Genomic DNA, 57,671 nt, shown 5'->3' with positions numbered 1-57,671 from the left:
ATATTTAAAAATAAGCATGGCATTTATAAATAACATGGTTACCAAATTGTTTGGTAGCAAATATGAAAGAGATTTAAAAGAATTAAATCCAATAGTAGAATTAGTAAAAAAGGTTTCTCCTGAGCTTGAAAAGTTGAGCAATGACGAATTACGTCAACGGAGTAACGATTTAAGGACTAGGATAAGCGCCTATATAAAGGACGATCAGGATAGGGTAGCTGAGTTAAGGGCAAAAACGGAAGATGGTTCTGTTGGTATTACAGAAAGGGAAAAGATTTATGCTGAGATTGATGCAATAGAAAAGGAGATCGATGATAAATTAGAGAAAATATTAGGTGATATTCTTCCTGAAGCTTTTGCTATATTAAAAGATACCGCCCGTCGTTTAACTGAGAATTCAACCATTGAAGTTACAGCTACTGATTTTGATAGAGACTTGGCAGCAGTGCACGATTTTGTAGAGATAGAAGGAGATAAGGCCATCTGGTATAATTCTTGGGAAGCAGGAGGAACTAAGGTTACCTGGGAGATGATTCACTATGATGTGCAGTTGTTTGGTGGGGTAGCGCTTCATCAGGGAAAAATTGCTGAGATGGCAACAGGTGAGGGTAAAACATTGGTGGCTACACTTCCTGTGTTTTTGAATGCACTTACTGGACGTGGTGTGCATGTGGTGACGGTGAATGATTACCTGGCCAAACGTGACTCCGAATGGATGGGGCCCTTGTATCAGTTTCATGGTCTTTCGGTAGATTGTATTGATAAGCACCGCCCTAACTCCAATGAACGTCGTAAAGCTTATAATAGTGATATCGCATTTGGTACCAATAATGAATTTGGTTTTGATTACCTGCGTGATAATATGGCGATATCACCAGAGGATTTGGTGCAACGTAAGCATAATTATGCGATTGTGGATGAGGTTGACTCCGTGTTGATTGACGATGCCCGTACGCCATTGATTATTTCAGGACCTGTTCCCAAGGGTGATGATCAGCTTTTTGAAGAATTGAAACCTAAAGTGGAGCGCTTAGTGGAAACACAGCGCCAACTGGTTTCAAGTATATTGGTGGATGCCAAAAAGAAATTAAAGTCAAATGATAAAAAAGTAGTTGAAGAGGGATCGTTGCTCCTGCTTCGCGCTTATAAGGGATTGCCTCGTAATAAACCTTTGATTAAGTTCTTGAGTGAGCCAGGTATGAAGGCTCATATGTTGAAGACAGAGAACTTTTACATGCAGGAGAATAATAAGAATATGCATGTGGTTACTGATCCCTTATATTTTGTGATTGACGAGAAGCATAATTCTATAGAATTAACAGATAAAGGAATCGATATTATTACAGGAGATTCTGATGATCCTAACTTTTTTGTGTTGCCTGATATTGGTTCAGAAATCGCAGAGTTAGAAAAATCAGAATTGGATGAGAAAGAGAGACTGGCCAAAAAAGATGAGTTATTACAAAGTTATGGTGTGAAATCAGAACGTGTGCATACCATCAACCAGTTACTCAAAGCTTATACTTTGTTTGAAAAAGACACAGAGTATGTAGTGATGGATAACAAGGTGAAGATTGTAGATGAGCAGACTGGTCGTATTATGGAAGGCCGTCGTTACTCGGATGGATTGCACCAGGCAATTGAGGCTAAAGAACGTGTGAAGGTGGAGGCAGCCACGCAAACTTATGCTACCATTACGCTTCAGAATTATTTTAGGATGTATCGTAAGTTGGCCGGTATGACCGGAACGGCTCAAACTGAAGCAGGAGAATTGTGGGATATTTACAAGTTAGACGTGGTGGTGATACCTACCAATAAACCTATAGCCAGAGACGATAGGGATGATAAGGTGTACAAAACCAATCGTGAAAAATATAATGCCGCTATTGAGGAAATTGTTGATCTTGTAAAACAAGGACGTCCTGTACTGGTGGGTACTACCTCTGTAGAAATATCTGAGCTGTTAAGTCGAATGTTGAAAATACGAGGTATTAAACACAACGTATTGAATGCTAAATTACACCAACGTGAGGCTGATATTGTTGCGGAAGCAGGAGGTAGTGGAGTGGTTACCATTGCAACCAATATGGCGGGTCGTGGTACCGATATTAAACTTTCTGAAGAAGTAAAAGCGGCTGGTGGTCTGGCTATTGTAGGTACTGAACGTCATGAATCGCGCCGTGTGGATCGTCAGTTGAGAGGACGTGCCGGTCGTCAGGGTGATGTGGGTAGTTCTCAGTTTTTTGTGTCCCTGGAGGATAACTTGATGCGCTTGTTCGGTTCAGATAGAATCGTGAAATATATGGATAGGTTAGGTGTTGAGGATGGTGAAGTGATTCAACATTCCATGATTACCAAATCGATAGAGCGTGCACAGAAAAAAGTAGAAGAAAATAACTTTGGTATTCGTAAGCGATTATTGGAGTATGATGATGTGATGAATTCGCAACGAGAGGTGATTTATACCAAACGTAGACACGCCCTCTATGGGGAGCGTATTCAAGTGGACTTGTCTAATATGATTTATGATACATGTGAAAGCATGATCAGTGAACATCATAGTAATGCCGACTATGAAGGTTTCGAGATGGATTTGATACGTGTGTTCTCTGTATCTTCACCTTTTGGAAGCCAAGAGTTTTTGAAGGGTAATCCTGCTGAATTGGCGGATAAACTTTATAGAGATGTATGGAGTGCATACCAGCGTAAAATAGAAGCTATTGCGGCTCAAGCAATGCCTGTTATTAAGGATGTGTATGAAACAAAATCGCAGCAATATCAAAATATAGTGGTTCCATTTACTGATGGACAAAGGATTATGCAGGTTACAACAAACCTTAAAAAAGCATACGAGTCAAATGGTGCTGAGTTGGTGAAATCCTTCGAAAAATCGATTATCCTGATGACTATTGATAATGCATGGAAGGAACATTTGCGTGAGTTGGATGATTTGAGGACGGCTGTTCAGAATGCCTCCTACGAACAAAAAGATCCTTTGTTGATTTATAAGTTCGAGTCTTTTGAGTTGTTTAAGACCATGCTTGATCAGGCCAATAAGGATGTGGTTTCGACTTTGGTAAAAGCCAGTATCCCAGTTCAGGATCCGGACGAAATCAGACAAGAAGAGGTTCGTAAGCGCCAGGACCTGAGTAAACTTACTGCCAGTAGACAGGGCTTTGATGGTAATGGTGGAGAAAGGAAAGAGAAACCGAAGGCTGAGCCAATTCGTGTAGAGAAAAAAGTGGGAAGAAACGAACCTTGTCCTTGTGGCAGCGGTAAAAAGTATAAGCAGTGTCATGGGAAAGGGCAATCTGCGCAAGCCTAATGCAATAGTGAGTTCTGTTGGAATTCAAGTGGCTTCTTTGGAGGTTCAAAATAATATGTTTGATTGTTGGGAGATTTTAGAATAAAGTCTCCCTCCCTGCCGTATTGCAGGTTATCTTTTATCTAAATAAGTAAAATTTTATGATACTTGACTTTGTTACCTGGACCGTAAAACCCGAAATATTCTCATGGGGTCCTATATCTGTACGATATTATGGATTGTTTTTTGCCATCGCTTTTATGTTGGGTTATCAACTGATGGAAAAGATGTTTAAGTGGGAAAAAATTCCATTGCCCTGGTTGGAGAAATTGTTTATGTATGTGGTAATAGCCACCATTGTGGGAGCTAGATTGGGGCATGTGTTTTTTTATGGTTGGGATTATTATTCACAACATTTGGACGAGATACTTATGGTGTGGAAAGGTGGTCTGGCTAGTCATGGTGGTGCCTTGGGAATTGTAATTGCCATCATTATATATTCTAAAAAAGTCACAAAGAAATCACCTATATGGACTTTGGATCGCGTGGTTATACCAACAGCTCTTGCTGCCTTTTTTATTCGAATGGGTAACCTGATGAATTCTGAAATATACGGGCATGCTACAGATGTGCCTTGGGCATTTCGTTTTGTGGGTAATTTTCATCAATGGTTGGGAGGTGCTGAACCGGTGTTTACTCAACCCTCGCATCCTACACAAATATATGAGGCACTGACTTATTTGGCTTTGTTTGGGGTGATAATGTGGATGTATTGGAAAACAGATGCTAAAGATCGTACCGGGTTAATCTTTGGTGTCTTTCTGATTGGTACATTTTTGTCGCGTTTCTTTGTGGAGTTTGTGAAAAATGACCAAGAGTCCTTTGAAGCTGATATGTTATTAAATATGGGACAATGGTTAAGTATTCCTTTTGTATTGGCCGGTATTTATTTTGTTGTTAAAGCAAAAAAAAGTAGCTGTGGATAAATAAGAATGCTGGTAATATAGTATATAAAGCCCCGTTGAACAAGTGTTCGATGGGGCTTTTTTTCTGTTGTGCCGTGCATGCAAATCTCTTGATAGTACAAGTCCGTTATGGGGATGTAAACGCTCTATTTACCCATTTTTTTAATGTTTTTTCTATTTGTTTTCAACCATTGATTGGCATAACAAGTCAGCGTTATCCATCGTTGCGGTAGATAATAATATCATTGATATCTTAATGGTAACATGGTATGATGATAAGGGTTATGATTTTATCGAAAACCTTGGTTATACCGATGCGCTAAAATTTAACTCAAGTTACATGCCTGATGGTAAAAAGAGTTTTTTCTCCACAGAAGAAGGACGAGCCACTCCTATAAAAGAAGGGGATAATACTCGCTCGCACCTTGAGTACAATTTAAAAGATCACTTTGTAAATACCCGTGTTGTATTTGGAGGAAGTATGATACCCGGAGGTGTCGACATTATGCCAATAAGTAGTTACTATCCCTTTGAAATGGTCATGGCGCAAAAACAATACAACACAGCAGGTACAAATTACCAACAAAACAAATATCTTTACAACGGAAAAGAACTTAGGAAAGGAGGAGATAACCCAATTAGAACGCATGTTTTGTCATCTGAGGATAATGGAGTGGCATATCCACTGAACAGAGATGATGAAATGGACTATATGGGAGATAATTGGAAATTTGCCATTTGGGGTTCATATATGGGAATGGCTATAGACATTTCCAATCCTGGTTCATTGAAAGGGGCTAGTCCCAAGAAGTTTTCTCCAAACTTTGGGCGTAGTGCTAAATCTAAGGCTTCTTCTGGCTCTGCTATGTCTTCTGGTTCTGCTGCAGCATCAAATAGTGTTTCTTTAAAGGCGAGTGCAAAATCAGGAGGTGCAAGAAGTAACTCTTGGAATTCTTTCTTAAAAGCGAATAAAGGTAACTTTACAGGGAAGAACTGGCAAAAAGCCGCTACTAAAGCTTATTATAACTCACCATACTATAAAAAATGAGTAAGTCACTAATTTTGTTTGCAGTATTTATTTTGGGGTGTATTCAATACCCAAAAGATGAATATGTTCATGTAAAAGGGTGTGTTGTCAAAAATGATTGGGTGACAGCCATAAGGGGGTATAAGAAACCACGAGCTTTTTATGAGTATTCTTATAATGACAGTATACATGTAGGCTCTATTGTAATGGGAAAAAACGACCCATATTATAATCAGGGTGATAGTTTGTTAATAAGGATAAAAAAGAGTGATTCCCATAAGCCGGTAATTACAAAATGTTTTTACAATGCTCCTAAACAAAAGAAGGTTGTTGCTAGTTCTAAAGCACTAAGTAATGGGCAAAGAAGTGGTAAGGAAAAGCAAATTGTTACTATTGATAGGAGTAATAAGAAGTCGTCGTATGGGGTTAGTTATTATCTAGTTGATATCAAGCCATTGTTTGAGGGTGCAACAAATCCCGATACTAATGATAGTCTGATTAATGAGTACATCAAGGCAAAGTGTAAGGGTGATAATCAGGAATATATCAAGGGTACTGCAGCAACAATAACCATAGATAAAGAGGGAAGTGTTTCAAAAGTGAAGTTTTTTAATTTTGAAAACGATAAGTATAATACATACTTAAAACAAATACTTTTTGAGATGCCTTTATGGAAATCTGGGGTTAAAGATGGAGGCAAAGTAGATGTTGCTTATAATATAGTCTTGGAGTAGAAAAGTCCTTGTATGTTCTCATACAGAATAACAAAAGCTGCATTTAGAAATAAGTGCAGCTTTTGTTTTATATGGTAGTTTGCAAGCCGCTTACAGTGCAGCAATATTTTTATTAAAAAAGTCTTTGAACTTGGATTTGGTAAGCATTGCATTGATTATCTTCATCACGGTCTGCTTGTCGTCTTCTTCTAGTTGCTGGATAAGTTTAAACTGTTCCATCTCTGTTTTATCTTCCAAAGAAACCTCTTTGGGGTATCTCTCCTTTAAAATTCAGAATTTGGTCAACTGTCAAATTAAAAAGGGTTGCCAATAGTTGTAACTCCTTAAAATAAAAGCCAAACCCAAAGAGCTGCCCGAGCCCATAAACAAAAAGTCTCGCCAGAAGCATTAGGAAATCTATTGCATTATTTGGGGTGGTCGGTGGGGCTGAAAGTGATCTATTGTTCTCGACTTTTGTGGTTCTTTTTATGACAATGATAAACGAGTGAAGTTTGATCATGAGGACCATTGAAGATAAATCTTTTTCGAGTAAAAAGAACATTTATGGAAGTTTCAAAAGAAAAATTTGTGTCATATAAGAAGAGGCATTCCTCTCGTTTTGTAAACCATCATTTTCAACCTAGAGAACGTATTTAAGTAAAAAAGAAGTTACAAAGATGAAGTCGTCTTAAAGATAAAATTAAGATATTTCGTATATTAGGTGTATTATCTTTCATTAGGCAATGAGTTAGGTAATTATATGCCTAATTACGCATGAAAATATGAAGTGCATTGCATTGAAGTATGTAAACAATGCGGTCATTTATCCGATTTGGCTGGTATAAAGATATATTTGACTACATAACTATCGCTTATCTATTTCACCTTTGTATTTCACTTTAAAACAAAAAGAAAGATGGAAAACAAAATAAAAATTGCTTTAGTAACTGGCGGTAGTCGTGGCTTAGGGAAAAATATGGCCTTAGAATTAGCCAAAAAAGGAATTCACATAGTATTGACTTATAATAGCAACGAGGAAAAAGCTAAAGAAGTTATTGAATCCATTGAGCGTATAGGACAACAAGCTATTATGGTTAAATTAAACGTTGCTGATTTCCAAAGTTTCGAAGAGTTCTTTGGTATTGTTAAAAAGTTGATTAAATCAAAATTTGGAGTTGATAAAATTGACTACCTTATAAATAATGCAGGAATTGGTATAAACGCACTATTTGCACAAACAACCGAAGAACAATTAGATACGCTTTATAATGTTCAGTTTAAAGGCACCTATTTGTTAACGCAAAGTGCATTGTCAATTCTTAACGAAGGTGGCGGAATTGTAAATATTTCAACAGAACTTACTCGTTTTGCGTTAAACGGCTTTTCTGCTTATGCTTCTATGAAAAGTGCGATTGAAACCTTGACAAAATATCAGGCCAAAGAATTAGGTGAAAGAAAAATTCGGTCTAATGTCATTGCACCAGGAGCTATTGAAACTGATTTTGGTGGTGGCGCAGTTAGAGATAATAAAAAAATGAATAGTTTTATAGCAGCTAGTACCGCTTTAGGACGTGTTGGATTACCAGATGATATTGGAAGTGTTGTTGCATTTTTGTGTACTGATGATGCAAAATGGATAAATGCACAACGCATAGAAGTGTCTGGAGGACAAATGATTTAATTACAAAACGATGTCTATACTTCATGTAAAAAATATCACAGAATATCATAGATTAATGCAGTTGCCTAAACCGCAGCACCCTTTAATCAGTGTGATTAATTTTGCCGCTATTAAGAGAAAAGAAAATATTACGGTTTCACGATTTACGCATGGTTTTTATTCGATTGCCTTAAAACAGGTATTTAATGGAAAAATGAAATACGGGCAACAGGAATACGACTTTGACGAAGGTGTATTAGCTTTTATCGCGCCAAATCAAGTAATGCGTATTGAGGTAGAAGATGAACAAAAATTAAATCATTCGGGTTGGCTACTTCTTTTTCATCCCGATTTTCTGTGGCATACATCTCTCGCGCAAAAAATAAAGAAATATGATTTCTTTGGTTACGCATTAACCGAGGCATTGCATCTTTCAGAGGAGGAACAAAATACTTTAGCTGATTTAATGCAAAGTATTAATCAAGAATATAGTTCAAATATTGATAAATTCAGTCAAGATGTTATCATTTCGCAGTTAGAATTATTACTTACCTATTCCAGGCGTTTTTATGAACGGCAGTTTATTACACGAAAGAAATCGAATCATAGAATACTTGAGCAATTCGAAACCCTTTTAAATCATTATTTTAAAAGCAAAGATCTTCAGGAAAATGGATTGCCAACAGTTAATTATCTGTCTGCTTCATTGAACCTATCGCCCAATTACTTAAGTAGGTTATTAAAAACAGAAACGGGCAAAAGCACCCAAGAATTTATTCACGAAAAACTAATGGAATTAGCCAAAGAGAAACTATCAACTACGGAGTTAACAGTCAATGAAATTGCCTATGATTTGGGATTTGAGCATCCACAATCATTTGGAAAATTGTTCAAGAAAAAAAACAAATTGACACCTTTAGCATTTAGGAAATTATATAATTAAGAAGCATATGAAAACCACTATAGCTTATTAATTGGTATGTGAGCTGTCTGTATGGAGGTGTGAAAGGTAGAAACGGGAATTGATCCCGTTTCTTTTATCCGATTTAACCTTATGATTGTGTTTTGAGTTCTAGTGATTGCTTTTTTCTCTGGGTAATTTCTTCATTTTCAACTTGTCACCCGTTTCTTTTACTATTTTTTCGTAGAACTCTTTGCTATAACCTGGAAATTGTGCCGGGTAAGGACGTCCATGTTTATTGCGTAAAAAGACACCATTTTCTTCCTTGTGTAGGTTTCCATCGAGATATTTTACCATTAGGAATTCATCCAGCTTTTTCCATGCGTCAAAGGTAATTTTACTTTGTGCCAGAGAATATTCGGTAATGAAGGCTTTTGCTTTTTGAGGATCGAGTTTGTTGAGGTTGACAGCTGCTTGCTCAATCACTGGGGCATAGTCTTCAAATTTATCCTCTAAACCTTTCTGAACCTTTTTTATATCTTGTATCATGTGGCTATATCTGCTATATGCCTGGTTTGATACTCGATTGAATATCCAAAATGCAGATGTGGAGGAATATTCCAATAAGCTTCCATTGCCTACCGCAAAATGATGAGGTATGGCGTTAATGCCACAATAAATAGGAACATAAACAGACGTGGCAGCATCGTCTACGCCAAACCAAAGAATACCTCCAATGGCATCAGGAAGCCAGTCGCGTAGTTGTGCTACAAAAGAAAAGCCAGTTTGTTGTGTGGCAATGGCTCTTTCGTTAAAATATTCCTGATCATCTACTTTCCATGTTAATGGACGGAAACGATATGGACGGGCAAAAGATCCGGCACCGGCATCTTTGGTCATATCCAATGAGGTGCCTTCAAAGTGATCACGCATGATATTTTGAACATCGCGGTAGGAGATCTTTTTAGATGGTTTAATCCATAAAGGAAGGCGTTCGCTTGATTCTCCTTTGATATACCCTTCAAATTTGTCCATCTCCGGGTTCATTAGGCGGAATCCGGACCAAACACGAGCTTCACAAAAACGAAGCGCACCGTAATCTAAAGGTGCATAGGAGTCTGCAAAGCTGAAGTCTTTTTTCTTACCATCGAAATAACCTTGCTCTTTGGCGAAGTCAATAACATCGTCTGCATACAAGCAATTTTCTTCATCGTTCAGTGGGAAGGTGGTGATGCGTGCCTGGTTGGCATGGCCAGAAACCATCCCATTAGGAATTTTTCGGGCTACCCATACGGCACCTTTGTTTCCTGTGCCTTTGCCAATCATTTCCATAATCCATACCTCGTTTTTATCGGCAATGGAAAATGACTCTCCAGAACTGTAATAACCATATTCGGCTACCAAGTCTGTCATGATTTTGATGGCTTCACGTGCCGATCTGGATCGTTGTAATGCAATGTAAATAAGACTTCCATAGTCGATGATGCCGCTTGTGTCAACAAGCTCCTTGCGACCGCCAAAGGTGGTTTCAGCAATGGCTACCTGATTTTCGTTGATATTGCCAATGACCGTGTAGGTTTTCTTTGCTTGTTTTATTTGGCCTAAGTATTTGCCCGTATCCCATTCATATACATCCAGCATGGCATCGTCAGGCCAAGTCTGACCCGGCCAGTAATATAGCTCGCCGTATAAATCATGAGAATCGGCTGCATATGATATCATGGTAGAGTTATCGGCCGATGCGTTTTTAGTAATTAAAAAATTGGTGCATGCCATGCTTATTTGGGGAAATAGCAAGCCAATAGCCATGATCAATGAGAGTGAAACCTTTGTTTTATGCATAATTCGTATTTTAAGGTGATTGAATATACCGTGTTGTCCACAAAATTAATCTTTTTTGCGATATAGCCATATGATATTTAATGGCTAAGATTTAGAGTATGGAAGATATTTAATGGGAAAAAACTTGCAATTAACTAAGCGGCTGATTAGATTTGTGTCAAAATGGAATGATATGGCTCGAACAAAAAATTATATAGAAGAAGAGGTGATTGAAAAAGCGATGAACCTTTTCTGGCGAAACGGATATCAGACAACCTCAACGCGTATGCTGGAGAAAGAGATGGGGATTAATCAGTTTTCTATTTATTCTAGTTTTAAAAATAAAGAAGGTGTATATATAGAGAGTATTAAGTGTTATAAAAATAAGCTTAAAGAAATAACAGATAAACTTAAGCGTTCGACCAATGCAGTGGAAGGAATAAAGACGTTTTTTTATGATTTTGCGCATTTCTCGTGTCAGGATGGAACACCTAAGGGATGTTTGGTAATTAATACTTTTGCAGAGTTGGGAAAGGATGCCGATACTGACATAATACGAGAAGCACAATTGGTAGTTGATGGTATTCATAGTTTATTCAAGCATAATCTGGCATTGGATAAAAATAAGGAGGAGCATATCTTAGAAGAGCAAGCCAATTATTTAGTGGTTTCACTGATTGGAATGGGGGTAGCTTCTAAGGTGTTGGGAATGGAACAGTTGCGTGATTTTATTGAGTGTACTTTTGTGAATGTTTAGATAGAGGAATAGGTAGCTTAGGGTTTACGTTTTTGAATTTTGGGCTGTTTCAAAGTTGGGGTTCATCGTAATATAGGGTGTTTTTTACCTTTTTTTTGCGTTTTTTTATCACCATAGTTTCTCCTTCTTAGTCTACTTTTGCCATCTGTAAGTTTAATATAAACTGTTTATGGAAATTTTTGAACGAAGGGCTTATCTCATGCAATTGATATCGGAACATATTCTGATATCTTTTGGCGCCTTGACTATCACAGCACTTGTTGGAATATTAGTGGGTATCTGGGTTTTTTATTCGGCTAAATCACGCGCTTTCGTAATGCCTATTGTCAATTTCTTATACACTATACCATCTATTGCCATGTTTGGTTTGTTGATACCCTTAGTGGGTATTGGTCTTAGAAATGCGTTGATCGTTTTGGTATTGTATGGTCTGCTTCCGATGGTGAGAAATACCTTTACCGGACTTAATGAAGTTAGGACGGATATTGTGGAGGCTGCTGAGGGAATGGGGGCTACTACATATCAGATATTTAAAGGGGTTTATTTTCCTTTGGCTTTACCGTCCATATTGTCTGGATTACGTATTACGACAGTAATGCTGGTGGCGCTTACGGGATTGGCTGCTTTGATTGGAGCAGGCGGTCTTGGTCAGGCCATATTTAGAGGTCTTAATACCATGAATACGCCTATGATTGTGACAGGTTCGTTACTTATCTCCTTGTTTGCCATTTTGGGTGATCGCTTTGTGGGTGTTTTGGAGGGTAGGGTCGTTAGGATGGTTAGCCATAATGCTTCCAGAAGGTTAAAGCGCAAAGTATTCATGAATATGTTTGTTCTTCTTTTTGTGTTGCTGGCTGCTACTGTTTATCTTAATCCATTTTCTTCCTCAGGTCATCAAACGGTTACGGTGGCTTCCAAGCCAACAGGTGAGCAGTTTATTCTGGGAGAGATTATGGCGCAGTTGATTGAAGAAAATACCGACTTACAAGTGATCAGGAAGTTCGGTATCGGAGGGGGAACCACAAATATTCATCCTGCTATGATGAGTGGAGAAGTGGATATGTATGTGGAATATACGGGTACTGGATGGATGAATGTATTAAATGAGAAGCTGCCGAATGATAATCAGGTTGTGTTTGACTTGCTTAAAAGTGAGTATGAAGAAAAATTTAAGTTCAAATGGCTAGGATTGCTTGGTTTTAATAACACCTACGCACTTGCTATACCCGATAGCTTGGCCGATCAATTTAATATACGCAATAGTTCTGATTTAGCACGAAACAGTCAGTACTTTATGTTTGGAGCAGAGTTTGACTTTTTTGAACGTCCCGATGGTTACCAGGGTTTAGTGGATACCTATGGTTTTCATTTTGCTTCCATTCATGAGATGGATATTAATTTACGATACAATGCCATTGTTCAGGGGAAGGTAAATGCCATAGATGCTTTTACTACTGATGCAAAAATTGTAGCGCAAAACCTGAGAGTGTTGGATGATGATTTGAATTATTTTCCCAGTTATGAAGCGGGGGTTGTCATACGAAGTGAGATTTTGCAAGAACACCCCGAATTAGAACCTTTATTGTTGAAATTGAATGGAGAAATATCAACAGAAACGATGATGAAAATGAACTATCAGGTGGAAGTAGCACAGAAAGATCCAAAACAAGTAGCAGCGTCGTTCATTCAACAGTTAAAAAAGAAATCATGAGTCTGGAAAATATGATATATTTCAATCAGGTAAATTTTTCATACGGTTCACATCAAGTGTTGTACGATTTATCCTTTTCAGTGGATAGGGGGGAGTTTATTTGTTTGACCGGTAAAAGTGGATGTGGTAAATCTACCCTGCTACGTTTGATCAATGGTCTGTTGGATAGGCAGGATGGTGATATTCGTATATTGGGAAAGAAGATTGGTCAGTGGGAAATACATGAACTCCGCCGGAAGATGGGCTATGTTTTGCAGGAAGGAGCTCTTTTTCCTCACTTAACAGCCTACCAGAATATGTGCTATGTGATGAAACTAAATAAGGCTAGTAGTCAACAGTGTGAAAACAGAATCTCAGAATTACTGCCCTTGGTGAATCTAGAAAGAGATGTTTTAAATAAGTTTCCTGATAAATTAAGTGGAGGACAGCGTCAACGTGTTGGTATTGTAAGAGCCATCGCACATAATCCAGAGATGGTATTGATGGATGAACCATTTTCGGCTTTAGACAGCCATACGAGGAAGAGTCTACAAGATTTGGTTAAGAATATTCACCAGAAACTGAATACTACTTTTGTTATGGTGACCCATGATAAGGAAGAGGCCAACTTGTTGGCTACGAGAGTTATCCGCATGGCAGAGGGACAAATTAAAACGCTGATCTAAACCTTGTCTCTTATTCTCATTTAATATTATTTCTATTTTAATGGATGGATATGAAAAAGTTATCTATGGCATTGTTATGCCTTATTTTATTGCCATGCACCCTTGGTGCTCAAACTGTTTTGCCTAAAGATACCCTTCATATTGGCGGGGCCTTTAGATATACTTATATGAAAAATAGCTGGGATGAATCTCATAAAAAAACAGGTGGAAAAACTATTTTTGATGTACTTATTCTTAACGCAAAAGGTCAGGTGAAGGGTATTGATTTTGCTATTGAAACCCGCTATTATGCCGAATCGTTCGGTGGTTTTATGCTGCGCAATGGTTATGTGGGACTTCCCCTAACAAACAAACTGAAGCTTAAGTTGGGAATGCCCCGAACACCCTTTGGTATACTGCCCTTTACCAGTAATAGTTTTATGTTTAATGTGCAGTACTATTTGGGTTTTGAAGATGACGCCGATTTGGGTTTTCTGTTAGAGTATGGACAAGATAGCTGGGAGGCTCAATTTAGTTTTGCGAAAAACTCAGAGGATGTCTTTAGCCAGAAAAATAATCGCTACGCTTATGACTTAAGTGGTGATAATCAGGAATTGAACCAATGGACTGGTAGGTTGGTGCATCATTTAGGTGATAACGATGAATGTGAGTTTGGATTGTCCGGTCAATATGGAGGCGTCTATAATACGGTGACCAGTGATTTGGGACATAAGTGGGCGTTGGCCCTACATGGAATATGGAAAAAAAACAATTGGGACTTAAAGACAGAGATATTGTCTTATGAATTTTCCGCAAAGGATTCTATTAAGCGTAATTATATAGATATGGGTGCTTTTGCAGCTGATTATCAAGTGGCTAGTAAGGGACTTAGTTATAGTGTGGCTTTGGGCTATCAAATAAAAGTAAATCATTTGTTATTGAATGATATCAAGTTTTATAATGATTTCTCTGCATTGGAAAAATCGAGCAGTAATTTCCATGCCTCTTATATGAATGTGACAGGGTGTATGATTCATACCGGACCTATTTATATGCTGGTTGACTATGTTTTTGCTAAAAACCATGCCTGGATAGGAAATAATTATAATCAAGCGTTTTCTGAGGGGGGCGATCAAGATTGGAACCAAAGGTTTAATATTAATATGGGAATCTATTTTTAGCTTGTTCTCCCTGTGCTTTCTGACCTTATCCCTATGGTACAAGGATATGTTATTGTTGGTCAATGAGTGTTTTGGAGTCGCAGAGGTTAAAAAACATTAATTCGGCAATGGGAGGTGAACTATATTTGTTTATTACTAAGCGATTGATTAGTTTTGATGATGAATTATAGTTATATAAAACGAGTTGTTGTAATGAATTCATCCACGGGGGTATGGATTGTTTTGGCGAGTTCTATATGACCATTGAAAAGTAAATTTAAACATATGAAACTGGTATGGCCAGGGCAAATCATTAGACACATAGGTGAATGATTTAAATTTGCACTGGTTAGTGAAGTTTCGCAAAATTATAGAGTATGAAAAGAATTGTGTTGAGTGTATTTATAATAGTGTTAGGGTTCTTATGTTCGCATCCTATTTTGGCAATTGAACTTGCTGGAGGCAAGGGTCGAATAGAAAAAGAAGTTACTGTGTCATCACATCAAGCCTTGCCAACACCTAAGGTTATTATATTTGATATTAACGAAACACTCCTGGATATGGCACCGCTAAAAAAGTCGGTAGGTAAGGCTTTGAACGGAAGAGAAGATTTATTGCCTCTTTGGTTTTCGACGATGCTTCATTATTCTTTGGTTGAGACCTTATCTGGCAGCTACCATCATTTTGGAGAAATTGGTACAGCGGCACTGATGATGGTGGCCGAGACCCAGGGTATTGATATGAATTATGAGGACGCTAAGCGTTCAATTGTAACGCCTCTTCGTTCACTTCCTCCACATGCAGATGTGCTGGCAGGACTAAAGGCACTTAAAAAAGATCGATACTATATCGTTAGTTTAACTAATTCATCAGCAAAAGGTGTAGAGACTCAATTTGTAAATGCAGGCTTAACAAGTTATTTTCAAAAGCGCTATACTGTTGAGTCTATACAAAAATACAAACCCCATCCCCAAACGTATCAAATGGTTTTGGATGACTTAGATGTAAAACCAGAAGAGGTGTTGATGGTGGCTGCACATGCATGGGATTTGGCGGGCGCTAAGAATGCTGGTTTGCAGACCGCATTTATAGCGCGTCCTGGAAAAGTACTTTATCCCAATGTTGAGAGGCCTGATTATGTAGTCAATAATTTATTGGAGTTGGTGGACTTATTGCAGCAAAAGTAAAAACGAAGGATTAAGTGTACTGTGAATAATTCTCTTACATACAGGTAAATGGTGAAGGAGGTGAGTTTTAAGTGGCCTTTGTAAATGAAATTTAATCGCATAATAAATACTGACTTTGTAAATTATGCTTAGTTTTGTCTGCTCAAAATAAAAATATACAATCCATGCGTTTTAAATTCAAAACTGAAAATTACAAGTTTAATCAACACAAAAAGTGCGAGTTTTTTCCTTGCCATAAAACCAATAATGAAGCGGAATTTAATTGTCTGTTTTGTTATTGTCCCTTATATATGTTAAAGGATAAGTGCGGAGGCAATTTTAAGTATACCAATAATGTGAAGGATTGTAGCGACTGTTTGATACCACATTCGAAAGGTGCTTATGAACATGTAATGAGCAAGATGAGTATGGTGATTAAAATTGGGAGCGAAAAAGAAGAATAAGACTTTATCATTGTAACAGATATTAATTGTTGATATTATAAAAAGATCGAATAAGGGGGGCAAATAGCGCATTGTTTCATTTGTCTAGTTTTTGTATATCTCACAATTATGGTTAATCATTTTAAAGAATTTATATTCGTTTAAGAGTTGTATTTAGCTTGCAGATAAGCGGTAAATACGCATGTGAAACGAGAAGTAAATTTTTTAAAATGGTGTTAATAAGATGGATTATTCTAATATGTGCACTGCTAGGTATGCATATTGATGGTCAAAAGCTAGATTATAGTAAAAGGGCCTTTTTTGAACAGATGAAGCGGGAGCGGATGCAATCGGATCAGTCGGTTGTGTGGAAAAATTTCGGGCCCGGGATGTCTGGATATAATGAAGAGTTTTGGTGTCATCCAACGGATACGAATGTTATGTTTATGGGGCCTGATATGCATGTATCCTATGGCACATGGGATAATGGGAAATCGTGGCATACTATTAAAGATTGTGATGGCGATGGAAAAGATTTGGAACGGGTGCATGATATTGTTTTTTCCAGACAAAATCCTGATTTTGGATTAGCATTAGAGCGTAGAGGTAAGATCTTTGAAACAAAAGACAGGGGGAGAACATGGAAACTAGTTTATACGATCCCCGGAGCTGAAAAGTCGAGCTATAATGCGCATACCAAAATGGCTATCCATCCAACCAATGATGATATTTGGTTTGTGGGTGCTGGAGATTTTTGGAATGTGAAACAAAATCACCGCTCCAAGGAGTTTATTCATGGAAAAAAACAAGCAAGAGCGCGTTATGGATATATACTTAAGACAACCGACCATGGTAAGACATGGAAAAAGGTAGCTGATCATATTTCTAAAGATCTGGATGTGGGGCGGATTATTATTAATCCGCTTAAAACCAAGCAAATGTATATTGCTACGAATAATGGGTTTTTTATAAGTAATGACGAGGGCGAAACATGGAAGTCAAGTGGAAAAGGATTGCCCAATAATTTGCCAAGAGACTTGACATCGTACTACAACCCTAAAACAAAAGAGTTTATTCTTTATCTGGTTGAACAAACCGTATATGAACCCAAGGGCAAAAGTATTGATACCAAAGGAGGTGTTTATAAAAGTGTTAATGGAGGTAAGAGCTGGCAAAATATTACAGGAAACCTTGGCGTTAATTTTAATAAGATAAATGATAAATCACATCGAGCCAATTATCATAGGGTTCTTAGCTATTGGTTTGGGGTTCGCTCAAGAGAGGTCTATCCAGAATTTCCAGAAAATACTTATTCCATATTCAATAGGATTGTTGTGAATCCCTTAAATAAGAACGAAGTTTATCTGGTGGCTAATCAACGGCATGATATGAGTTTTGGTCCTGGTGATGCGTGGAAGACTGAAGATGGAGGTGAAACGTGGAAGATTTGTGCGCGTTCAGGAAGCTATTGGTTACAGGAAATTGACAGGGATTATTGGGCCAGTAAAGGCATTGAAACTGGTGCGAATGTCGAATTTGCGCACGTGGCAAAAGCTAATGCTGAACAAAATGAGGTGCGATTTGGGAATAGAATGTTAGCAATCAATGCAAAAGGTGAAGTGTTTATCGGTGTTCAGCAGCAAACCCAACGATCAAATGATGGTGGTAAGACATGGAAACAGGTAGATGATGTTGAAACAGCACCAGGAAGTAATGCCTGGGTTGGCCGTGGTGATAGCAATTTGCCAGGGCGTTTTATGTTATTGGAAACGGGGATAAAAGATCGTTATCTTTTTTGTAGTGGTGAACATGGCTTGTGGGAGACAGCTCCTTTGGGTAATTATCCGGATAAAGATGCTGTTGCTGTGAAACAGATTGAGGGTCAGGTGAATGATTATGGTGGTCGCCATGGCTTACATTCGGCTTCAACGGTAGCTGTTCATCCCAATGATCCTAATATAATATATACAATTGGTTGGCGACAAGAACACCGTGGTAAAATGCGGCGATCTAAGGACGGAGGTAAATCGTGGGAAAATATTTCTACTATTTTTGAAGGGAAAAATAAGTCATACCAAGGTATAGCTCCTCAATATTCATTATTGATTGATCCTGTAAATCCTGATAATATGTATTTCTGTGCTATTCGACATGCAGTGCAGGAAGTAGGTCTTTCTCCCAAAGAAAGTGTGATGTCCAAAGGTAAATATGGTGTTTATCGTTCAAATGATGGTGGTTATAGCTGGAAGTTAAGCAATCAAGGACTACCAAAATTAGGAAGTGTTCGTCGATTAACGATGGACCCTTCAAATCCGAAAGTTTTATATGCTTCTCTCAATCAAAGAAGTCCGCAGCATGTGGGAGGTCTGTATTTGTCGGAGGATGGTGCTTTAACGTGGACAAAGATGAAGATACCAGCAACGATATCATCGGTGAATAATTTATTTATTGATAGGAATACTAAGTGTATGTATATGTCAACCGGAGCTGGCTTTAGTGCTGATGAGGCAGGAGGAGTATGGAAAAGTGCAGATAGTGGTGTTAGCTGGGTGAGAATATTTGAAGCACCCAATGTATGGCAGACGGAAGTTTCTATTCTAAATGCAAATCTTATATTGGTGAATGTGCCTTATCATAAGAATTTAAAAAATCCAGGTTTGTATTTATCTCAGAATGGTGGCGAAAGCTGGAGGAAAATAAATAGAGGGATTGGGCAACCGGATAAAATGACCGATATAAAATGTGATCCTTATGATGAAAATATCATATGGTGTGCTGGATGGGGAAGTGGTTGGTTTAAAGCTATTATTAAGTAAGTTTGTTGCCCAAAGAGTGGAAAGAGTAGTATTAAGTTAAAAAGAATTACTGATGATTGTCAAAAGTGTATTTATTACCATGGCTGTAGTCTGCTTCAGCTTTAAGGGATTTGCAACGAACTATTATTTTAGTTCAGAAACAGCAGGCCATCGTGATATGGGAACAATGCAAGATCCTTTTAAAAGTTTAGATAAAATAGCTGCATTGAATTTGATGGCTGGTGATAAAGTGTTACTTAAGAGAGGGGATGTTTTTCATGGGTCGGCAGAATTGGTTGGTTTGGTGGGTAAGAGAAAAAGGCCAATTGTTATGGCTGCATATGGCGAAGGAGATGAAAAACCCATCATTGATGCTCATGGCTTTTTGAATGGGATATTAATAAAAGATTGCAGTTATGTTAAGATAAAGGGTATAGAGATTACGGCCAATGGTGGTGGAGTGGTTAATTATGACCCGAAGAAAAGCTATATGCGCTGCGGTGTCTTAGTAACAACAAGTAAAGAGGGAATTTATCCGGGAATTACTTTTGATAATTTGTATGTGAGAGATGTGTTTTTTGAAGAACCTGGGTTTGAAAGAGGAGCTGGTGAGATATTGACGGGCAATGGTACCCAAAATTATGGTTGGGGCATTCGTGTAATCAACCAGTTAAAAGGTGCGATTCTTAAAGATCTTCGTATTGAGAATTGTTGTGTGGAAAATGTGGCCCATTCAGGTATTCGGTTTACCGGAAAGCATGTGCTGAGTCAAGGAATGTATAAGAATATTCAAGATGTAAAAGTGTATCATAATAAGGTCTTGTATGCAGGTGGACCGGCTTTGCAAGCGTCAGTGGTCGAAAATATTGAGTTTAAAGGAAATCAGACCAACCATTCCGGAAGTCCCGATGATTCCCGAAAATGGGGTCGAGGAAGTGGGTTGTGGGTTTGGGGCTGTTTGAATGCCATGATTCAGTATAATAGCTTTAGAAATGCCAATGGTCCAGGGGATTCTGCTGGATGTCATATTGATTTTAATAATAAAAACGTGCTTATTCAATATAATTTGAGTGAAAATAATGTGGGTGGTTTTATTGAGATACTAGGTAATAACCATAATTGTACGTATCGTTATAATGTGAGTATTAATGATGGCTCACGTCTTAAAATTAAGGGTGAAACACTCGGTGCCGGCACGATGATAGGAGTGAATGGGTTTGTGGGTAATGGAAAAAAGCCCGTGGGTCCCTTTAATATATACATATATAATAACACGATTTTTGCGAAGGAATCACTCCACCCAGAAGTGGGATTTAATAAAAAGACAGAAGGTATTCTGATAGCGAATAATATATTTTGCTTAAAAGGATATGCGTCTTATGATGAAAGAAAACAGTTTTTGCCTTCTAGTGGTCCTATTTCTCGTGTTGTTTTTAAAAATAATATTTACCTCAAAACAGATAATTGGCCTGATAAAGGGCATGTGATGATCACTGATGAGGCACCCGTTTATGGAAATCCTCAGTTTGTTAATGAAGGAGGTCTTGATATCAAGGATTATATTCCTCAAAATGTTGGATTAATTAAAAATAAAGGGATGGAAATAAGCCTTATACCTGGTGATACCATTGGCTTATTGGGTGGTTTTCGTGTTAAGAATGATATTGTGGGTAATAGAATCAAAGGACTGCCCGATATGGGTGCCTTTGAAGTGCAATAACTGCTCGTGTTGCGTGTTTGTATAACGATTGTATAGGAGAATAATCGTTGAGCTATTTTAAAACTACCCTTTTAAACCATCGAAAACCAATCGCTTAGTTTGGCCTGTCCATATTATTTTTGAGATAAAGTAAACTTTAAAATTTTTGTATAATGTTTAGAGCAATTTTATTCTCATTCATAGTGAGTGTCAGTTTATCCGGTTTCTCCAAATCGAATTTAAAAAAGCCAAATATTGTAGTTGTTTTTGCTGATGATATTAGTGCCCGTGAAATACCTGTGTATGGTTCGTCTGTTTGGAGTAAACCTCCGCAGGGAGGTAATAGCTCTGATGAAAGATATAGAGCCAGGACTCCGGTGTTGGACAAGTTAGCCAACACCGGAGTTTGGATAAAAACAGCATGGGCATCTACTGTATGTATGCCGAGTCGGGCTATGATGATGACCGGAAGGTATGGTCATGTGCATAAATGGTGGAACAACAAGGATAAGGGAATATGGGTGAATGGAGATGGTAAAAAAGAAAGCTGGCCCATCTATGAAAGTTCACCTTATACCAATGCTTTTGTAGCTAAGGCAGGCGGTTATGCTACATTATGGGCCGGTAAAACACAGATGGGGGGTGTTGATCAGTTTGGGTTTGATGAGGGAGTATTTACTCCGGGTGTTCATGATAAAGAAAATCCATATACCGATTTTAAAATATTAATGACGAAAAAAGATGGTAAAAAAGTACTGCTGAATACAGATACGGGTGATGAAGTGGATTATTATCAGCAGTTTGGTTGGTATTGGCAACCTCATGTAGAATTGATGAATCATCCAAGTTGTAAAACAAAATTTGAAATTTGGCCTAATACGCCGGCCGCAAAGGCTTCTTACGGATTGCATACCTATGGTCCAGATGTGGAGTTGGAATTTGTATTTGATTTTATGGAACGTAAACATAAAGAAGGTAAACCATTTTTTGTTTATCATACTACACATCTTGGACATGATGGTTGGGATTTTTTTAGTGCTGATACCCAAAAAAGTACACGCCAAAAATGGCCGGGTACACCTAAAATACAATGGAAAAATGGGCGATATTACCGAACTGAACCTAAAATTACTGGAGATAAAGGGAAATACAATACGCATGGAACGGTTACTGAAGGCGGTATTCATCACCATATTAATTATTTAGATTATCAAATGTGGCAATATCTGGAAAAATTTAAAGTGCTTGGAATAGAAGATAATACCATATTGATATTTTGTGCCGACAATGGAACCAGTGGCTATGGAAAAAATAGTCCGGTCAGTCAAAAAGGAGTGCATGTGCCTCTTATTATTTATGCCCCATGTTTGAAGATGACTAAAAGTGGAGAGCAAGATATACTTGTCAATATTGCAGATATACTTCCTACGATCGCAGATCTTGCAGGGGTTGATATTCCTACTGATTATGAGATAAATGGGCAGAGTCTGATACCTTTTCTCACTACCCGTGGAGAGGAGCATCGTTCATGGATTTATTCATATCATAAAGAAATGCAGTTGATAAGAGGTGAGAATGTAATGATTGATGGAAAAGGGAAAATTTATAATGTGTCGGATTACCCTGAGGATTTAATTAGTTTTCCTGTTATTGATGATTGGAGCACTGTTCCTGAAGAATATAATCAAGAGTATCGCGATTTATTAAAAATACTGCCAAAATTTGATTTACACGATATTGCGCATGATGCACCCGAAGGTGGTATAGGTAAAGTAGCACCTTTGATAGTGAGGTAAGGGTGTGTTCAATGTGTGGATACTTCATTTTTTAGTGCTTAGTAAAGTACTTGCTTTGAAGATTTCATAGCGGTATTTGTAAGCGAGCTAGGAAGGCGTTGAAAATGGAAACTTCTACTTTCTTTATGGTGCCATAAATGGAAATAATAGATGATAAAGTTGCTTTTGTGACTTGTTCTTTATAGAATTGGATTCCATAAATTTTAAACCTGAAAAATAATGAATTTTACATTGAGAAGACTACTTGTTATAGGATGCATCATACTTTTGGTATCAGCTTATACTGATGCTCAAGATTTCTTGGGAAGCAAAAAAGATCCTGTAAAAGTTTTAAAAGCTACATCTTCCATGGTGATAGATGGCAAGGCTGATGAAGCTTCTTGGAAGATGGCAAAAGCTTATTCTTTTGATTATTTTAAAAATGTTGAAAAACCTAGTGATAAACAAACGACCTCTTTCAAGATTCTATGGGATGAGGATTATATCTACTTGTCGTATGTGTGTGAGGACGAGTTTATTACTGCTCGAATGAAGGATCGGGATGGCTGGACTTTTGTAGATGATTGTGCTGAGATATTTTTAATTCCATCATCAGAAAAGGTAAATATGCATTTTGGTTTTGAATTGAATTTATATACAACAGCCAATGATTTTGTTTTTATGAATGATATGCATAAAGAAGGTAATTTTGTAGTTAAGTCGTATAATCCGGAATATGAGGTGGCTGTGCATATAGACGGAACGATCAATGATAATTCAGATATGGATAAGGGGTGGTCTATGGAGATGGCTATTCCCTACAGTGCTTTTCATATGGTGGGGCCTGTTACACCTCTTGAAGAAGGTGCAATATGGGCTTTTATGGCTATTCGTCAGGATAGAAATGAAGAGGAAGGACAACGGGTTACTGCCTCCACGATTTTCCCACTCAAAGGTAAGGCCAAAGATGTTCATGATCCTAAAAACTTTGGTTTTTTGCAGTTTGTGAAAGCCAGCAAGTAAGCGAATGAATTTTATCTGTTTGTGAGATGAGAAATTAATACGGTTTTTCAGGGAGTGAGTTTTATGTAATTCGGATTATTATAAACTGCCCCCTTTTATAAGTAAAGCGGGCAGTCTTTGATTTGGTGTATTTCTGAATAGTCGTTATAGATAATCTACGAATAGGTCAGCTTAGTACGAATGTTTCTGTTTTGGGGAGGAAGGGATTGTTTGTCCATTATTTAGTTTCCAGTGGTGAAATAACTTTCTAAGGTTTTTTCGTTTCCGCAATTATCGGTAATTATTAATTCGAAATTGTATTGTTTGCCTTTTTCTACAGGTGCCTTTGATAGAGGACAAGTTAACCTGTTGGTTTTGGCATCGTATTCACAAAGCGTCCATTTTTTATTCAACAAACATTCGTAAGACGCTATGCCTGAGAAATCGTCATGAATTTTAAATGATAATTTTGAATGAAGGGGAAATACCCTTCCTCGTATATTCTGTTGTGCTCTTATGGTTGGAGGAATGGAATCAATGGCGAATGTGTACTTTCCAAAACTTCTGGTGGCCAGATGAATGCTGTCGTTGTTAATTTTACCTCCTGCATAATTTGCTTTGTTTGAATGCTGTATTGTGGCTAAACATACCTTGTTGCCCATCTCTTTGAGTGAGTCTGGAATCAGAATTGATATATTCATATAGGTATGGAGTGGAGTATACGGATCCCCAATTTCATAAAATAGTTTGTTTGCAGGTCCTCTTTTTTTGCTTAGTTGAATGATTGCATCTTCATATAGGGCTCCTTGCGGAATAAGGCATTGTATACCCTCATTTTTTAGTATGTGGGCTGTCGTGTACGATAATTTGGAGCCAACTACAGTTGGTGTGTTTGGCGTTTTTCCTTTTAGTAGCTTGAATTTTAAATAGGCAAGATTGTTGGCGGCATCGAAAGCACTAATCTGTACGGTCTTTAAAGTATCCATCAGGATGATGCCATTGTTATGCATCTCACCGTATATTCTTAATTGATTACCGGGTTGGCGAAAACACCTTTCAAAGCGCTTTCCATATTTTGCTTTGTATGCATAGTCGATATGACTGTTGATGTATCTTGATTCGTCAAAAGAGAAGCGATTCAGTTCCCAACTATAATAAACCAGGTTGTTAACTTTCATGTTGAGTTTATATAGCCCGCATTTGTTCCACGAACCCGACATGTAATCCAACATTTCAATGCCGAGGCCTATTTTACCGGATGCATATATTGTCGGATTGCCCTTTAAATGATAGGCGCCATCATAAAAGACAACCGGGTAATTTTTTGCAGAAGGGCTTCCGTTAATGGAACTTTTGTTATCCAAGGGATATAACCTGATGTTCATTATTTTGGGTCGAACATCATCTTTTATCTTATTTTGAAAAAAGAAAGGGTTCATTGGCTCTTCTGTTTCTGTATCACGGATTTCGTAATGTAAATGCGGACCACCAGAACTACCTGAATTGCCGGAATATCCTATGATTTCTCCTTTCTTAATTTCTATTTCCGTTGAAGGAAAGAAGTCAATGGCGAATGATTTTATCTTATACTGTTCGGCGGTGATTACTGAATCTATTTTGGGAGCGTAGTTTCTTAGGTGTCCGTACACAGTTGTATATCCGTTGGGATGTTTTATATATACCGCATTCCCATATCCCACGGGAGAAACTTTAATGCGTGATACCGTGCCTTTTTCCATGCTTTTAACTGGGACGCCCATTTTTCCATGGGTAGATAAATCTATTCCCGAATGAAAATGGTTTGTCCTTAATTCTGCAAAAGAACCACTTACACTGGGTGTAATGTCCATCGGAAATAGAAATGTTTCCCTTGGTACTTGTTGGGAATAAATAGTAGAAGTAATTAATGTTAAAATAATTATATGTAAATTTAAAAGCTTTATCATATCTATTGATGTATGTATTTTGGGTTTTATAAAACAACTTAGTGCCAAATCTGTTTAGCTAATGTGTGTAATGATCATGACCAATAAAAAAAATGAATATACTTTTTTTGTATGGTAAAACATTAATTTTTAGTTCATCACTTTAATTACTTAAACAGATAATGAAAAGAAAGTAAGCCTTTGTTTTTATTTTTTAATTGCAATGTTAACTTTGTATGGCATTTTTTTGTAAATATGGGGAACGAAAATATAGAAATAGTACACAATTTACAAGATAAAATATCACGGTTGGTTGAACGTTACAGAAGTGTTAAATCAGAAAATATGATTTTAAAGTCACAAAACGATCAGCTTACCACACAATTAGAAGAATCGGTTCGAGAAATGACCGATTTAAAAGAAAAATACAATACATTGAAATTTTCTAGAACGATTGATGCGAAAGGTGAAGACGTTCACTTGGCTAAGATCAGGATTAACCAAATGGTGCGGGAAATTGATAAATGCATTGCTCTTTTAAACAGATAATTAGTTGCCAGTGGATGATAAACTTTCAATACGTGTAAATGTAGCCGACAGGTTTTATCCTTTAAGGATAGATCGTGCCGAGGAAGAGCGTATCAGGAAAGCAGCTAAAATGATCAACGATAAAGTATTACAATATAAACAACACTATTCAGATAAAGATCATCAGGATTTTTTAGGAATGGCTGCTTTACAGTTTGTAAATAAACTGCTTGAGTTGGAAGAGAAAAGAGATGTGTCACCTATTATTGAAAAAGCTATGGAGCTGGATCAGTATTTGAGTGATGTGCTTGAAAGAGAGTAAAATAGACTATATATATCAATAATATCCGCATTGTTTTTACATTTAGGTATTGGTTACCTTTAATGTGATGGCGATTGCGGTTTTGTTTTATTTAATAACGATTGAAATGGAGATAGAGATTGGAATTGTAGCCCTGCTGGTGGGAGCCCTGGGTACATGGCTAGTATATGGTAAAATATTAAAATCACAAAGCCACAAAATATTGCGTGAAGCCGAAAATAAGGCAGAAGTAATTAAAAAAGATAAAATTTTACAAGCCAAAGAAAAGTTTTTGCAGTTAAAAAGTGATCATGAAAAAGAGATCAATAGCAGGAACAATAAAATTTTATCGGCAGAAAATAAATTAAAGCAGCGTGAATCTGTTTTTGCTCAAAAACAAGAGGAATTAGCTCGTAAGCGTAAAGAAACAGAAGTTATCCGCGAGAACCTCGAAAGCCAATTAGAGATTGTAGAAAAGAAATCAGAGGCACTGGATCGTCAACAGAAACAACATGTTGAACAGTTGGAAGCTATTTCTGGATTAACGGCTGAAGAAGCCAAAAACCAACTGATTGAATCGTTGAAAGCTGAAGCCAAAACAGAGGCTATGTCTTATATCAACGATATTATGGATGAGGCTAAAATTAATGCCAATAAAGAATCCAAGAGAATTGTATTACAAACCATACAACGTGTTGCAACTGAGAATGCCATTGAAAATTCAGTAACCATTTTCCATATTGATTCTGATGAAATTAAAGGAAGAATCATCGGTCGTGAAGGTAGAAATATTCGTGCATTAGAGGCGGCCACTGGAGTGGAAATTATTGTGGATGATACCCCTGAAGCCATTGTTTTGAGTGCTTTTGATCCTATGCGACGCGAGATTGCTCGATTGGCTTTGCACCAGCTGGTAACCGATGGAAGAATTCACCCTGCACGTATCGAAGAGATTGTTAATAAAGTACGTAAACAGGTAGAGGAAGAAATTATTGAAACAGGTAAGCGAACTACCATTGATTTAGGTATTCATGGATTGCATCCTGAATTGATTAAACTTGTAGGTAAAATGAAATATCGTTCTTCTTACGGTCAAAATTTACTACAGCACTCCCGCGAAACAGCTAACTTGTGTGCTGTTATGGCTAGTGAGTTGGGCTTGAATCCTAAGAAAGCAAAAAGAGCAGGACTGTTGCACGATATAGGTAAGGTGTCTGATGAGGAGCCAGAATTGCCACATGCTATTTTGGGTATGAAATTGGCAGAAAAATATAAAGAGAAACCAGATATTTGTAATGCGATTGGTGCTCACCATGATGAAATTGAAATGACTACCATGATGGCACCTATTATTCAGGTTTGTGATGCTATCTCCGGAGCCCGCCCAGGTGCCCGTCGTGAAGTGGTGGATTCTTATATCAAGCGATTGAAAGACTTGGAAAGTCTCGCCTTAAATTACCCAGGTGTGTTAAAAACATATGCTATTCAGGCTGGTAGAGAATTGCGTGTGATTGTAGGTAGTGAAAAGGTAAGTGATAAAGATGCGGAAACACTCTCTTACGAAATTGCCAAGAAAATTCAAACAGAGATGACTTATCCAGGACAGGTTAAAATTACCGTGATTCGTGAAACAAGAGCGATTAATTACGCTAAATAATAGTGTGTTGGTCATAAATAATTAGTGAAGGTGATGAAAGATTCCTAATTTGGGGCTTGTATCTATACCTACGTAATAATTTTATGGAATCTATTTTAGAGAATAAAAAAGTTTTAGTTACAGGTGGAGCCGGTTTTATCGGCTCTAACCTTATAGAAAGGTTACTAAAGCAAAATAACAATGTGGTTTGCTTGGATAATTTCTCCACAGGAAAACGGATAAACGTCGAACCTTTCCTCAAAAATTCATCTTTTAAATTGGTGGAAGGCGATATCCGTAATCGGGAAGATTGTGATAAAGCTGTTGATGGTTGCGATGTGGTGCTTCATCAGGCGGCATTGGGATCTGTTCCTAGGTCCATTAATGACCCCAAAACGACCAATGACGTTAATATCTCCGGCTTTGTAAATGTGGTCCTCGCCGCAAGAGATGCAGGTATTAAACGGGTGGTGTATGCCGCTAGCTCTTCAACCTATGGCGATAGTGAATCATTGCCCAAAGAAGAGGATGTGATAGGTCGACCTTTGTCTCCTTATGCAGTGACTAAGTTTGTCAATGAGTTGTATGCGGATGTATTTGGTAAATTGTATGGATTAGAACTGATTGGACTGCGGTATTTCAATGTTTTTGGAAGGCGTCAGGATCCAGATGGAGCTTATGCTGCGGTGATTCCTAAATTTGTGAAAGCCTTGATTAACCACGAGTCTCCAACGATTAATGGCGATGGTTCCTTTTCACGGGATTTTACTTTTATAGATAACGTTGTGCAGGCTAATCAACTGGCTGCTGTAGTTAATAATAAGGCAGCTGTAAATACTGTTTACAATGTTGCCTTTGGTGAACGAACATCATTGAATGAGCTCATTGAATATCTGAAAGAGTATTTGTCGCCATATGATTCCAGTATTAAAGATGTGCAAATTATTTACGGACCGGAAAGGGTGGGGGATGTTCCTCACTCGCTAGCTTCTATTAAAAAGGCCAATCAACTATTGGATTATCGTCCTCAGTATAGCGTAAAAGAAGGATTGCGTGAAGCAATTGATTGGTACTGGCATTTTCTTTCGAAATAAATATAAATATCAAATCATCATAATTAAAAATATCATGGCAAAAGTTGCTTTAATTACAGGAGTCACCGGACAAGACGGAGCTTATCTGTCGGAGTTTTTACTGAAAAAAGGATATATAGTCCATGGGATTAAACGTCGTTCATCGCTTTTTAATACCGATAGGATAGATCATTTATATCAGGATCCTCATGTGGATAACAAAAACTTTTTTCTGCATTATGGAGATTTAACGGACTCAACCAACTTAATACGGATTATTCAGGAGACCCAACCTGATGAAATTTATAATTTGGCTGCGATGTCGCATGTGGCCGTAAGTTTTGATACTCCTGAATACACAGCAAATGCCGATGGAATTGGTACTCTCCGTATACTGGAAGCCATCCGATTATTAGGTTTAACAAAGAAAACAAAGTTTTATCAAGCTTCAACCAGTGAGCTATATGGTTTGGTTCAAGAGGTACCGCAGTCTGAAAAAACACCTTTTTATCCACGTTCACCTTATGCAGTAGCTAAGATGTATGGGTACTGGATTACTGTCAATTATCGTGAGGCCTATGGTATTTATGCCTGTAATGGTATTCTATTTAATCATGAATCTCCTATCAGAGGAGAAACCTTTGTGACCCGCAAGATTACACGTGCAGTGGCTAGAATTGGTTTGTCTTTACAGGATAAACTTTACCTAGGAAATCTATCTGCCAAACGTGATTGGGGACATGCCAAGGATTATGTGGAAGCGATGTATTTGATGTTGCAGCAAGAATCAGCAGAAGATTTTGTGGTAGCTACTGGAATAACCACAGAAGTACGTGAGTTTGTTCGTATGGCATTCGAAAATATTGGTGTCGGCATTGAATTTAAAGGAGAGGGTGTGGACGAGAAAGGCTATGTGGTTTCGTGTGCTAATGCGGAATTTAGTCTTGAAAAAGGGGCTTGCGTGGTAGAAGTAGATCCTCGCTATTTTAGGCCAACAGAAGTGGAGCTACTTATTGGTGACCCTAAAAAAGCACAGGATAAACTAGGATGGAAACCAAAGTACGATCTTAAAATGTTGGTGGATGATATGATGGATAGTGATATTAAATTGATGAAAAAAGATAAGTATCTTCAGGATGGAGGTTATAATACCTTAAATTATTTTGAGTAGTTTACTCGTATAGGGTGACTAAAATTCGCTATGCCAATGGTTTAATGAAGTGTGATTTGCATTTAGTAGGTCATGCTTTATTGTTATCGTTGTTGCTTTTGCGAAAAAAATAAACAGCATGTATAAGGATGAAAAAATATTTGTTGCCGGACACAGAGGATTAGTTGGTTCGGCTATAGTGCGCTCTCTTCAGAAGAAGGGATTTAACAATATTGTGGTGAAAACACATAGTGAACTGGATTTGTTAGATGCCAAAGCTGTGGAAACATTTTTCGCTACAGAAAAGCCTGATTATGTTTTTTTGGCAGCGGCCAAGGTGGGAGGAATTGTTGCCAATAATACTTATCGGGCTGATTTTATTTATGAGAATATTCAAATACAGAATCATGTAATTCATCATGCCTATCTAAATGGGGTTAAGAAATTGTTGTTTCTCGGAAGTTCATGTATTTATCCCAAAGCTTGTCCTCAACCCATACTAGAGGATTACCTCTTGACCGATGTGCTAGAGTATACCAATGAGCCTTATGCCATTGCAAAAATAGCAGGAATAAAAATGTGTGAATCGTATAACCTGCAATATGGTACTAACTTTATTTCGGTTATGCCTACTAACTTATATGGACCCAATGATAATTATGATTTGGAGAAATCTCATGTTTTGCCTGCGTTGATACGTAAGATGTATTTAGGTAAGTCATTGATGAATAATGATTGGGCGAGTATTGATGCAGATATGAATAAGAAGCCCATTGAGGGAGTGTCGGGAGAAAATTCTGAACTAGAAAAACTAGAAATATTAGAGAAATATGGTATTGTGAAATCGCAAAGTGAGGTGAAAGTTCAACTTTGGGGTACTGGTAATCCTCGTCGTGAGTTTTTGCATTCTGATGATATGGCCGATGCCTGTACTTATATTATGGAAAAAGTTGATTTTGATGATTTGAAGCAAGCGGATGATAGAGAGGTACGTAATAACCATATTAATATAGGTGTTGGTGAAGATCAATCGATTAGGGAGCTGGCTGAACTAATCAAAGGAATTGTTGGTTTTGAAGGTTCCCTTCAATGGGATGCAGATAAACCAGATGGGACATTTCAGAAATTGCTCAATGTGGATAAGCTAAATAAGTTGGGGTGGAAAGCAAATATTGATCTTAGAGAGGGAATTGAAGATGTGTTTCTTCAATATAAGCAGGTTTAGTATTTTGCGATTGCTGTTTCTGAAGTTTTTTTTCGTTATGTTGATTCTTGTAAATCGCTTTTAAGGTTCAGTTTTGAATGAAATAGATTTTTAAGTATTATATTTGACAATTAATTTTTATTAACAAATAAACAAGTAGAATATGAAAATCTATTTCCCAAAAATGATTTCTTTCTTCGCCATTGCAGCAGTATTCCTGTTGACATCATGTGGAGGAGGTAGTGATAGTAAAGACCCAGAACCAGAAGAAAAAGACACCACTGATCCAGTTATTGTAGATCCGACTGTTCCTACAGCTCAAGGTTTTACTTTAGGACAAGACTTTGTTTATACCGGTGATTTTACGGATGATACAGAGTTGAAAGAAGTGACTTTTTCATTGTCGGATAACAAAGTGCAAACTTCGGCTGCTTTAAAGGTGGGTACAGGTGTTGATAATGAGCCTTGGATTGTAGAATCACAGACCAGAACTTTAACAAGTACAGCGAGCACTGTGGATGAAGCTATTTTTGGAACGATACCATCTTCGGATATTTGGACTGGTGAATATACCTTAACGGTTAAATGTACTGATAAGGCTGGCAATACATCAACTAAGATAATTACAGTTCCTATAGAATAGTATACAAGGTTTATTTTTATATATGAATACATCCGATACAATTATTGTGTCGGATGTTTTTATATTTATCCGTTTCGTTTGATAGGATTAATAGATGTTAGGAGCTTTGTAATTCATATTTTATTACTTTTTTTGTAGTTAATTTAATTGATGGTCCCATAAGAGCATTTGAATATTTATTTCGGATCTCTTATCAAAATTTATTATTTATGAGTTACAACTTTGATGAAATAGTGCAACGAGAAGGTACAGAGGCCTATAAACTCGAATTACGAGAAATGGTTTTTGGGTCGAAGGATGTATTGCCCTTATGGGTCGCAGATATGGATTTCAAGGCTCCACCAGCTGTTATAAAAGCCATGCAGGAAAGAGCTTCGCATGAGATATATGGCTATACTATTCGGGATAAGAAATTTACGGAGGCTATTATGGTATGGCTGGAAAGTCAGCATCAATGGAGTATCAAAGAAGAATGGATTGAGTTTTCGCCAGGAGTTCTTCCTTCCATTATGGTGGCTATTCATGAATTTAGTGAGCCCGGCGATAAGGTAATTATTCAGACTCCTGTTTATCCACCATTTTATTCCATTGTCAGCGAAAATGGAAGAGAGCTGGTAAAGAATTCTTTGGTTGAAAAGGAAGGGTATTATACGATGGATTTTGATTTGTTGGAAAAACAAGCAAGTGACCCCCAAACAAAGATCTTTGTATTCTCCAATCCTCATAATCCGGTGGGAAGAGCCTGGAAGAAGGAGGAACTGAGACGAATAGCTGATATATGTATCAAACACGATGTGTTAATTGTTTCTGATGAAATACATAGTGATTTATGTTTATTTGGTAATCAACATTGGGTAATGGCCGATCTTTTTCCTGAGCTAAGTGATCGAATCATAACTTGTATGGCGCCCAGTAAAACATTTAATGTAGCCGGATTGTCAACTGCTTATGCCATTATTACAGATCAAAAATTGAAAGCACGTTTTCATAAACGACTTTGGGCTATGCAACTACATATGGGTAATTTGTTTGGTGGAATTGCCTTGGAGGCTGCATATAGCGAAGGAGCTGAATGGTTAACTGCACTAAAAAAATACCTGGAAGGAAATGCTTTGATGGTGCGTGACTTTATCCAAGAAAATATGCCTGAAGTTGGATTTGTACTTCCGGAGGCTACGTATTTATTGTGGTTTGATTTTAGAAAGTGGGGCTTGTCGCCTTCAAAATTGAAAAAAGCCATGGTTGAAATGGGTAAGATTGCGATGAATGATGGTGTTTCTTTTGGTACAGAAGGGGCTGGATTTCAACGTATGAATATTGGTTCTCCTAAGGTGATTATAAAAGATGGACTGGAGAGAATCTTAAAAGTCCGTAATCAAGTGTACAAGCACTAGAAAGTGTAAATACGCATAATGAAAAATTAGATAAGCTAAAGTGAGGGCGTGGATGTGAATCATCTTCGCCTTTTTTGGAGGTATGTAGACCTAACCTATGCTTTTCTTTTACGTTTAATAATGGGAAATAGAAATACCGAAGCCAGAATAATCATAGTGCCGGCATAGAACCCACCTGACATACGCTCTGACTCCCCAAAAATAAAGAAAGCCAATAAGATACCATAAATAGGTTCCATATTAATGGATAATATGACGGTATAGGCCGATAGTTCTTTCATTACATCTACACTAAGGGCAAAGGCAAATGCGGTGCATACCAAGCCTAAAATCAATAAATAGGAGATGTCTGATATTGTAGGCAGAAAGAAGGATGATGAAAATCCATTGGTTACCAACAAATAAATAGATATGCCCATAAACCCGCCAATCATTTCGTAAAAGCTGATGAGTGTGGGATGGAAGCGGGTGGTGTATTTTTTGTTGAGTATGGTGAATATGGTAGCCAATATGGTTGCTGCTAAAGCAACCATAATTCCTATTTTGTAATTGATTTCGAAGCTGAAAATTAAATAGATACCTAGTACTATGAAAACTCCGATGAGGAATTCCAGCCAATCCATTTTTTTTTGAAAGAACAGGGGTTCCAAGATGCTGGCAAATAATGCTCCAGAAGATATGATGCCCAATGTTACCGAAATATTGGATATTTTTATGGCGTGAAAAAAAGCGATCCAGTGGGCAGCCACAACCAGTCCAATACCAATCAATTTGAATGTTTGTTTGGCAGGTATAATAAATTGTTTTTTTGTAACAATTAAATATAAAAACAGTCCTAGGGCAGCAATGAGCATTCTGTACCATACCATTTGTATGGCAGGCATTTCAATTAATTTACCTAAAATAGCTGTGAAGCCATAAATTAAAACAACCAGATGCATCCATATCAAGGATGTTGTATGTGTGCGTTTCAAGAGGTCAATGATTTTAAATAATATTAGCTTGCAAAGGTAGCAATCTGACCAACAATAAAGAATAGCGGGGGCTGAAATGAAGAGGGTAGGTTAGGGATGAAAATTGGTTGTTGTTGAGTTATTATTTTCGATCTTACTTAAAAAAAAGTTGAAGCAATTGTAATTTTTATATTATCTTTAGGCTTTGGAATGAGTAAAGAATATTTTAAATCCAAAAATAATCGTATTAAAGCCATATCGTCTTCTATATTAGATGATTATTTAGGTTGTTTTTTATTATTCATATTGATGATATTTACAAGGCTGACATCTTATTGTCGGTCTTTTTTTTGCGTTTTAGCGAATGAAAAGCGTATTTTCTTTCCTTTTTATTACCCCGAAAGTCATATAGTATTATATAGAAACCCAAGAGGTAAACTCCAACGGCATTTTAAAAGTATGATTGTCATTTTAACTGGAGGAGTACCGGTAGTTGTATTTTTAAAGATATAATGAGATGAAGAATAGAAGTTTAGTTTCCATTAATGATTTTACAAAATCTGAGATTCTTAAGATAGTGGAACTGGCTGCACAATTTGAAGCCAATCCCAATCAGGATCTGTTGAAACACAAAATTGTGGCTAGTTTGTTTTTTGAGCCATCAACACGTACTCGCCTGAGTTTTGAAACGGCCATTAACCGTTTAGGAGGTCGGGTGGTCGGCTTTATGGATGCCTCCTCTTCATCTACAACCAAAGGTGAATCGCTGAAAGATACCATTAAAATGGTGAGCAATTATGCCGACCTGATTGTGATGCGCCATCCCCTGGAGGGGAGTGCCCGGTATGCTTCAGAACAGTCTAGCGTTCCTATTGTTAATGCAGGTGATGGTGCGAATCAACACCCTACGCAAACATTGCTCGATTTGTACTCCATAAAAAAAACACAAGGGACGCTTGAAAACCTGAATATCTTTATGGTAGGCGACCTTAAATATGGTCGTACGGTTCATTCTTTGTTGCAAGCCATGTCGCACTTTAATCCTGTTTTTAATTTTATTTCGCCCGAAGAACTTAGGATGCCCGATGAGTATAAGTTTTGGTTAGATTCTATGGGGATAAAGTATTATGAACATAGCGAGTTTACAGATATTATATCGAGAGCTGATATTTTATATATGACCCGGGTGCAACGTGAACGATTTGTAGATCCTATCGAATATGAAAAGGTAAAAGATGTTTATATCTTAAATAATGCGATGTTGGATAATACAAAGGATAATTTACGTATTCTGCATCCGTTGCCAAGAGTCAATGAAATTGATGTGGATGTAGATAATAACCCTAAAGCATACTATTTTGAACAGGCAGAAAATGGGGTGTATGCACGTATGGCTGTGATGAGTTCTATTTTGGGTTTAGTATAAATATTATTGATTTTAACAGTCTAAAATCTGTGCGTCTTTTAAAATTGAAACCATGAGCGAAAAAAAAGAATTAAGTGTAAGTGCCATCGAGGAAGGAACAGTGATAGATCATATACCAGCCGATTGTTTGTTCAAAGTAATTAGTATCTTAGGGCTGGATAATTGTGGAAATCTTATCACATTTGGAACCAATCTGGGGAGCCAGCGTTATGGTAAAAAGGCTATTATTAAAGTGGCCGATAAGTTTTTTGAGGATGAAGATCTGAATCGTATTGCATTGGTGGCTCCTTATGCTCGATTAAATATTATTAAAGATTATGAGGTGGTAGAAAAAAAACATGTAACTGTTCCTCAGGAAATTGTGGGTATTGCCAAGTGTTTTAACCCCCAATGTATTACTAACAATGAAAATATCACCACACATTTTTCTTTGGTAAATGCGAATGTGTTGGCTTTGAAATGCCATTATTGTGAAAAAATTACAACCGAAGAACATCTGAAAATACTCTAATTTTATGTCAAAAGTTGACTGGAAACCAGGAAATATGGTTTATCCTTTGCCTGCTGTAATGGTAACTGTAGGTGATTCTCCCGAAAACTATAATATTATAACGGTCGCCTGGACCGGCACCATATGTTCTGATCCACCCATGTGCTATATATCGGTGCGAAAAGGGCGGTACTCTTATCCTGTATTGAAAGAAACCGGAGAGTTTGTGATAAATCTGACTACTAAGGAGCTAGCTTATGCTACGGATTGGTGTGGGGTTAGATCTGGTAGACAGTATGATAAGTTTAAGGAGATGAATCTTACTCCGGAGATGGCCAAGGTAGTGAAAGCGCCCATTATTAAAGAGTCGCCTGTTAATATTGAATGTAAGGTGACACAGGTGCTTGAGTTGGGGACGCATGATATGTTTATGGCAGAAGTAGTAAATGTAAAAGCCGACGAAAAGTATATTGATTCTGAAAGTGGTGCTTTTTCTTTATTTAAAGCAAAGCCGATTTGTTATTCGCATGGTAATTATTATGAGGTAGGTAAGCGTATTGGAAAATTTGGCTTTGCGGTGGAAAAGAAGAAACGTAAACAGCAGTATAAAAAATAAGTATGAGTCTGATTATCAGTCTTATTGTGGTTAAATGTTAACCGGAAGGCTTGTTCGCTGACTTATTTGTATATATTTGCAGCTTTATTTTATTCAGAGAAAAAGAAAAATGAGTACAGAAAAAGAATTAATAGCACGAAGTGGTTCAGTCTGTGAACTATGTGGAGCACCAGATGATTTATCGGTTTATGATGTGCCTTCATCTCCGAACAATGAGCGCATTTATATTTGTGCTACATGTAAAGAACAGATAGAAGATCCTGAAAAGGTAGATATGAATCATTGGCGCTGTTTAAATGATAGTATGTGGAGTACTGTGCCTGCTGTTCAGGTGATGGCATGGCGAATGTTAAATCGCTTAAGAGCGGAAGGATGGCCACAGGATTTATTAGATATGCTTTACCTGGATGAAGACACTTTAGCCTGGGCTCAGGCAGCAGGTGATGGGGAAGAGGACGAAGATGCAGTTAAGCATATTGATAGTAATGGAGTGCAATTGCAAGCAGGTGATACAGTGGTGTTAATCAAAGATCTGAACGTGAAAGGAGGCGGTTTTACTGCCAAAAGAGGTACTGCTGTGCGTGGCATTAGTTTGGTACATGATAATCCAGAACATATTGAAGGTAGGGTAAATGGACAACAAATTGTGATATTAACACAATATGTTAAGAAGACAAATTAATCGGAATTTGATATAAAAAAAGGGAATAACGTTTTATGTTATTCCCTTTTTTGGTTCTATCTATTTTTCTTAGTTCGTGCTTTACTTGCGATCAGCTATATGCAGAGTAATTATAAGAGGTTACCAATCTTAATACCAAAGTAGATGCTACGAGGTAAACCCGGCCCGTAAATATAAGCTGGGTCTCTGTTGATGCCTGCGTCAAAGTCGTCCTGATAGGAATTAAATAGGTTCTTCATTCCTGCGTTTAGACTGATATCTAATCCTTTGGTGGCTTTAATAAGGTATTCTGCTTTGATGCCTAAGTCGAAGAATTCTTTGGAGTTTCTAAATTCTCCTTCTTGAATGACTTCTCCTTGGCCATTGGTAAGGGTAGGGGCATCCGGACCAAAATACTCAAGTTTCATGGAGCCTGTATAGGTTCCGTTTAATGAAATGGTAAAGTTTCTTAAGGGGTAGGCATTAAAAGTAAAATATCCATATTGATCCGGGGTTCTCAGAAAGTCTTTGGTATAATTGCCAACTCCTGATTCTTGTACTTCATCGTATTTGCTGGACTGAATCGTGTAACCCAGATCCATGCTCCATTTTGTTGAGGGGTAATATTTAGCTTCCATGTTCATCCCTTTTACCGCAGCATCTCCGCCATTAATTCGGGTATAGGTAACCACTCCCTGCTCGTCCGGATCACTTTGGTTATTGGCAAATGCATCTGTTAAATGGGTGTAGAATCCTTCTATCATAAACTCAAAATCTGCCGATCCTATTTCTGTTTGGTAGTCCAATGAAGCCATCAAACTATTGCTTGTTTCTTGTTTTAGGTTATCGCCATTTTCATGTATTACCTTTCTATTGCCCGCTATTTCTATATGCAAATCTTCATCAAATATTTGAGGTGCACGATAGCCGTTTGAATAGCTACCTCGTAATTGAATGTGTTTTGTTGGTTTGTATAAAATATTTAAGCGAGGACTGACCACTGTGTTGGATAAGTCTGCATTGCCATCGTCTTCTTTGTTTTCGATATTATAGTGGTCAACTCTTACTCCTGCAGATAAAGTAACTTTCGCTAATTCATAGTCGTATTGGCCAAAGGCTCCCCATGTATTCATGCTTTGATCGGAGATGGTTACTTCATCGTAAAAGGTTCCGTCATGATCTGTGTAAGCCTGTTTTTTGTCTTTTAGCTTACTTCCAACATTTTCTACTCCAGTTATAAAACTATGTCTTCCAATGCCTCCTTTATATTGGGCACCGTATGAATAGGTAAAGTCTTTGGTTTTTCCATAAGCACTCAGGTCGGGTGTACCATCCATCAATTGGATAGGATCGTTCATGGGGCGTGTAAAAATATAATCCTCTCCATAATCTCTTGCTCCATAATAGGTCCATCTGTCTACGTACTGGGCCGATCCAAAAACAGATAACTGTCCGTTATTTTCACCCACAAAACGAGTAAAGTTGATTCCTCCTGTATGTATATTGTGCTCAATAGATTCAGCGATATTTGCCAGGTGTTCTGGTTGATCCAGCATATCACCGCCTCTGCGATCTTCATTGATGTGAAAATAATCCAGGGTGATTTTATTTCGGTAACCAATTCGATGGTAGATACTGGTTCCGATGGTGTAGTTATTAAGTTCAGCTAGTTCCGTGAAGGTATCGTCGTTGGCGTCATACGCTTCTCTGTTTCTGTGTGAAGCGTAGATGTTAGCTCCTGTGTTTTTGCTCTTGGAAACCAGTGATGCATTTAAGTTGAGATTCATATCATTGCCAGTACTACTACCAATGCCTATCAATCCGTTATTAATACTGGCTTCGTAGGAGTTACTGATGGCCTCTTTGGTGATTAGGTTGATGGTTCCAGCAATAGCATTACTTCCATACAATGCCGACCCCCCACCTTTTACAACTTCAATTTGTTGGATCATATTGGCAGGAATCATTTCTAAACCATATACACTGGCAAGTCCACTAAAAATAGGTCGTCCGTTGACAAGTACTTGTGAGTAGGAGCCCTCCATACCATTCATTCTTACTTGGTTGGCACCACAGTTCTGGCAGTTATTCTCCATGCGTAAACCTGTGGTGTAATTGAGTCCCTCACTTAGAGTGACAGCCTGAACTTGAGCGAGCTGTTTCGGAGTCATGGTGTTCACGATCATAGATGCGTCTATTCTTTTCTTTTGAGTTTTGTCAGCGGTAACGACAACTTGCTCTAAGCCAAGTACATCTTCTTCCAAGTTGATGTCAATGTGGAGCGGATTTGAATGTTGAAAATGAATTGTAATTTCTTTTGTTTTATGCCCCAGTGCTTTAACTACTAATGTGTGTTCTCCTTCTGGTAATTCTTCAAAGAAAAACTCACCATTTAAATTGGAGGCTGATCCAATAGTGCTCGACTTTAACTGAACGGTGGCAAAGGGAACCGGTTCGCCCGAAGCCGTAATTTCACCCTGTAAAGGAGGTGTTTTTTTGCTGGCAAATAGTTGGGTAGTGATTAGTAAAAGGGCAAATACTATTGTGCTTTTTAATGATTGCATGGTTTGTTGAAATTTGTCTGAGTGAACATATTAAGCAAATGTACGCCAGCCAAGGTCACATTGTTTTAAGTGTGGCAGAAGCGTATTTGCGTTATTGTCGATATGTTTAAAAATATGGAGATATATCTCGACACAACAGTAAGTTGCTGAGTGTTGAGAGAAAGAAGGGAATGTTATAGACTCGGTGGGCCGCGCCAAGGAGAGTAGTTGTGAAATTTTGCCTGGTAATTATCTTTTGAAAGAGTTACTGTTTTGTTGTCTATGATCTTGCAGAGAGACCTGATGTTTATGTTCTCTGAGTTGTTTAAATAGGTAAGTGTTGTGGAGAATGTAAAGTGACAAGAACCTCCAAAATCAGGATTGCTATGTGAATGCTCTCCTCCCGGAGAATGGTGAAAATGAATAAGTATCTGATTGTTGCCAAGGAAATGCGCGTGTAGGCCATGTCCTAAATTGAGTGTTAGCCCAATATTTAGAAATAGCACCAGGATCAAAAAACCCGTTGACAGTATTTGATGTATCTTTTTCATTTTGTCTTAGAATGCAAAAATGGTTGTTTTTGCCCTTCTGTCCAATCCCCATTAATGGGGGTTTTGGTTTTGTATATGCTGAAGCTTTGGTGTATTATATTTATCACTATCGCTATTTAAAAAGACCTATTGGAAGCAAAAGCTTCAATTAGCCTCCGCTTTTCTTTGCTTTATAGCCTGCTTTGATTAGTAAGTCCATTACCTTTTCTCTAAAATCACCTTGTATTAGAATTTCTCCTTCTTTTACGGTGCCTCCCACACCACATTTCGATTTGAGATCTTTGCCTAATGCCTTTAAATCACAGTCTTCTCCCACAAAACCGGTGATTAAAGTAACGGCTTTACCTTTGCGTTGTTTTTTATCCAGCATCACACGCAGATTTTGTTGGGACGGAGGGAGTGTCTCTTGGTTTTGTTCTTCGTTATAATCGTATTCAAAATCATTATTGGTTGAAAATACAATGCCGTCTCTACTATTTTTATTTTTCTTAGCCATATTTAGGTATTTGGAGGGCAAAAATAAAATATAAAATTGTATAAAATCATATATTATATCGATTTGCTTCAATAAATTGCATGAATAATTCATTTATTTTTGTTAAAAATCTGAATTTTGTCATACTTTTGTGTGATTTTTTTGCTGCTAGCAGAACTTATCATCGGCGAGCTGGTCGAAAATAAAACAAAGGAATGAAGAATTATCCCAAATATTCGATGTATAAAATTATTGATAAAACGTTTTTTTCAGACAACGTTGTAAAAATGGAAGTTGAGGCGCCAAGGATTGCTAAGGCAAGAAGAGCTGGACATTTCGTAATTGTAAAAATTGGCGAGAAGGGTGAACGTTTCCCTTTGACCATTGCCGGAGCAGACAGAGTAAAGGGAACCATCACTTTGGTGGTGCAGACCGTTGGTGTTTCCTCGCGTAAATTAGCAGCGCTTGAGGTGGGTGCGTATATTACCGATTTGGTGGGACCTTTAGGCCAAGCTACTCATATCGAAAATAAAGGGACCATATTGGCCTGTGGGGGAGGAGTTGGTGTTGCACCCCTTTTACCTATTGTAGAGGCCTATAAAAAAGCAGGTAATCGTGTAATTACGGTTATTGCTGCCCGAACCAAAGATTTAATTATTCTGGAAGAGCAAATCAAAGAATTCTCAGATGAACTGATTGTGATGACAGATGATGGTTCACATGGTAAAAAGGGATTGATAACAGAAGGGATGGAAGCAGCCATTGCCAAGGAAAAAATAGATGAAGCCATGATTATTGGCCCTGCTATTATGATGAAATTTGCTGCCTTAACCACTAAGAAGCATCATATTCCTACTTTAGCTAGTCTTAACACAATTATGGTGGATGGTACAGGAATGTGTGGGGCTTGCAGAATCACTGTGGGAGGGAAAACCAAGTTTGTATGTGTGGATGGACCGGAGTTTGATGCCCATCAGGTAGACTTTGATGAGATGTTGCTTCGTTTAAATGGTTATAAGGATATAGAGAAGGCTGCAGAGCGCAAATATTTAGAAGAGAATAACTAAGACACTGTTTAGCTTGGCTTTTGTTAAGCTGTTATATATAAGGTAATTCCAAAATGGAAGATAGAGAAAGTTACTTAAAATCGGAACGAGCCCAACAATGGCGTGTTGATTTAAGAAATAAAATAAAAAATAAAGAACGTACCCATTTGGTAAGGGTGAAAATGAATGAGGTGGATGCCAATATGCGTATTCAATCTTATGTGGAAGTTAATTCAGGTTTAAGTATTGATCAGGCACAAAACGAAGCAAAGCGTTGTTTAGATTGTGTTAACCCAACTTGTATTACCGGCTGTCCTGTGGAGATTAATATTCCAAAGTTTATCAAAAGAATTGAACAAGGGAACTTTCTGGAAGCAGCCAAGGTGTTGAAAGAAACCAGTTCCTTGCCTGCAGTGTGTGGTCGTGTTTGTCCTCAGGAAAAACAATGTGAGGCCAATTGTTTTTATACCCAAAAATTAAAGAAAACACCTGTTGCCATTGGTTACCTGGAACGCTTTGCAGCTGACTATGAGCGTGAATCAGGTCAGATTTCCATTCCTGACATCAAATCTACAAATGGAGTAAAAGTAGGCTGTATTGGTTCTGGTCCTGCCGGACTCACCTTTGCGGGAGAGATGGCAAAAAAAGGGTATGATGTAACCGTTTTTGAAGCTTTGCATGAGATAGGTGGTGTGCTAAAATATGGTATTCCAGAATTTAGATTGCCTAATCATATTGTGGATGTGGAGATTGATGCACTCAAAAAAATGGGGGTGCAATTCGAAACTAATTTTATCGTTGGTAAAACAGCTTCCATCGAAGATCTGAAAGAGGAAGGTTTTCAGGCCTTTTTTACCGGTAGTGGAGCCGGCTTACCTCGTTTTATGGGTATTCCCGGTGAAAATTATATAGGAATCTTAAGTTCTAATGAATATCTTACAAGAATCAACTTGATGCATGCTGCGGAGCAAGATACGGATACGCCCGTGGTCAGTGGTAAAAATGTGATGGTGATAGGAGGGGGTAATACCGCTATGGATTCGGTTCGCACGGCCAAAAGATTGGGTGCTGAGCGTGCTATGATTGTCTATCGTAGGAGTATGGATGAAATGCCTGCTCGTAAAGAGGAAATTCATCATGCACAGGAAGAGGGGATTGAATTTATGACACGCACGAATCCTATAGAGTATCTGGCAGATGATAAGGGACGAGTAAACAGGGTAAAGGTACAGAAAATGGAATTGGGGGAGCCTGATGGCAGTGGCAGAAGACGACCTATCCCTATAGAAGGGGATGAAGAGATTATTGAGGTGGATACAGTGGTGGTGAGTGTAGGGGTTTCTCCCAACCCCATCGTACCTGATTCCTTACCTGAATTAAAGACCACACAATGGGGGACTATTGAAGTGGATAAGGATATGTTACAATCATCTATTCCGGAAATGTTTGCAGGGGGTGATATTGTGCGGGGAGGAGCAACCGTTATTTTAGCTATGGGCGACGGCCGTAAAGCTGCACAAGCAATGCATAAATACCTTAATCATAAATAAGCTTAATTATACTTGATCATGAAGATACTAGAAACCAAATATATGGGGCTACGCCTGAAGAATCCTATCATAGCAGGTAGTTGCGGACTAACATCTACTGTGGAGGGAATAAAGAAGTTGGCGGATAGCGGCGTGTCAGCTGTGGTACTGAAATCAGTGTTTGAGGAGGAAATTATCAAAGAACATGAAGATACCTTGAAGAATGATTTGGGTGCTTTTGAAAATAATATGGAGTTTCTGGATTATTTTGACTACCAACTGAAGGATAATGTGTTGGGTAAGATGGCCTCGTTGATTGAAGAGGCTAAAAAAGTGATCGATATTCCTATTATTGGTAGCTTAAATTGCGCTACATCCGGAGAGTGGTTTTCCTATGCACGGCAATTGGAAAAGGCCGGGGTGGATGCTTTGGAATTAAATGTTTTTAAACTACCTTTTGATGTGGAGATGGAAGCGGGAGAACAGGAAAGGCTTTATTTATCGATTATTGAAAAGGTAAAACAGTATGTTCAGATCCCTGTTGCCGTTAAGATTGCACCTTATTCATCAAATTTGGCAGCTTTGGTAAAAAAAATGGATGATGCAGGAGCGGATGCGATTACCATGTTCAACCGTTTTTATAATGTTGATTTTGATATTATGACCGATGAGGTAAAAGCTGGTAATCCTTATTCTTCGGAACAGGATTATTACAATACCTTGCGTTGGGTCTCCATTATGTCGGGCAAGCTTACTTGTGATTTATCAGCCAGTACCGGTATTCACTCTGCCGAAACAGCTATTAAAATGCTTATGGCTGGAGCGGCGACTGTTCAGGTGGTTTCTAAACTGTACAAAGATGGTGTTGGTTCGGTAGCCGGCATTCTTAAAAATATAGAACTTTGGATGGATAAGCGCGGCTATGTGAGCATCGATGAGTTTAGAGGAAGTGTTCATCATGAACCCAAAGAAAACTCAGAAAGGTTTGAACGAGTTCAGTTTATGCGGTATTTTTCTGACCATTATCCCCATCAAATATTATAGTAAGGGTAAGATATTCAAATAGTTTGCTATGAAAAAAAATTATAGATTGATTTTAAGTATTGTACTGATCATATTGTTTTTTCTAGTGGAACGGATTTCAATTTGGCTTACCCAAATGACTGAAATTGATTTTTCTATTTTAATTTCCCAGAAACGTAACTTACTCATTATTGGATTTTCGTGGTTAAGTATCCTATTGACCAGAGGATTGAAACATCATATTTTAAAGAGATACGATATTTCAAAAGAAGATAATCTTGAATCAAGGAAACTGCATACTCAGATATCTATTTTAGAAAGAGTTATTGTGTTTATAATTGTTTTGATATCGGTAGGTTTGGTTCTGATATCATTTGATGGAATACGTGAAGTAGGAATGGGTATATTTGCCTCGGCAGGTGTAGCAGGTATTATTATCGGTCTTTCTGCACAGAAAGTGGTTGGTGCTTTATTGGCAGGTGTTCAAATAGCTATAACACAGCCTTTCAGAATTGATGATGCGGTATTGGTTGAAAATGAATGGGGGTGGATTGAAGAAATTAATTTAACTTATGTTGTTGTAAGGGTGTGGGATAAAAGACGGCTGGTTTTGCCCTCTACCTATTTCTTAGAGAAACCTTTTCAAAATTGGACACGCAATAATGCGGATATTATTGGAAGTGTTTTTCTTTATACGGACTATACTGTACCCTTTGAGCCCCTGAGAAAAGAATTAACGAGATTATTGAATAATACTGATTTATGGGATAAAAAAGTAAATGTTCTTCAGGTAACCGATTCACGAGAGTCTACCATCGAGATAAGAATACTTGTTAGTGCTAAGAATTCGCCTACAGCTTGGGATTTAAGAGTATATATTCGTGAAAAAATGATTGATTTTATACAACAAAATTATCCTGAGAGCTTACCCAAAACAAGAGTAATCATAAAGGAGAGTGGCGATGGAAAATAAGACATTCAGCAATGAGGATGCTCAACCGAAGAGAGAACGGTTGAACTATAGCTTATTTCTTCACGACTTTAATGGTCTTAGTCTGGCCATTTACAAAATGTACCTTTAGCAGGTATATACCTTGGGATATGTTTTTCATATCAATATCCTCTTTTTGTTGTTTTTTTCTGAACCATATTTGATCTCCACTTATTGAATAAAGTTCCATTAGATCGATGGGCATTGTGCTTTTAATATGGATGAAGTCCTTCGTTGGATTTGGATAAACAAAAATGGTGTTGTTAAATTCTGTTTCTATAACAGTTGGGGCTTGTAATGCATTTCTGATCTCTCCAAAAAATATCTTCGACATATTCAGTATGTCGGTGTACGTGTCAGCATTATAGCCTAAAAAGTGGATTGTTCCGTTCGGTTCTATATCTAATTGGTTTATGGAAGAGTGATCTGTTGAAGGGATAAATTCTGTATTTATCCAATCTCCTTTAGTGTTTAAAATAGAGATAAAGCTATCGGAATTAGTACTGTTGTTTTGAAAAGTATTTCCAAATTGAATATTGCTTCCCTGGAAATTACCACCCAAAACCAAACGTTCATTAAAAAGTTCAAGTGTTTTTACCTGGGTTAGCGTGCCTCCCTTAATTGTTTTTATCCATTTTATATCGCCTTCGTTGCTATATTTAATGATAAAAGCATCTTCGTTTTGCGGCCATAATTCAAATTTGCCATTGCTGTTCAGTGTTTGTGGGTTTGTGTCTTCTAAAAATAATTGCGTATTGTAGGCACTAATAGAACCCGTTAGATAAAGATTACCCATTGTACCCGGATACATATTTAAATGCGTAAAATATGTACTTCCTCCGCCGATTCCTTTTACGGAGATAAAATTCCCATCATTATCATAGTGAGCAATAAAGCCTAGATGGCCAAATTGGCCCACCAGAATATCTTTATTATCTGGATGTGTCTTGTCCTTATCAAAGTCTATTTGATTCCCTGAATATCCGCCCATGGTACCTGTTATCCAGATTTCATTATTTTTGTCGAGTACCATTTTATATGCCTTGTCATTAAAGATATCGCCTATTGTTTTTATCCATTGCAATTCTCCATCTGATGTATATTTAGCAAAAACGATTTGCTCATTACGATCATAACCAGTCTCTAAAATAGAACTGGTGTGAATATGTGCTGCGTCATAATCTACTATTTGTTCGGAGTTTAGGTTGCTTTGGGTTAAAATGTAAATATTATTATTGGTATCTATTGATACTGAAGTAGCTGCATCATTGGCTTGGTTTGTTAAAATACCGAAATCCAAGAGTATTGTTTCTCCTCCAATATTTTTTAACCATAAAATGGTATTTTCTGTATCGTACTTTGCTATGAAAATATTCTTGTTACCATTGGAGGTGATTTTGTTTGCTTCATCAAAAGCTACATTTTCTCCCCAGAAACTTCCAACAATTATTTTATTTCCTTCATGATCTACAGCTATGTCGCCTTGCAAATCTATTTCGAGTAAAATTTCTGTTGTTTTAATATCAATCGTGTGTACGTTCTCAATGCTCAATTCTTGTGCATTTAGGAATGCAGGCAGACGATAACGACACAGTATAATAATTTATAAAATGGGAGTTGGATTTTTTTTATTCCCGATAATATTACTGTTTTTTTACATCATACCGATTGGACTGTTTTTTTTTATATACTTAACACGAGATAGATACTAAAGCACAGCTTTCAACACTTTGTTGTAAAATATGAAAGCTACAGAGGTTTACGTAACATCAGGTCGTTTAATAAAGTCCGCCAAACTTGCGATTTGATAAAATAGTTTAAATTTGCGTCTAATCGTAAGATTTGGCTATGTGCAACTTGATAGTTTTGTGTTTCAAAACTCCTTACGTTTCATACCGCCACAGTTGTGTCTTTTTAAAATATAAGACAATGCAGAAGTAACCTTCAGGAAAATTCATAGTTAACTTAGTTGGAAATGGCAAAAGCGATTTTCTTTTGGAATGGGACTGAATCTTATTAAAAGAAATTGCGAAGTGCTTATTCTGAAATATTATAAACAAGGGAACAAAATTAAATGCCCAGAATGCGAATCAACAGACTTTTATACGGGATTCAAATCTATGAAAGGGATAAAAAGAATTTTATCAACTGTTATATCCTTAGCTTTAATGGTATTTCCGATTTATTATAAAACGGTTTACAAATGCAAAAAATGTGGCAATGAATTAAAAATGAAGAAGAAAAGAATAATAACGCAGGGTAATAATGTGTCAAAAATAATAGGCGAAGTAGTTTAAGTTCGTAGGTCTGACCTCTGAAGTTACACCGCCGAGGCTTTTGCTTCGACTCCAATAAATTATTAAGTTAGTGACCTAAATAATAGAGATATTGTTTTAGACCCCGTTTTTGGCCGCAAAACACCACTAAATAACGACATATAATAGAAATCAATTGGCTTATATATACGATCTAAACCACTTACATAAAACGAACATTTGCTTTGATGCCTCACTTAAAATTAGCTTTTGCTAAAATGTATACATCTAATGCCAAAATGTTTAAGCGTAAAACAACACACATAAGCGAACTTTGTATCAAGATAATTTTATTGAAATTTAAAAGTTTGAATTATGAGTGATACGATATTTGGTAAAAACGGATGGACACCTGATTTAATGAAATCTCAGAAAGGAAAAATATTCCTTATTACGGGTGCAACCAGTGGAACAGGATTTGAAGCAACGAAAATTCTTGCATCTAAGGGAGCTAAAGTAGTAATGTTGAACCGTAACCCTAAAAAATCAGAGGATGCTATCGCAGCGATAAAAAAAGATTTGGGTAACAATGTAGATGTGTCATTTATCCAAATAGATTTGGCAGAGCAGGCTTCTGTTAAAAAAGCCGCAGCAGAGGTTCTTGAGAAAGTGACGCGCATAGATGCTTTGATGTGTAATGGTGCAATAGCACAAGTACCAACCCAAAAGTTAACGGTGGATGGCTGGGAAAGTCAGATGGGAGTGAATTACTACGGACATTTTACACTACAAGCTTTGTTATATCCACTTATTGAAAAATCCAAAGGACGTATCGTTACTGTTGGCAGTTTGGGCTATGATATGGGAATTAAAACCATCAAATTTGGCGATATGAACTGGGATAGAGATTACACTGGTAATAATGCTTATAGCCAAAGTAAACTAGCACAGATTATGTCTGTTTATGAATTACAGAATAGATTGGAAAAAGCTGGTAAAGTGGATGTTATGGCTTATGCTTGTCATCCGGGTTCTTCAAGAACATCTCTTATCAAAACAAGTGGAAGTTTAATGATGAGGATTATATTTGGTCTAATGAAATTGTCCCCATTAACTCAATCAGCTGAAAAAGGTGCTTATCCTGAATTGATGTGTGCAACTGAAGAGGATTTAGACCAGAAAGGCTTTTATGGACCTACAGGAAAAAACAATTGGACTGGTCCAGTTGGGGCACATAAATTAGAACCACACGCAAAAGATAAAGTCGTTGCTGAGAAATTATGGGAATTGTCAGAGAAGGAAACAGGTATTAAGTGGAACTTATAAATCAAAACCTATGGAAATTTTAAAAACTGCAACAGATTGGGCAAAAGCCGAAATATTTTCATCGTCATTTTTTATTGTTTTTGGGCTTGTGTTTGTAGCAGTGAGCATTGGCTTCTGGCAGTTAGGAAAAACAGACTTGGCAAAAGCATACATCATTCCTAACGCTGTAGCAGGCATATTACTTTTAACAATCGGAATAGGGTTAGTATATGCCAATAAAACGAGGGTTTCAAGCTTTGCGGAAGACTTCAAAAATGATGCTCCTGCTTTTGTTCAATCAGAAGTTGAGCGAGTCGATGGTACTTTAAAGGAATATAAAACAGTGGTGTTTACTGTTATCCCAATAATCATTATTGCTTTTGCTCTAATTCTCTTTTTTGTTAACACACCAACATGGAGAGCAATTAGCATTACAACAATTGCAATGCTAATGATTATTTTATTTATTGATGGTACTGCCCATGCTAGAATAGAAGTGTATAAAAACCAATTACTTGAAAAAACAGAAAGAAATTAACGTCTTTCGTTTCTACTTATTAACTTTGCAGTAATGGATAATATTACTTTCAAAAATATTACAGAATTTAATCAGGCTCAGAATTTACCTGCGCCTGAAAATCCCCTTTTTAGTATAGGAAGTAAAATCTTAAATGCTGACGATATTCAGAATTGTGTTTCTTCGAACAAAGAAATGAGTTATACCAACCAATTTTACATCATCAGTCTTAAGAATATTGTTTCAGGTGAGATTATTTATGGAAGGACAAAGTATGATTGTAATACTGGAACCTTATTATTTTCTGCCCCAAACCAGACCTATACAGTAAAAGATATAGTTGTAAGTTCAGAAGCGTGGTTTTTAGCTTTTGACGAAGATTATATTCGTGGATTGGATATTCAAAAACGGATCAAAGGCTACCATTTCTTCAATTACAATGTAAATGAGGCTTTACACCTTTCTCCGAAAGAGGAACAAACTATAAAGTCAATTTTTAAAAATATTGAATCAGAATACCAAAACAACCAAGATGAGTTTAGCAAGGAAATAATTTTAAGCCATTTGGATGCCTTACTAAAATATGCCGACCGATACTATAAACGGCAGTTTCTGAATCGTAAAGAAATTAATAAGGCTCTTTTTACACGTTTCAAAGAAATACTTGACGAGTATTTTGATTCAATCCAGTTGGAGGAAAACGGAATACCAACAGTTGAATGGCTTGCTAGTAAGTTAGGTGTTAGTCATAGATATATGCGAGATACCATTAAAGCTGAAACAGGAAAAACAGCCGTAGACCAGATTAATTTGTATTTGGTAGAAGAAGCTAAAAATTTATTACTTGCTCCGAATGCTTCAATATCTGAAACAGCGTATAAATTAGGATTTGAATATCCACAATATTTTTCCCGATTGTTTAAGAAGAAAACAGGGCAAAGTCCGAAAGAATATATTGAGAATGCAACAATGAATTAACGCCCAGCCTTAATTGTAAGCACATTGGCAAGTCGTACGTGCCACGCTCACACCAAAACTTACCAAAGAGCTTGCAAATCCTGCCAAGTAACCGCCTTGCAGGACGGTTTTAGGGTTTCCCTCCCTTCTAAAACAAAATAAAAATTTAGTGCTTTGTTGTAAGGTCAGTGGGGATAGGTTTAGAATATAATTGACGATAATCAATAATAAAAAGAAAGGCTCAGTTGCTGATCGAGTAGACTGCCGCTAGGCTTTAACCTAGCGGAGAGCCTCTTACACCCGCTGCCGCATGTGTCCTCACGTGTGGCAGTAAAACAAGTTGGTTAAGTTCAAACTATTTACTAATTTGGTAAATATAACCCAATCATATAATTCATGAATCGAAATTATAAATTCCATAATCCAGAAGGGGTATATTTTGTAAGCTTTGCCGTAGAAGAAGGTTTAGTGTTTCAGCCAGAAGACTATGTATAGAGTAGAGCAAGAGACTATAGTGGAGAATCTGGTTTATTGGAGGGAGTGATCGTAATTAAGTAGAAACTACACATGGGGACACGTGCGGTACGGGGGGGATAAACCTACATCTTCATTTTTAACCCAACGCTAAAACTCCAGTTATTGTTTTTCAACCCGCTTTTAAGGCTGGGCTGGCCGTCAATAGAATATTGAACGTTCGGGTGTGATATTTTTTCATGAGCTTTTTTTCTGCCCAGGAAAAACCCGGAACGCTCTTGTAAAATAACAATGTCTTCCGTTTTTGATGGCATAAAATAACTGCCCGACAAGCTTAAGTGAAACACGTTGCTCAACTGGATATCAATACCGCTACCTAAGGAAAGGCCATTGCTTTTATAACCTGCATAGGCCTGTACTTTTTCGTTTTTAAACTTTCTGCCACCAAAACTGAAATCCTGTTCCGACTTGGCGGTTCCCAATGAGAAACCTATTTTTTCCCATTCCCAACCTGCGTTTATATTGGCAATTATTTGGCGGCCGAGGGTTTTTAGGGGGATTAACCTTTTGTAACCAAAATTATGGATTTTGATAAAGTTATCTTTCTGGAGTTGTTGGTGCCATTGATACAGAACAATATTTTTGTTGTTTAATTTGTAACCAAAATCAAAATAATAGCTTTTAAAATAATTTATGCTATTCTTTTCTTTTCGAAAATTTAAATTTTGAAAGCTTAATTGATAACTTCTTGGATTTAATTTGTTGGACCATATTCCTACTCCAAAGGAAAAATCCATTTTTTTGTAGAATTCAATGTATTTTTCTAAAAATGATTGATTAATTCTTTGGGATAGAATTTTGTTGGCCTGAATTGAATCCAGAGCCAACATTCCAGTTGAAGGTAAGGTGTTAAATGATTTCCAATTTGATTTGAAATATGGCTGAGCTTCGATAGCAGGTAAATATGTTATGGGAACTTGTTTGTTGAATGGGATTTTTTCAACATAAGAATCGTGTACTTCTGTAACAACATATTCTAATGGACTCGTAAAGTAAATACTGTCCTTTGTTTTATAAGATTCACTGTGAAAGATTGATTTTAAATAACAATAGCTATCACCAATTTCATAGTTTACCTTTAACCATTTTTTAGTAGATGTAATATCATTGGGTATTAAAGGTGTTAAACTTTTAGAACGTTGTTCTAATTCCTTTTTAGTTCTGTTGATTTCTATTTTAATATATGCTAAGGTTTTTGTATCGATATAGAAGTATCCGGAACTTTTCTTGCCATCATCTTTTACCGGTTTAAATTTAATCTGATAAAGTTTACTATTGTTATAGTTAACTAAGCCTAGTAAAGTATATTGATATTTTTTACTACCCGATAAAAATAAGGTTCTGTTTTTTACAAAATCAACACTGTGACATAAATGAACACCTCCATAGAAATGAGCGGCAAACTGATTCATATGATTTGGTGAGAGATACTTTCTGGATTTCAAAACCTTCACTGTCCCTTCTTCTTTATTTTTGTAGGAAGATTTGTAAGCCTCTGTTAATACTTCCATAAACCTAAGATATTCACCCTCCTGATTTTGGATGGAAGCCCTGTAAAAGCCTTCGTATTTTGTGGGTACATTGGGATAATTTTCGGGTATTTTATCGTAAGCCTTGCGAAGAAACGAACGCAACGTGCTGTCCGGCATTATGGTTACTTCACTTATGTCGTAACTATGTGGGATAAGTTTAATCGATAAGTTATTTTCGCCTTCTTTTGCGGTGTACTCCTTGTTTTCATATCCAATACAGCTAAAAACTAAAGTCCGGAATTTGGGATTACTTGGTAGGTTGATAGAAAACTCTCCATTGATGTTGGTTGTGGTGCCACTGTATGTTCCCTTGATGCCGATGTTGACGAATGGGAGGGGAGAGTTGGTTTTTGAGTTAAACACTCTTCCTGATTTGGGTAATTGAGCAAAAGAATAAGTATTAAGAAAAACATAGATGAATAGTAAATAAATTTTCATAGTTATATTTTTCGTTGACTTTTTATAAATCCAATTTTTAAAGAAATGTTAATGTCGAAATAAAAGTTACCTGTTTATTTTGACATTAAGGAGTTAATTAGTTACTAAAATATAGCATCTCCAATGCCCCATAATACACCAACTACAAATGGAATTAACAATAGTGGAAACCCACCATCAGTTTCTTGCTTTTCTTCTAAAGATAATTCACAAAGATTATATTCTTTTACGTCCATAATATAAATAATTAAATGTTAAAAATAAAATAATGAGATTTAGTTAGCAGTATGGAAATAATGTATACTAATAATAGACATTATTGCCATTAATACAGATGGAAACCCACCATCAGTAGTTTTTTATTTTAAAAGGATAACTCGCAAACCTTAATTTTCTAATGTTATTAAAAGGTTTAAAATTTGACCTTCATTACCATAGTGGGTTACCACCAATCCACCGACCAATAGCATATCCAGCCCCAAAAAGTAATAATGCAGCTCCTAAGAAACCACCATTCTCTTCTCTCATTTCTTTTGCATCCATTTCCTGAACGCCCATTTCATTTAAATTTTTCATCATCACAAAATTTTAAAAGTTAATAATTAATTTTGTGCAGTTCTTGTACCTGCACCCCGGTGGAACAGTTTTGCAAGGACGTCCATCGGGGTATTTATGCCGGCAACTAAAAAACAATACCCGGTACCGTAACGTTACAGATACAATATTAAAACATGCCAGTCTCATTTTTTGAGACTGAAACCCTGCGTTACGTTAATATTTGTTAAAATTTTGAATTTCATAAAGCCGCCATTATTCGCTTGCAACTCCTTACCGGATAGCTTTTTTGCATAAAAGCCACAGTAAAAAGCAACTTCACAGGTATAAATATAACTTTGACTTGAAATGCAGTATTCAATAGGTGCTCCAAAAAATTTCATTACATCGATTACCCTATGAAGCGAGGCTCGTGATATATTCAAGCGTTCGGCCAGTTCTTGTGGTGAACCGGTTGCCTTTCGTGCTATCATCTTATCAATACGTTCCATTAATTCAATAGTTCTGGTCAGTTTTGTCATGGTTATGTTTTTTAAGAGTTAGTTTTTAAATCTGAAATCAAACATCCCTAATCTTCAATCGTATATTAAAAGGATTAACGATTGATGATTGGCGATAGCAGATTGATGATTTTATATATTACCGCAATCCAAATTCCTTAACCTTTGGGAACTGCTTTTGCCACATCCGGTAATATTTTCCTTTACTATCAAAAAGTTTAAAGTGTGTCCCTTCTTCAATTAGTTTTCCTTTTTCGAGCACAACAATTTTATCGGCATCCATTACGGTGCTTAACCTATGGGCAATAAGCATGATGATTTTACCGTCCGCTTTTAATTTGGTGATGGTTTTTTGCACATACTCTTCTGATTCGGAGTCGAGTGAGGAGGTAGCCTCGTCCATTATCAGTATTTCGGGTTGTTTGTACAAAGCCCGTGCAATGGCCAACCGTTGTTTCTGTCCGCCTGACAAGCTTGCTCCGTTTTCTCCCAGATAAGTGCCAAAGCCTTGGGGCAAGCTTTCTATAAAGTTGAGGATTCCCAATGTTTTGCATATTGCCAGTACTCGCTCCATATCTGGCTCAAATTCCCCGACGGCTATGTTTTCAACTACATTGCCGGCAAATAAATCCAGATTTTGAGGTACACAGGCTATATGTTTTCGGAGGCTGTTACTGGTAAAAAAGTTAATATTGCTGTCCCCAATGCAAATTTTACCTTCGTTTAAAGGATAGAGGTTTTGTAGTAAGGAAGCCAAGGTGGTCTTTCCAGAACCGCTTTCACCAATTATAGCGGTAAGTTGTCCTTTTTTAATTTTTAGGTCAAAGTTGTTGAATACCTCAACCCGTGTGCCATAACTAAACTTAATATTGTTGAAGCTTATATCTCCGATTAAGTCAGGCTTTAGTTCAATTTTATTGCTTTCGTCTTCCCTTTCCAGATCCATTATCTCAAACAAACGATCGGCTGCGATCAAGGCATTTTGAATAGTTTTGTTCGTGCCTATTAATGAACTTGCGGGGCCGGTGAGATAGCCGATAAGTGCATAGAACGAAAGGAGTTCGCCCGGGGGTATTTCCTGATCGATAACAAAATATGATCCTGACCAAAGAAGGATAATAGTAAATAACCTGCTGATAAATTCGGATGAATTACCCGAGAATAGCGAGTTTATTCTGGATTTATATACCGTTTGTAATAATGAGATAAAACGTGTTTCGGTTTTGATATTGGCAAAACCCTCTAACCCAAATTGCTTGATGGTTTTTACCGAGTTTAACGATTCAACCAACTGACTTTCCAAATCGGCGGAACTCTCCATCAGTTTTCTTTCCCATTTTTTATTTAGCGCATTGGTTATAGCATATGTGATAGCATAAAAAGGCAAGATTAACGACATGATGAGGGCAAGTTTCCAACTATACATAAACATTAAAGTATAAGAGAAAATAATGATAAATGCGTTTACAATAAGCGATACTGCTGTATCATTAATAAAAGCCCTAATCTTTACCGCATCGTTGATTCTCGAAATTATTTCTCCGACCCGCATGGTGTCAAAAAAAGCGTTGAGGTAATTTCAACAGGTGCTTATAATATCCAAGTATCAATTGCGCATCGATCTTTTGCCCGGTGCGGAGGATCAATACCGACTTAGATGCACCGATAAATATTTGAAAAAACAGAATAATTATCATCCCTACGCTTAATAGATTTAGCAAATTTTTGTTTTGATCTATTAAAACAAAGTCTGTTATTTTTTGGATATATATTGATGTAGATAATCCTAGAACAGTATATAGTATTGCACCTATTAGGGATTGAGTAAGAATGCTTTTGTGAGGTTTTAGCAGAAAAGCAAAGCGTTTTAGGTTTGAAACTTTTTCGTTACCTGAGGTAAAGTCTTCGTTTGGTACAAGCAATACCAATACACCTGTCCATTGTTTATTAAACTCTTCAATACTTTGTTTGTGGATTGAACCATCACCGGGATCCATATATTCCACCTTTTCTTTCGAAACCTTATAAATAACAATATAATGATGTAATACTTCCTTTACAACAACATGGGCAATAGCTGGCAATGGAATTTTGGGCAAGGCGTCAACGCCACCTTTTACCCCTTTGGCTGTAAATCCCATTTTTTCAGCTGCTTTTATTAATCCCAATACATTGGTTCCTTTTTTATCAGTACCGGCCATCTGACGGATCCTAGAAACAGGTAATTTAAGTTTGTAGTGGGTTGCAACAGAAGCCAGACAGGCTGCCCCACAATCAGTAATATCTCTTTGTTTCATATGTATTAAAAACAAAGATATATTCAATTATCTTTTGACTTCCCATTGAATTTTCTTTTTCAGTATTGGGATTTGTCTTTACCGAAATAATCGGGGCAGGTTATCCTTTTTTGTGCTGAACCAGGTTTGCTTAGCTCCATATGGCTGATGTGCTATTATCTAATTGCTTGTAAATATTTCCGGTCAAAACATTTGTACTCTGCAATAAAATAGCTACTTTTGCGGCCGCATTTATTAATTTAATTAGTATAATTATGTTGAATCATTATGAAGCCGTTTTCATTTTGACTCCCGTTTTGTCTGATGTACAGATGAAGGAAGCGGTTGAAAAATTCCGTTCTGTGATTACAGAAAACGGAGGTGAAATGGTAAACGAAGAGAATTGGGGGCTACGTAAGTTAGCGTATCCTATCCAAAAAAAATCGACAGGTTTTTATAACTTGTTCGACTTTAAAGTACAACCTGATGCAATCGCCAAGCTAGAGCTTGCTTTTCGTCGTGACGAGCGTGTTATTCGTTTCTTGACATTCAAGATGGATAAATATGCAGTTGCTTACAGTGAGAAAAGAAGAAAAACCATCAAAGAAAAAAAGGAGAAATAAGCCATGGCACAAAATCAAAGTGAAATCAGATATTTAACTCCTCCATCGGTTGAGATCAAAAAGAAAAAGTACTGTCGTTTTAAGAAAAACAAGATCAAGTATGTTGATTACAAAGATCCTGAGTTTCTTAAGAAATTCTTGAACGAGCAAGGTAAAATTCTTCCTCGTCGTTTAACTGGTACATCTTTAAAGTATCAAAGAAAAGTTGCAACAGCTGTTAAGCGTGCTCGCCACATTGCATTGTTGCCTTATGTTACTGACTTGATGAAATAAAAAAGGAGGACAAAAAATGGATGTAATATTAAAAGATGACATTGCCAACCTTGGTCACAAGAATGAAGTGGTAAAGGTTAAGAATGGATATGGTAGAAACTACCTTATTCCACAAGGGCTTGCGGTTTTGGCTACTCCTTCTGCTATCAAAGTACATGAGGAGAATATGCGCCAGAGAGCTCATAAAGAAGAGAAAATTAAGAAC

General features: G+C 37.2%; 51 protein-coding genes (1 of these 51 running past the window's edge). 38 read left to right on the top strand and 13 right to left on the bottom strand.

Translation table 11 applies throughout. The annotated features are described in order from the left end of the window. Positions 1 to 16 precede the first annotated feature (16 nt). The 4 genes from secA to CYTFE_RS0110050 all read left to right on the top strand — a co-directional run bounded on the left by secA (position 17) and on the right by CYTFE_RS0110050 (position 6,030). Positions 17 to 3,325, top strand: a complete 3,309-nt coding sequence (secA, locus tag CYTFE_RS0110065; RefSeq protein ID WP_027471680.1) for a preprotein translocase subunit SecA — start codon at positions 17 to 19, stop codon at positions 3,323 to 3,325. Positions 3,326 to 3,465: 140 nt separating this feature from the next. Then, positions 3,466 to 4,290: a prolipoprotein diacylglyceryl transferase gene (gene lgt, locus CYTFE_RS0110060; RefSeq protein ID WP_200871313.1), complete on the top strand. Its 825-nt coding sequence runs from the start codon at positions 3,466 to 3,468 to the stop codon at positions 4,288 to 4,290. A 157-nt stretch (positions 4,291 to 4,447) separates the two neighbouring features. Continuing rightward, entirely contained in the window at positions 4,448 to 5,317 is an 870-nt protein-coding gene (locus tag CYTFE_RS0110055; protein ID WP_027471678.1) for a hypothetical protein, read from the top strand. Further along, positions 5,314 to 6,030: a hypothetical protein gene (locus CYTFE_RS0110050; RefSeq protein ID WP_027471677.1), complete on the top strand. Its 717-nt coding sequence runs from the start codon at positions 5,314 to 5,316 to the stop codon at positions 6,028 to 6,030. The genes CYTFE_RS0110055 and CYTFE_RS0110050 overlap by 4 nt, the downstream gene beginning before the upstream one ends. Before the next feature lie 90 nt (positions 6,031 to 6,120). Here the strand turns inward: CYTFE_RS0110050 and CYTFE_RS29945 are convergent, their stop codons facing one another. Further along, the gene (locus CYTFE_RS29945; RefSeq protein ID WP_154665648.1) at positions 6,121 to 6,267 is read right to left on the bottom strand and encodes a hypothetical protein; all 147 of its coding nucleotides are present in this window, start codon (positions 6,265 to 6,267) and stop codon (positions 6,121 to 6,123) included. A 658-nt stretch (positions 6,268 to 6,925) separates the two neighbouring features. On the opposite strand from CYTFE_RS29945, the gene CYTFE_RS0110035 reads away from it, so the two are divergent. Both CYTFE_RS0110035 and CYTFE_RS0110030 read left to right on the top strand, forming a co-directional pair. Then, positions 6,926 to 7,690 (top strand): SDR family NAD(P)-dependent oxidoreductase, encoded by a 765-nt coding sequence (locus tag CYTFE_RS0110035; RefSeq protein WP_027471675.1) that lies wholly within the window; start codon positions 6,926 to 6,928, stop codon positions 7,688 to 7,690. A 10-nt stretch (positions 7,691 to 7,700) separates the two neighbouring features. Next, the gene (locus tag CYTFE_RS0110030) at positions 7,701 to 8,612 is read left to right on the top strand and encodes a helix-turn-helix domain-containing protein (protein WP_027471674.1); all 912 of its coding nucleotides are present in this window, start codon (positions 7,701 to 7,703) and stop codon (positions 8,610 to 8,612) included. A 129-nt stretch (positions 8,613 to 8,741) separates the two neighbouring features. Here CYTFE_RS0110030 and CYTFE_RS0110025 read toward each other — a convergent pair whose 3' ends face one another. Beyond that, positions 8,742 to 10,412, bottom strand: coding sequence for a dipeptidase (locus tag CYTFE_RS0110025; RefSeq protein WP_044212944.1), 1,671 nt, complete (start codon positions 10,410 to 10,412; stop codon positions 8,742 to 8,744). Between the two features lie 172 nt (positions 10,413 to 10,584). Here CYTFE_RS0110025 and CYTFE_RS0110020 point away from each other — a divergent pair, with 172 nt between their 5' ends. The 10 genes from CYTFE_RS0110020 (at position 10,585) to CYTFE_RS0109970 (ending at position 23,564) form a co-directional block, all read left to right on the top strand. Next, positions 10,585 to 11,148: a TetR/AcrR family transcriptional regulator gene (locus CYTFE_RS0110020; RefSeq protein ID WP_027471672.1), complete on the top strand. Its 564-nt coding sequence runs from the start codon at positions 10,585 to 10,587 to the stop codon at positions 11,146 to 11,148. A 169-nt stretch (positions 11,149 to 11,317) separates the two neighbouring features. Beyond that, positions 11,318 to 12,859 (top strand): ABC transporter permease/substrate-binding protein, encoded by a 1,542-nt coding sequence (locus tag CYTFE_RS0110015; protein ID WP_044212946.1) that lies wholly within the window; start codon positions 11,318 to 11,320, stop codon positions 12,857 to 12,859. Continuing rightward, on the top strand, positions 12,856 to 13,524 hold the full coding sequence (locus CYTFE_RS26035) for an ATP-binding cassette domain-containing protein (RefSeq protein WP_052343133.1): 669 nt from the start codon (positions 12,856 to 12,858) through the stop codon (positions 13,522 to 13,524). Before CYTFE_RS0110015 ends, CYTFE_RS26035 begins: the two co-directional genes overlap by 4 nt. A gap of 50 nt (positions 13,525 to 13,574) precedes the next feature. Continuing rightward, positions 13,575 to 14,684 carry a hypothetical protein gene (locus CYTFE_RS0110005; protein ID WP_027471670.1) on the top strand — a complete coding sequence of 370 codons (1,110 nt, stop codon included), beginning with the start codon at positions 13,575 to 13,577 and terminating at the stop codon, positions 14,682 to 14,684. A gap of 356 nt (positions 14,685 to 15,040) precedes the next feature. After that, the gene (locus CYTFE_RS0109995; protein WP_081735963.1) at positions 15,041 to 15,850 is read left to right on the top strand and encodes a haloacid dehalogenase type II; all 810 of its coding nucleotides are present in this window, start codon (positions 15,041 to 15,043) and stop codon (positions 15,848 to 15,850) included. A gap of 164 nt (positions 15,851 to 16,014) precedes the next feature. Continuing rightward, complete coding sequence (locus CYTFE_RS0109990; protein WP_027471668.1) at positions 16,015 to 16,293, top strand: cysteine-rich small domain-containing protein; 279 nt, start codon at positions 16,015 to 16,017, stop codon at positions 16,291 to 16,293. A 209-nt stretch (positions 16,294 to 16,502) separates the two neighbouring features. Further along, positions 16,503 to 19,088, top strand: a complete 2,586-nt coding sequence (locus CYTFE_RS0109985) for a WD40/YVTN/BNR-like repeat-containing protein (protein ID WP_027471667.1) — start codon at positions 16,503 to 16,505, stop codon at positions 19,086 to 19,088. Between the two features lie 52 nt (positions 19,089 to 19,140). Continuing rightward, positions 19,141 to 20,787: a right-handed parallel beta-helix repeat-containing protein gene (locus CYTFE_RS26030; protein ID WP_044212948.1), complete on the top strand. Its 1,647-nt coding sequence runs from the start codon at positions 19,141 to 19,143 to the stop codon at positions 20,785 to 20,787. Positions 20,788 to 20,939: 152 nt separating this feature from the next. Then, complete coding sequence (locus CYTFE_RS26025) at positions 20,940 to 22,562, top strand: sulfatase-like hydrolase/transferase (protein WP_044212950.1); 1,623 nt, start codon at positions 20,940 to 20,942, stop codon at positions 22,560 to 22,562. A gap of 219 nt (positions 22,563 to 22,781) precedes the next feature. Next, a complete protein-coding gene (locus CYTFE_RS0109970; RefSeq protein ID WP_027471666.1) occupies positions 22,782 to 23,564 on the top strand; it encodes a carbohydrate-binding family 9-like protein in 783 nt (260 codons plus the stop codon). A 221-nt stretch (positions 23,565 to 23,785) separates the two neighbouring features. On the opposite strand, the gene CYTFE_RS0109965 is transcribed toward CYTFE_RS0109970, so the two are convergent. Then, positions 23,786 to 25,489: a M23 family metallopeptidase gene (locus CYTFE_RS0109965; RefSeq protein ID WP_044212954.1), complete on the bottom strand. Its 1,704-nt coding sequence runs from the start codon at positions 25,487 to 25,489 to the stop codon at positions 23,786 to 23,788. 324 nt (positions 25,490 to 25,813) lie between these two features. On the opposite strand from CYTFE_RS0109965, the gene CYTFE_RS0109960 reads away from it, so the two are divergent. The 8 genes from CYTFE_RS0109960 to CYTFE_RS0109925 all read left to right on the top strand — a co-directional run bounded on the left by CYTFE_RS0109960 (position 25,814) and on the right by CYTFE_RS0109925 (position 33,397). Continuing rightward, positions 25,814 to 26,017: a hypothetical protein gene (locus CYTFE_RS0109960; protein WP_154665647.1), complete on the top strand. Its 204-nt coding sequence runs from the start codon at positions 25,814 to 25,816 to the stop codon at positions 26,015 to 26,017. Positions 26,018 to 26,027: 10 nt separating this feature from the next. Further along, on the top strand, positions 26,028 to 26,318 hold the full coding sequence (locus CYTFE_RS0109955) for a cell division protein ZapA (RefSeq protein ID WP_027471663.1): 291 nt from the start codon (positions 26,028 to 26,030) through the stop codon (positions 26,316 to 26,318). A 106-nt stretch (positions 26,319 to 26,424) separates the two neighbouring features. Continuing rightward, on the top strand, positions 26,425 to 27,954 hold the full coding sequence (rny, locus tag CYTFE_RS0109950; RefSeq protein WP_027471662.1) for a ribonuclease Y: 1,530 nt from the start codon (positions 26,425 to 26,427) through the stop codon (positions 27,952 to 27,954). Between the two features lie 83 nt (positions 27,955 to 28,037). Next, positions 28,038 to 29,027, top strand: a complete 990-nt coding sequence (locus CYTFE_RS0109945; protein ID WP_027471661.1) for an SDR family oxidoreductase — start codon at positions 28,038 to 28,040, stop codon at positions 29,025 to 29,027. Positions 29,028 to 29,061: 34 nt separating this feature from the next. Further along, positions 29,062 to 30,177, top strand: a complete 1,116-nt coding sequence (gene gmd, locus CYTFE_RS0109940) for a GDP-mannose 4,6-dehydratase (RefSeq protein WP_027471660.1) — start codon at positions 29,062 to 29,064, stop codon at positions 30,175 to 30,177. Positions 30,178 to 30,295: 118 nt separating this feature from the next. Next, positions 30,296 to 31,381, top strand: a complete 1,086-nt coding sequence (locus tag CYTFE_RS0109935) for a GDP-L-fucose synthase family protein (protein ID WP_027471659.1) — start codon at positions 30,296 to 30,298, stop codon at positions 31,379 to 31,381. Between the two features lie 142 nt (positions 31,382 to 31,523). Next, a complete protein-coding gene (locus CYTFE_RS0109930; RefSeq protein WP_027471658.1) occupies positions 31,524 to 32,003 on the top strand; it encodes a DUF4625 domain-containing protein in 480 nt (159 codons plus the stop codon). Positions 32,004 to 32,212: 209 nt separating this feature from the next. Beyond that, positions 32,213 to 33,397, top strand: a complete 1,185-nt coding sequence (locus CYTFE_RS0109925; RefSeq protein ID WP_027471657.1) for a MalY/PatB family protein — start codon at positions 32,213 to 32,215, stop codon at positions 33,395 to 33,397. Positions 33,398 to 33,492: 95 nt separating this feature from the next. Here the strand turns inward: CYTFE_RS0109925 and CYTFE_RS0109920 are convergent, their stop codons facing one another. Next, complete coding sequence (locus tag CYTFE_RS0109920) at positions 33,493 to 34,371, bottom strand: DMT family transporter (RefSeq protein ID WP_235208151.1); 879 nt, start codon at positions 34,369 to 34,371, stop codon at positions 33,493 to 33,495. Positions 34,372 to 34,867: 496 nt separating this feature from the next. Here CYTFE_RS0109920 and pyrB point away from each other — a divergent pair, with 496 nt between their 5' ends. From pyrB to CYTFE_RS0109895, 4 genes are all read left to right on the top strand, one after another. Further along, the gene (pyrB, locus tag CYTFE_RS0109910; RefSeq protein WP_027471654.1) at positions 34,868 to 35,776 is read left to right on the top strand and encodes an aspartate carbamoyltransferase; all 909 of its coding nucleotides are present in this window, start codon (positions 34,868 to 34,870) and stop codon (positions 35,774 to 35,776) included. 52 nt (positions 35,777 to 35,828) lie between these two features. Next, entirely contained in the window at positions 35,829 to 36,287 is a 459-nt protein-coding gene (gene pyrI, locus CYTFE_RS0109905) for an aspartate carbamoyltransferase regulatory subunit (RefSeq protein ID WP_027471653.1), read from the top strand. Between the two features lie 4 nt (positions 36,288 to 36,291). After that, complete coding sequence (locus tag CYTFE_RS0109900; protein WP_027471652.1) at positions 36,292 to 36,882, top strand: flavin reductase family protein; 591 nt, start codon at positions 36,292 to 36,294, stop codon at positions 36,880 to 36,882. A gap of 109 nt (positions 36,883 to 36,991) precedes the next feature. After that, entirely contained in the window at positions 36,992 to 37,564 is a 573-nt protein-coding gene (locus CYTFE_RS0109895) for a PhnA domain-containing protein (RefSeq protein ID WP_027471651.1), read from the top strand. 110 nt (positions 37,565 to 37,674) lie between these two features. On the opposite strand, the gene CYTFE_RS26020 is transcribed toward CYTFE_RS0109895, so the two are convergent. Then, the gene (locus CYTFE_RS26020) at positions 37,675 to 40,107 is read right to left on the bottom strand and encodes a TonB-dependent receptor (protein WP_052343131.1); all 2,433 of its coding nucleotides are present in this window, start codon (positions 40,105 to 40,107) and stop codon (positions 37,675 to 37,677) included. Between the two features lie 678 nt (positions 40,108 to 40,785). Beyond that, positions 40,786 to 41,133: a translation initiation factor gene (locus CYTFE_RS0109880; protein WP_027471650.1), complete on the bottom strand. Its 348-nt coding sequence runs from the start codon at positions 41,131 to 41,133 to the stop codon at positions 40,786 to 40,788. A gap of 194 nt (positions 41,134 to 41,327) precedes the next feature. Here CYTFE_RS0109880 and CYTFE_RS0109875 point away from each other — a divergent pair, with 194 nt between their 5' ends. Genes CYTFE_RS0109875 through CYTFE_RS0109860 form a run of 4 tightly spaced genes read left to right on the top strand, consistent with a single transcriptional unit; the run spans position 41,328 to position 45,683 of the window. Continuing rightward, positions 41,328 to 42,179 (top strand): sulfide/dihydroorotate dehydrogenase-like FAD/NAD-binding protein, encoded by an 852-nt coding sequence (locus CYTFE_RS0109875; RefSeq protein ID WP_235208152.1) that lies wholly within the window; start codon positions 41,328 to 41,330, stop codon positions 42,177 to 42,179. A gap of 53 nt (positions 42,180 to 42,232) precedes the next feature. After that, on the top strand, positions 42,233 to 43,708 hold the full coding sequence (gene gltA / locus CYTFE_RS0109870) for an NADPH-dependent glutamate synthase (protein ID WP_027471648.1): 1,476 nt from the start codon (positions 42,233 to 42,235) through the stop codon (positions 43,706 to 43,708). 18 nt (positions 43,709 to 43,726) lie between these two features. Beyond that, complete coding sequence (locus tag CYTFE_RS0109865; RefSeq protein ID WP_027471647.1) at positions 43,727 to 44,731, top strand: dihydroorotate dehydrogenase-like protein; 1,005 nt, start codon at positions 43,727 to 43,729, stop codon at positions 44,729 to 44,731. 28 nt (positions 44,732 to 44,759) lie between these two features. Beyond that, the gene (locus CYTFE_RS0109860) at positions 44,760 to 45,683 is read left to right on the top strand and encodes a mechanosensitive ion channel family protein (protein ID WP_027471646.1); all 924 of its coding nucleotides are present in this window, start codon (positions 44,760 to 44,762) and stop codon (positions 45,681 to 45,683) included. Positions 45,684 to 45,735: 52 nt separating this feature from the next. On the opposite strand, the gene CYTFE_RS0109855 is transcribed toward CYTFE_RS0109860, so the two are convergent. Continuing rightward, a complete protein-coding gene (locus CYTFE_RS0109855; protein WP_044212961.1) occupies positions 45,736 to 47,253 on the bottom strand; it encodes a T9SS type A sorting domain-containing protein in 1,518 nt (505 codons plus the stop codon). A gap of 1,078 nt (positions 47,254 to 48,331) precedes the next feature. On the opposite strand from CYTFE_RS0109855, the gene CYTFE_RS0109840 reads away from it, so the two are divergent. The 3 genes from CYTFE_RS0109840 to CYTFE_RS0109830 are packed head-to-tail and all read left to right on the top strand — an operon-like array spanning position 48,332 to position 50,756. Continuing rightward, positions 48,332 to 49,282 (top strand): SDR family oxidoreductase, encoded by a 951-nt coding sequence (locus CYTFE_RS0109840; RefSeq protein ID WP_027471644.1) that lies wholly within the window; start codon positions 48,332 to 48,334, stop codon positions 49,280 to 49,282. Between the two features lie 10 nt (positions 49,283 to 49,292). Next, positions 49,293 to 49,799: a hypothetical protein gene (locus CYTFE_RS0109835; RefSeq protein WP_027471643.1), complete on the top strand. Its 507-nt coding sequence runs from the start codon at positions 49,293 to 49,295 to the stop codon at positions 49,797 to 49,799. A gap of 33 nt (positions 49,800 to 49,832) precedes the next feature. Beyond that, complete coding sequence (locus tag CYTFE_RS0109830; RefSeq protein WP_027471642.1) at positions 49,833 to 50,756, top strand: helix-turn-helix domain-containing protein; 924 nt, start codon at positions 49,833 to 49,835, stop codon at positions 50,754 to 50,756. A gap of 578 nt (positions 50,757 to 51,334) precedes the next feature. Here the strand turns inward: CYTFE_RS0109830 and CYTFE_RS0109820 are convergent. The 6 genes from CYTFE_RS0109820 to CYTFE_RS31485 all read right to left on the bottom strand — a co-directional run bounded on the left by CYTFE_RS0109820 (position 51,335) and on the right by CYTFE_RS31485 (position 56,591). Beyond that, positions 51,335 to 53,239 (bottom strand): carboxypeptidase-like regulatory domain-containing protein, encoded by a 1,905-nt coding sequence (locus CYTFE_RS0109820; RefSeq protein ID WP_027471641.1) that lies wholly within the window; start codon positions 53,237 to 53,239, stop codon positions 51,335 to 51,337. A 104-nt stretch (positions 53,240 to 53,343) separates the two neighbouring features. Next, positions 53,344 to 53,475 (bottom strand): hypothetical protein, encoded by a 132-nt coding sequence (locus CYTFE_RS31495; protein WP_262504898.1) that lies wholly within the window; start codon positions 53,473 to 53,475, stop codon positions 53,344 to 53,346. 193 nt (positions 53,476 to 53,668) lie between these two features. Continuing rightward, the gene (locus CYTFE_RS29940) at positions 53,669 to 53,818 is read right to left on the bottom strand and encodes a hypothetical protein (RefSeq protein ID WP_154665646.1); all 150 of its coding nucleotides are present in this window, start codon (positions 53,816 to 53,818) and stop codon (positions 53,669 to 53,671) included. A 161-nt stretch (positions 53,819 to 53,979) separates the two neighbouring features. Continuing rightward, positions 53,980 to 54,315: an HTH domain-containing protein gene (locus tag CYTFE_RS26010; protein WP_052343129.1), complete on the bottom strand. Its 336-nt coding sequence runs from the start codon at positions 54,313 to 54,315 to the stop codon at positions 53,980 to 53,982. Between the two features lie 118 nt (positions 54,316 to 54,433). Continuing rightward, positions 54,434 to 55,846, bottom strand: a complete 1,413-nt coding sequence (locus CYTFE_RS31490) for a peptidase domain-containing ABC transporter (RefSeq protein WP_235208153.1) — start codon at positions 55,844 to 55,846, stop codon at positions 54,434 to 54,436. 4 nt (positions 55,847 to 55,850) lie between these two features. After that, positions 55,851 to 56,591 carry a cysteine peptidase family C39 domain-containing protein gene (locus CYTFE_RS31485; RefSeq protein WP_235208154.1) on the bottom strand — a complete coding sequence of 247 codons (741 nt, stop codon included), beginning with the start codon at positions 56,589 to 56,591 and terminating at the stop codon, positions 55,851 to 55,853. Between the two features lie 254 nt (positions 56,592 to 56,845). Here CYTFE_RS31485 and rpsF point away from each other — a divergent pair, with 254 nt between their 5' ends. The 3 genes in view from rpsF to rplI are tightly spaced (at most 16 nt apart) and all read left to right on the top strand, a layout consistent with a single transcriptional unit that may run on beyond the window. Then, entirely contained in the window at positions 56,846 to 57,193 is a 348-nt protein-coding gene (rpsF, locus tag CYTFE_RS0109795; RefSeq protein ID WP_152541750.1) for a 30S ribosomal protein S6, read from the top strand. Between the two features lie 3 nt (positions 57,194 to 57,196). After that, the gene (gene rpsR / locus CYTFE_RS0109790; RefSeq protein ID WP_027471639.1) at positions 57,197 to 57,466 is read left to right on the top strand and encodes a 30S ribosomal protein S18; all 270 of its coding nucleotides are present in this window, start codon (positions 57,197 to 57,199) and stop codon (positions 57,464 to 57,466) included. A 16-nt stretch (positions 57,467 to 57,482) separates the two neighbouring features. Beyond that, positions 57,483 to 57,671, top strand: partial view of a 50S ribosomal protein L9 gene (gene rplI, locus CYTFE_RS0109785; protein ID WP_027471638.1) — the 5' portion only. It continues 258 nt past the right edge of the window; the window shows 189 of its 447 coding nt (coding positions 1-189); the start codon lies at positions 57,483 to 57,485; its stop codon lies off the right edge, out of view.

Origin of the sequence: Saccharicrinis fermentans DSM 9555 = JCM 21142, from assembly GCF_000517085.1 — a bacterium.
GTDB classification, from domain to species: domain Bacteria; phylum Bacteroidota; class Bacteroidia; order Bacteroidales; family Marinilabiliaceae; genus Saccharicrinis; species Saccharicrinis fermentans.
This window is presented reverse-complemented; position numbering and strand designations above follow the sequence as displayed.

Bases quoted from the DNA above. Each gene is read 5' to 3' on its own strand.
- secA (WP_027471680.1), top strand. From the start codon at position 17: ATGGCATTTATAAATAACATGGTTACCAAATTGTTTGGTAGCAAATAT.
- lgt (WP_200871313.1), top strand. From the start codon at position 3,466: ATGATACTTGACTTTGTTACCTGGACCGTAAAACCCGAAATATTCTCA.
- CYTFE_RS0110050 (WP_027471677.1), top strand. From the start codon at position 5,314: ATGAGTAAGTCACTAATTTTGTTTGCAGTATTTATTTTGGGGTGTATT.
- CYTFE_RS0110035 (WP_027471675.1), top strand. From the start codon at position 6,926: ATGGAAAACAAAATAAAAATTGCTTTAGTAACTGGCGGTAGTCGTGGC.
- CYTFE_RS0110030 (WP_027471674.1), top strand. From the start codon at position 7,701: ATGTCTATACTTCATGTAAAAAATATCACAGAATATCATAGATTAATG.
- CYTFE_RS0110025 (WP_044212944.1), bottom strand. From the start codon at position 10,412: ATGCATAAAACAAAGGTTTCACTCTCATTGATCATGGCTATTGGCTTG.
- CYTFE_RS0110020 (WP_027471672.1), top strand. From the start codon at position 10,585: ATGGCTCGAACAAAAAATTATATAGAAGAAGAGGTGATTGAAAAAGCG.
- CYTFE_RS0110015 (WP_044212946.1), top strand. From the start codon at position 11,318: ATGGAAATTTTTGAACGAAGGGCTTATCTCATGCAATTGATATCGGAA.
- CYTFE_RS26035 (WP_052343133.1), top strand. From the start codon at position 12,856: ATGAGTCTGGAAAATATGATATATTTCAATCAGGTAAATTTTTCATAC.
- CYTFE_RS0110005 (WP_027471670.1), top strand. From the start codon at position 13,575: ATGAAAAAGTTATCTATGGCATTGTTATGCCTTATTTTATTGCCATGC.
- CYTFE_RS0109995 (WP_081735963.1), top strand. From the start codon at position 15,041: ATGAAAAGAATTGTGTTGAGTGTATTTATAATAGTGTTAGGGTTCTTA.
- CYTFE_RS0109990 (WP_027471668.1), top strand. From the start codon at position 16,015: ATGCGTTTTAAATTCAAAACTGAAAATTACAAGTTTAATCAACACAAA.
- CYTFE_RS0109985 (WP_027471667.1), top strand. From the start codon at position 16,503: ATGGTGTTAATAAGATGGATTATTCTAATATGTGCACTGCTAGGTATG.
- CYTFE_RS26030 (WP_044212948.1), top strand. From the start codon at position 19,141: ATGATTGTCAAAAGTGTATTTATTACCATGGCTGTAGTCTGCTTCAGC.
- CYTFE_RS26025 (WP_044212950.1), top strand. From the start codon at position 20,940: ATGTTTAGAGCAATTTTATTCTCATTCATAGTGAGTGTCAGTTTATCC.
- CYTFE_RS0109970 (WP_027471666.1), top strand. From the start codon at position 22,782: ATGAATTTTACATTGAGAAGACTACTTGTTATAGGATGCATCATACTT.
- CYTFE_RS0109965 (WP_044212954.1), bottom strand. From the start codon at position 25,489: ATGATAAAGCTTTTAAATTTACATATAATTATTTTAACATTAATTACT.
- CYTFE_RS0109960 (WP_154665647.1), top strand. From the start codon at position 25,814: ATGATTTTAAAGTCACAAAACGATCAGCTTACCACACAATTAGAAGAA.
- rny (WP_027471662.1), top strand. From the start codon at position 26,425: ATGGAGATAGAGATTGGAATTGTAGCCCTGCTGGTGGGAGCCCTGGGT.
- CYTFE_RS0109945 (WP_027471661.1), top strand. From the start codon at position 28,038: ATGGAATCTATTTTAGAGAATAAAAAAGTTTTAGTTACAGGTGGAGCC.
- gmd (WP_027471660.1), top strand. From the start codon at position 29,062: ATGGCAAAAGTTGCTTTAATTACAGGAGTCACCGGACAAGACGGAGCT.
- CYTFE_RS0109935 (WP_027471659.1), top strand. From the start codon at position 30,296: ATGTATAAGGATGAAAAAATATTTGTTGCCGGACACAGAGGATTAGTT.
- CYTFE_RS0109930 (WP_027471658.1), top strand. From the start codon at position 31,524: ATGAAAATCTATTTCCCAAAAATGATTTCTTTCTTCGCCATTGCAGCA.
- CYTFE_RS0109925 (WP_027471657.1), top strand. From the start codon at position 32,213: ATGAGTTACAACTTTGATGAAATAGTGCAACGAGAAGGTACAGAGGCC.
- pyrB (WP_027471654.1), top strand. From the start codon at position 34,868: ATGAAGAATAGAAGTTTAGTTTCCATTAATGATTTTACAAAATCTGAG.
- pyrI (WP_027471653.1), top strand. From the start codon at position 35,829: ATGAGCGAAAAAAAAGAATTAAGTGTAAGTGCCATCGAGGAAGGAACA.
- CYTFE_RS0109900 (WP_027471652.1), top strand. From the start codon at position 36,292: ATGTCAAAAGTTGACTGGAAACCAGGAAATATGGTTTATCCTTTGCCT.
- CYTFE_RS0109895 (WP_027471651.1), top strand. From the start codon at position 36,992: ATGAGTACAGAAAAAGAATTAATAGCACGAAGTGGTTCAGTCTGTGAA.
- CYTFE_RS26020 (WP_052343131.1), bottom strand. From the start codon at position 40,107: ATGCAATCATTAAAAAGCACAATAGTATTTGCCCTTTTACTAATCACT.
- CYTFE_RS0109880 (WP_027471650.1), bottom strand. From the start codon at position 41,133: ATGGCTAAGAAAAATAAAAATAGTAGAGACGGCATTGTATTTTCAACC.
- CYTFE_RS0109875 (WP_235208152.1), top strand. From the start codon at position 41,328: ATGAAGAATTATCCCAAATATTCGATGTATAAAATTATTGATAAAACG.
- gltA (WP_027471648.1), top strand. From the start codon at position 42,233: ATGGAAGATAGAGAAAGTTACTTAAAATCGGAACGAGCCCAACAATGG.
- CYTFE_RS0109865 (WP_027471647.1), top strand. From the start codon at position 43,727: ATGAAGATACTAGAAACCAAATATATGGGGCTACGCCTGAAGAATCCT.
- CYTFE_RS0109860 (WP_027471646.1), top strand. From the start codon at position 44,760: ATGAAAAAAAATTATAGATTGATTTTAAGTATTGTACTGATCATATTG.
- CYTFE_RS0109840 (WP_027471644.1), top strand. From the start codon at position 48,332: ATGAGTGATACGATATTTGGTAAAAACGGATGGACACCTGATTTAATG.
- CYTFE_RS0109835 (WP_027471643.1), top strand. From the start codon at position 49,293: ATGGAAATTTTAAAAACTGCAACAGATTGGGCAAAAGCCGAAATATTT.
- CYTFE_RS0109830 (WP_027471642.1), top strand. From the start codon at position 49,833: ATGGATAATATTACTTTCAAAAATATTACAGAATTTAATCAGGCTCAG.
- CYTFE_RS0109820 (WP_027471641.1), bottom strand. From the start codon at position 53,239: ATGAAAATTTATTTACTATTCATCTATGTTTTTCTTAATACTTATTCT.
- CYTFE_RS31495 (WP_262504898.1), bottom strand. From the start codon at position 53,475: ATGGACGTAAAAGAATATAATCTTTGTGAATTATCTTTAGAAGAAAAG.
- CYTFE_RS29940 (WP_154665646.1), bottom strand. From the start codon at position 53,818: ATGATGAAAAATTTAAATGAAATGGGCGTTCAGGAAATGGATGCAAAA.
- CYTFE_RS26010 (WP_052343129.1), bottom strand. From the start codon at position 54,315: ATGACAAAACTGACCAGAACTATTGAATTAATGGAACGTATTGATAAG.
- CYTFE_RS31490 (WP_235208153.1), bottom strand. From the start codon at position 55,846: ATGCGGGTCGGAGAAATAATTTCGAGAATCAACGATGCGGTAAAGATT.
- CYTFE_RS31485 (WP_235208154.1), bottom strand. From the start codon at position 56,591: ATGAAACAAAGAGATATTACTGATTGTGGGGCAGCCTGTCTGGCTTCT.
- rpsF (WP_152541750.1), top strand. From the start codon at position 56,846: ATGTTGAATCATTATGAAGCCGTTTTCATTTTGACTCCCGTTTTGTCT.
- rpsR (WP_027471639.1), top strand. From the start codon at position 57,197: ATGGCACAAAATCAAAGTGAAATCAGATATTTAACTCCTCCATCGGTT.